This is a genomic window from Synechococcus sp. CCAP 1479/10 (assembly GCF_019038515.1).
Lineage (GTDB): Bacteria > Cyanobacteriota > Cyanobacteriia > PCC-6307 > Cyanobiaceae > Cyanobium.
This window is the reverse complement of sequence record NZ_JAFKRJ010000008.1, coordinates 219,203-260,795: the sequence shown is the minus strand read 5'-3', so window position 1 is coordinate 260,795 and position 41,593 is coordinate 219,203. Positions and strand designations below refer to the sequence as shown.

Annotated in this window: 43 protein-coding genes (1 of these 43 only partly in view); 27 read left to right on the top strand and 16 right to left on the bottom strand. The window is 71.9% G+C overall.

What is annotated here, in order from left to right:
- Positions 1–127: 127 nt before the first annotated feature.
- The 6 genes from KUG39_RS05160 to patR all read right to left on the bottom strand — a co-directional run bounded on the left by KUG39_RS05160 (position 128) and on the right by patR (position 6,329).
- Complete coding sequence (locus KUG39_RS05160) at positions 128–1,795, bottom strand: urea transporter (protein WP_216915832.1); 1,668 nt, start codon at positions 1,793–1,795, stop codon at positions 128–130.
- A gap of 393 nt (positions 1,796–2,188) precedes the next feature.
- The gene (locus KUG39_RS05155; protein WP_106220513.1) at positions 2,189–2,656 is read right to left on the bottom strand and encodes a Fur family transcriptional regulator; all 468 of its coding nucleotides are present in this window, start codon (positions 2,654–2,656) and stop codon (positions 2,189–2,191) included.
- Between the two features lie 32 nt (positions 2,657–2,688).
- Positions 2,689–3,771, bottom strand: coding sequence for a lysylphosphatidylglycerol synthase domain-containing protein (locus KUG39_RS05150; protein ID WP_216915834.1), 1,083 nt, complete (start codon positions 3,769–3,771; stop codon positions 2,689–2,691).
- Positions 3,768–4,991 carry a nickel pincer cofactor biosynthesis protein LarC gene (gene larC / locus KUG39_RS05145; protein WP_216915836.1) on the bottom strand — a complete coding sequence of 408 codons (1,224 nt, stop codon included), beginning with the start codon at positions 4,989–4,991 and terminating at the stop codon, positions 3,768–3,770. Before larC ends, KUG39_RS05150 begins: the two co-directional genes overlap by 4 nt.
- The gene (locus KUG39_RS05140) at positions 4,988–5,629 is read right to left on the bottom strand and encodes a hypothetical protein (protein ID WP_094584815.1); all 642 of its coding nucleotides are present in this window, start codon (positions 5,627–5,629) and stop codon (positions 4,988–4,990) included. Before KUG39_RS05140 ends, larC begins: the two co-directional genes overlap by 4 nt.
- 1 nt (position 5,630) lies before the next feature.
- Positions 5,631–6,329 (bottom strand): heterocyst master regulator PatR, encoded by a 699-nt coding sequence (patR, locus tag KUG39_RS05135; protein WP_094584816.1) that lies wholly within the window; start codon positions 6,327–6,329, stop codon positions 5,631–5,633.
- A 117-nt stretch (positions 6,330–6,446) separates the two neighbouring features.
- On the opposite strand from patR, the gene KUG39_RS05130 reads away from it, so the two are divergent.
- On the top strand, positions 6,447–7,298 hold the full coding sequence (locus tag KUG39_RS05130) for a tetratricopeptide repeat protein (RefSeq protein WP_190610560.1): 852 nt from the start codon (positions 6,447–6,449) through the stop codon (positions 7,296–7,298).
- Here KUG39_RS05130 and KUG39_RS05125 read toward each other — a convergent pair.
- The gene (locus KUG39_RS05125) at positions 7,228–7,575 is read right to left on the bottom strand and encodes a hypothetical protein (protein ID WP_190610561.1); all 348 of its coding nucleotides are present in this window, start codon (positions 7,573–7,575) and stop codon (positions 7,228–7,230) included. The two genes, KUG39_RS05130 and KUG39_RS05125, sit on opposite strands and share 71 nt — an antisense overlap.
- A gap of 82 nt (positions 7,576–7,657) precedes the next feature.
- Here KUG39_RS05125 and xth point away from each other — a divergent pair, with 82 nt between their 5' ends.
- Positions 7,658–8,494, top strand: coding sequence for an exodeoxyribonuclease III (gene xth / locus KUG39_RS05120; protein ID WP_216915917.1), 837 nt, complete (start codon positions 7,658–7,660; stop codon positions 8,492–8,494).
- Between the two features lie 28 nt (positions 8,495–8,522).
- On the opposite strand, the gene KUG39_RS05115 is transcribed toward xth, so the two are convergent.
- A complete protein-coding gene (locus KUG39_RS05115) occupies positions 8,523–9,143 on the bottom strand; it encodes a PAP/fibrillin family protein (RefSeq protein ID WP_353617395.1) in 621 nt (206 codons plus the stop codon).
- Positions 9,144–9,246: 103 nt separating this feature from the next.
- Between KUG39_RS05115 and mqo the strand changes: the two genes are divergently transcribed.
- The gene (gene mqo / locus KUG39_RS05110) at positions 9,247–10,734 is read left to right on the top strand and encodes a malate dehydrogenase (quinone) (protein ID WP_216915840.1); all 1,488 of its coding nucleotides are present in this window, start codon (positions 9,247–9,249) and stop codon (positions 10,732–10,734) included.
- On the opposite strand, the gene crtL is transcribed toward mqo, so the two are convergent.
- Both crtL and gyrA read right to left on the bottom strand, forming a co-directional pair.
- Complete coding sequence (gene crtL, locus KUG39_RS05105) at positions 10,731–11,963, bottom strand: lycopene beta cyclase (protein WP_286193202.1); 1,233 nt, start codon at positions 11,961–11,963, stop codon at positions 10,731–10,733. The genes mqo and crtL overlap by 4 nt on opposite strands.
- Before the next feature lie 72 nt (positions 11,964–12,035).
- Entirely contained in the window at positions 12,036–14,699 is a 2,664-nt protein-coding gene (gyrA, locus tag KUG39_RS05100) for a DNA gyrase subunit A (protein WP_216915844.1), read from the bottom strand.
- Between the two features lie 33 nt (positions 14,700–14,732).
- Here gyrA and KUG39_RS05095 point away from each other — a divergent pair, with 33 nt between their 5' ends.
- The 9 genes from KUG39_RS05095 to KUG39_RS05055 all read left to right on the top strand — a co-directional run bounded on the left by KUG39_RS05095 (position 14,733) and on the right by KUG39_RS05055 (position 22,583).
- Positions 14,733–15,887, top strand: a complete 1,155-nt coding sequence (locus tag KUG39_RS05095) for a homocysteine biosynthesis protein (protein ID WP_216915846.1) — start codon at positions 14,733–14,735, stop codon at positions 15,885–15,887.
- A gap of 71 nt (positions 15,888–15,958) precedes the next feature.
- Positions 15,959–16,588: a CAAD domain-containing protein gene (locus KUG39_RS05090; protein WP_094584826.1), complete on the top strand. Its 630-nt coding sequence runs from the start codon at positions 15,959–15,961 to the stop codon at positions 16,586–16,588.
- 73 nt (positions 16,589–16,661) lie between these two features.
- On the top strand, positions 16,662–17,825 hold the full coding sequence (locus KUG39_RS05085) for a GuaB3 family IMP dehydrogenase-related protein (protein ID WP_094584827.1): 1,164 nt from the start codon (positions 16,662–16,664) through the stop codon (positions 17,823–17,825).
- Between the two features lie 242 nt (positions 17,826–18,067).
- On the top strand, positions 18,068–18,391 hold the full coding sequence (gene trxA, locus KUG39_RS05080; RefSeq protein ID WP_015110798.1) for a thioredoxin: 324 nt from the start codon (positions 18,068–18,070) through the stop codon (positions 18,389–18,391).
- A gap of 121 nt (positions 18,392–18,512) precedes the next feature.
- A complete protein-coding gene (locus KUG39_RS05075; protein ID WP_233133845.1) occupies positions 18,513–19,487 on the top strand; it encodes an LOG family protein in 975 nt (324 codons plus the stop codon).
- The gene (gene hisH, locus KUG39_RS05070; protein WP_094584828.1) at positions 19,484–20,107 is read left to right on the top strand and encodes an imidazole glycerol phosphate synthase subunit HisH; all 624 of its coding nucleotides are present in this window, start codon (positions 19,484–19,486) and stop codon (positions 20,105–20,107) included. The genes KUG39_RS05075 and hisH overlap by 4 nt, the downstream gene beginning before the upstream one ends.
- A complete protein-coding gene (rsmD, locus tag KUG39_RS05065; protein WP_216915848.1) occupies positions 20,104–20,694 on the top strand; it encodes a 16S rRNA (guanine(966)-N(2))-methyltransferase RsmD in 591 nt (196 codons plus the stop codon). Before hisH ends, rsmD begins: the two co-directional genes overlap by 4 nt.
- Before the next feature lie 256 nt (positions 20,695–20,950).
- Positions 20,951–21,601 (top strand): hypothetical protein, encoded by a 651-nt coding sequence (locus KUG39_RS05060; protein ID WP_216915850.1) that lies wholly within the window; start codon positions 20,951–20,953, stop codon positions 21,599–21,601.
- A 151-nt stretch (positions 21,602–21,752) separates the two neighbouring features.
- Complete coding sequence (locus tag KUG39_RS05055) at positions 21,753–22,583, top strand: hypothetical protein (RefSeq protein WP_216915852.1); 831 nt, start codon at positions 21,753–21,755, stop codon at positions 22,581–22,583.
- Positions 22,584–22,646: 63 nt separating this feature from the next.
- On the opposite strand, the gene petG is transcribed toward KUG39_RS05055, so the two are convergent.
- Positions 22,647–22,760, bottom strand: a complete 114-nt coding sequence (gene petG / locus KUG39_RS05050) for a cytochrome b6-f complex subunit V (protein ID WP_015110794.1) — start codon at positions 22,758–22,760, stop codon at positions 22,647–22,649.
- Between the two features lie 126 nt (positions 22,761–22,886).
- On the opposite strand from petG, the gene KUG39_RS05045 reads away from it, so the two are divergent.
- The 11 genes from KUG39_RS05045 to KUG39_RS04995 all read left to right on the top strand — a co-directional run bounded on the left by KUG39_RS05045 (position 22,887) and on the right by KUG39_RS04995 (position 31,362).
- Complete coding sequence (locus KUG39_RS05045; protein WP_190610573.1) at positions 22,887–23,264, top strand: c-type cytochrome; 378 nt, start codon at positions 22,887–22,889, stop codon at positions 23,262–23,264.
- Complete coding sequence (locus KUG39_RS05040; RefSeq protein WP_216915854.1) at positions 23,261–24,019, top strand: RNA methyltransferase; 759 nt, start codon at positions 23,261–23,263, stop codon at positions 24,017–24,019. Before KUG39_RS05045 ends, KUG39_RS05040 begins: the two co-directional genes overlap by 4 nt.
- A gap of 30 nt (positions 24,020–24,049) precedes the next feature.
- Positions 24,050–25,114: a serine hydrolase gene (locus KUG39_RS05035; RefSeq protein WP_353617397.1), complete on the top strand. Its 1,065-nt coding sequence runs from the start codon at positions 24,050–24,052 to the stop codon at positions 25,112–25,114.
- Entirely contained in the window at positions 25,114–26,613 is a 1,500-nt protein-coding gene (locus KUG39_RS05030; protein WP_216915856.1) for a DUF3370 domain-containing protein, read from the top strand. The genes KUG39_RS05035 and KUG39_RS05030 overlap by 1 nt, the downstream gene beginning before the upstream one ends.
- Positions 26,610–27,695: a magnesium chelatase ATPase subunit I gene (gene bchI, locus KUG39_RS05025; RefSeq protein ID WP_094584835.1), complete on the top strand. Its 1,086-nt coding sequence runs from the start codon at positions 26,610–26,612 to the stop codon at positions 27,693–27,695. The genes KUG39_RS05030 and bchI overlap by 4 nt, the downstream gene beginning before the upstream one ends.
- Positions 27,692–28,174 (top strand): crossover junction endodeoxyribonuclease RuvC, encoded by a 483-nt coding sequence (ruvC, locus tag KUG39_RS05020; protein ID WP_094584836.1) that lies wholly within the window; start codon positions 27,692–27,694, stop codon positions 28,172–28,174. The genes bchI and ruvC overlap by 4 nt, the downstream gene beginning before the upstream one ends.
- Positions 28,171–28,791, top strand: a complete 621-nt coding sequence (locus KUG39_RS05015) for a 5-formyltetrahydrofolate cyclo-ligase (RefSeq protein WP_216915858.1) — start codon at positions 28,171–28,173, stop codon at positions 28,789–28,791. The genes ruvC and KUG39_RS05015 overlap by 4 nt, the downstream gene beginning before the upstream one ends.
- A 69-nt stretch (positions 28,792–28,860) precedes the next feature.
- Positions 28,861–29,037 (top strand): hypothetical protein, encoded by a 177-nt coding sequence (locus tag KUG39_RS05010; RefSeq protein ID WP_158219504.1) that lies wholly within the window; start codon positions 28,861–28,863, stop codon positions 29,035–29,037.
- 7 nt (positions 29,038–29,044) lie between these two features.
- Positions 29,045–29,554, top strand: coding sequence for a hypothetical protein (locus tag KUG39_RS05005; RefSeq protein WP_094584837.1), 510 nt, complete (start codon positions 29,045–29,047; stop codon positions 29,552–29,554).
- Positions 29,555–29,571: 17 nt separating this feature from the next.
- The gene (locus KUG39_RS05000; protein ID WP_216915922.1) at positions 29,572–29,991 is read left to right on the top strand and encodes a SufE family protein; all 420 of its coding nucleotides are present in this window, start codon (positions 29,572–29,574) and stop codon (positions 29,989–29,991) included.
- Positions 29,992–30,024: 33 nt separating this feature from the next.
- On the top strand, positions 30,025–31,362 hold the full coding sequence (locus tag KUG39_RS04995; protein ID WP_216915860.1) for a homoserine dehydrogenase: 1,338 nt from the start codon (positions 30,025–30,027) through the stop codon (positions 31,360–31,362).
- A gap of 26 nt (positions 31,363–31,388) precedes the next feature.
- Here KUG39_RS04995 and KUG39_RS04990 read toward each other — a convergent pair whose 3' ends face one another.
- Positions 31,389–32,228, bottom strand: coding sequence for a hypothetical protein (locus tag KUG39_RS04990; protein WP_216918241.1), 840 nt, complete (start codon positions 32,226–32,228; stop codon positions 31,389–31,391).
- A 180-nt stretch (positions 32,229–32,408) separates the two neighbouring features.
- On the opposite strand from KUG39_RS04990, the gene KUG39_RS04985 reads away from it, so the two are divergent.
- From KUG39_RS04985 to KUG39_RS04975, 3 genes are all read left to right on the top strand, one after another.
- Positions 32,409–33,191, top strand: a complete 783-nt coding sequence (locus KUG39_RS04985; RefSeq protein ID WP_216915864.1) for a hypothetical protein — start codon at positions 32,409–32,411, stop codon at positions 33,189–33,191.
- A gap of 62 nt (positions 33,192–33,253) precedes the next feature.
- Positions 33,254–34,879, top strand: a complete 1,626-nt coding sequence (locus KUG39_RS04980) for an ABC transporter substrate-binding protein (RefSeq protein ID WP_216915866.1) — start codon at positions 33,254–33,256, stop codon at positions 34,877–34,879.
- Positions 34,876–35,895 carry an ABC transporter permease gene (locus tag KUG39_RS04975; RefSeq protein ID WP_094584843.1) on the top strand — a complete coding sequence of 340 codons (1,020 nt, stop codon included), beginning with the start codon at positions 34,876–34,878 and terminating at the stop codon, positions 35,893–35,895. Before KUG39_RS04980 ends, KUG39_RS04975 begins: the two co-directional genes overlap by 4 nt.
- 1 nt (position 35,896) lies before the next feature.
- Here KUG39_RS04975 and KUG39_RS04970 read toward each other — a convergent pair whose 3' ends face one another.
- Positions 35,897–37,501, bottom strand: coding sequence for an alpha/beta hydrolase (locus tag KUG39_RS04970; RefSeq protein ID WP_190610583.1), 1,605 nt, complete (start codon positions 37,499–37,501; stop codon positions 35,897–35,899).
- Between the two features lie 80 nt (positions 37,502–37,581).
- Here KUG39_RS04970 and KUG39_RS04965 point away from each other — a divergent pair, with 80 nt between their 5' ends.
- Positions 37,582–38,730, top strand: a complete 1,149-nt coding sequence (locus KUG39_RS04965; protein WP_216915924.1) for an MFS transporter — start codon at positions 37,582–37,584, stop codon at positions 38,728–38,730.
- Here KUG39_RS04965 and KUG39_RS04960 read toward each other — a convergent pair.
- The 3 genes in view from KUG39_RS04960 to KUG39_RS04950 are tightly spaced (at most 34 nt apart) and all read right to left on the bottom strand, a layout consistent with a single transcriptional unit that may run on beyond the window.
- Positions 38,704–38,937, bottom strand: coding sequence for a hypothetical protein (locus KUG39_RS04960; protein WP_094584845.1), 234 nt, complete (start codon positions 38,935–38,937; stop codon positions 38,704–38,706). The genes KUG39_RS04965 and KUG39_RS04960 overlap by 27 nt on opposite strands.
- Before the next feature lie 34 nt (positions 38,938–38,971).
- Complete coding sequence (locus KUG39_RS04955) at positions 38,972–40,147, bottom strand: lipocalin-like domain-containing protein (protein WP_216915868.1); 1,176 nt, start codon at positions 40,145–40,147, stop codon at positions 38,972–38,974.
- A protein-coding gene (locus KUG39_RS04950; RefSeq protein ID WP_216915870.1) for an ABC transporter permease crosses the window boundary here: on the bottom strand, positions 40,144–41,593 show its 3' portion. 1,187 nt of this gene lie beyond the right edge of the window; the window shows 1,450 of its 2,637 coding nt (coding positions 1,188–2,637); its start codon lies off the right edge, out of view; it ends in the stop codon at positions 40,144–40,146. Before KUG39_RS04950 ends, KUG39_RS04955 begins: the two co-directional genes overlap by 4 nt.

The window sequence follows — 41,593 nt, the reverse complement described above, 5'->3', positions numbered from 1 at the left end:
GGCGAAGGGAGGGGCCTTATTGCGAATGGCTCTCAACCTAGAGGACCCACGGGCACTTTTGCAAGCGATTCTCAATAGCAGCTGGTGATTGCGAAGCCGCTCTGCCGCAGCGGCGGCCCCCAGGCCCTCAGGTGAGCAGCAACCGATCGAAGAAGGCGTGCCAGGTCAGCCCGGAACGCTCAGGCCCGAACACCGCCCGCTGCTCCAGCCGATTGAGTGGTGGCTGGCCGATGCTGCTCAGCAGCCGGTCCATCTCGCCAGGGTCGAGCCGGTCATCGCCATCCGCATCGACGGGGATCAGGTAGCGCTTCAGCCGCTCCTGTCCGTCCCAGAGCCGGCGCAGGCGCAGCATCACCTCGATGAACTCGGCCCTGTCCACCACCCCGTCGCCATCGAGATCCATGGCCGCCAGCACCCTGGCCAGGGCCGCCGCAGGGTCGCTGGGGCCCTGGTCAGGGTCGCCGGGGCCCTGGTCAGGGTCGCTGGGGACCTGTTCGATTCCGTCGACCAGCTCCGACAGGCTCAGCTGGCCGTCATCGTCGCGGTCGAGGCGCTCGAACAGCTCCACGAACCTCCCCAGCAGCGCCGGATCCGCCGACGGGGCCAGGCTGGTCCAGGCGCCTCCGCCCACGGCCCCGCGCAGACGGGAGCGGTAATCGTTCAGCAGCCGCCGGGTCACCAGATAGCGCTGCAGATGCTCCTCCGGCGTGAGGATCGCGTGCAGCGCCACCGGCACAACGGTGGGCAGGGCCCGGCGCACCACAAGCAGGGTGGCCAGGGTGGCGACGATGAAGGACAGCGTGAGCGCCGGCAATCCGAGCGGCATCAGCCGCTCCATTGGCTGGGTGAGCAGGCTGGCGGCGAGGGCCGCCAGGGCCGCCACCCCCAGGCTGCGCCTGGTGGGAGCATGGAAGATGCCACCGATGGCAATGGCGCTGAGAACGCCGTCGTAGCTCCAGAGGCCCATGCCGACGGCGCCGGCGGCACCGCTGGCCAGGCCCGCCAACGCCCCGATCGCCGCCCCCATCAGACCCACCCCTGCCGCCATCGGACTGGCGACGGCCGTGGCCGCCAGCACCAACCAGCCACTGGCCAGATCACCACAGAAGAAGACCTGACCGAAGCCCCGCGGCAGGGCCAGCAGAAAGGCCTGCAGGGCCGAACCCGCCGGTGGCACCATCGCGGGACTGTGGAGCTGCAGCGGCGGCACGTCCGCCAGGGTGACCAGCGCCAGCAACCCCCAGGTCACCAGACAGAAGGGCAGCGTCATCGGCGGCAGGCCGGTGGCGGCATGCAGACGACGGCCCGGGCCGTGGACCAGCACGGAACTCAGCGCCCCACTCCCCAGGGCCGCCAGCGTCCAGAGCAGAAAAGCTCCGGGAGGACCCAGATCGGCGAAGGTGCCGATGGCACTGCCCACCAGGGCTCCGTTGAAGCCGTAGATGCCGTTGTGGCGGTCGTCCCAGGAGCTGCCGAGGGCCTTGGCGGCCAGGTGGGCCGCCGCGATTCCGAAGCTGGCGAACAGCGCCACCGACGGGGACTGCAGCAGCAGAGCCAGCAGCAGCAGCAGGCCACTGAGGGGATTGTTGATGAAGATCACCTGGCCCAGGCTGCGAAAGGCCGCCACCACGGCAACGACGGCGCGCCGATGCCTCCAGCGGCTGGTGAGCTGGGGCAGGGTGCCGCTGAACGGCAGCACCCGCTCGTACCAACACGCGACAGGAGCTTCCGTCGCCAGCAGGGAGAGCAGGAGCTGGTGGACGGGAAGGGGGTCCGGGGGGCCGGTGCGGTTCATGGCCAGGGCGCCGTGGCTACAGGAAAGCCCCCATCTCCCGTGGATGGGTGGGGTTCGATCAAGGCGGCAGCGGCAGTCGTGCCCGGGACGACGGGAACTTGCATCTCCCTCTCCTGGCACCCCCTCTGTCTAGGGGGCTCGACGGGTCCCTGCCACGGGTCTTCAGGAGCTGCCCACCTCCCGCCGGATTCATCCACTGGTGCCATCCGCTGCCTGGAGCCGTGCCATGGATCGCGCCGGCCCGGGGGACGCGCCCCAGCCTGGGGGCCGACCTCTCCCCCTTCCACCCCATGCTCCGCATCCGTGGCGACCGGTCCAGCCTGCTGGCGGCCCTGGCGGCCCACTGGGCCGATCAGCAGCTGCAACTGCCGCTGCTCGGCGCCGGCGCACCCCTCAGCCCTGCTCCTCAGCCGCGCAGGCCGGACAGAGGGCCCGGACATTGAGGACGCACTCCAGCAGCCGGAAGCCGAAGGCCCCGGCCGCCGCCTCGCCGGCCGCCAGCACGGCACCGCTCTCGAACTCCTCGGTGCGGCCGCAGCGCACACACACCAGATGGTGATGGTCGCGGTGGGCGTCACCGGCCAGCTCGAAGCGCCGCCCCCCCTCCGGCAGCTCCAGCTCCTGAAGCAGCCCCATGGAGCTCAGCAGCCGCAGGGTGCGGTAGACGGTGGCCAGCGACACCCGCTCCTGGCTGCGCACCAGGCGCAGGTGCACCTCCTCGGCGCTGAGGTGGCTGCCCTCGCCGATCCGCTCGAACAGATCCAGCACCCGCTGACGCTGGGGCGTGAGCCGCTGGCCCCGGTCGTTCAGGGTGGTGCGCAGACTGCGGGGCTGGGCCAGACCGGTGGGGGGAGTGTTCACCACGCGATCCCAGACCTTCGCAACACTAGAGCCTATTGAGAAGGGGTGTCGGAGGTTGGTGTGCTGGCCGACGTCGGGGGCCCGGACGACGCCCCCCGGGCCAGGCTGCCGTCCAGGCTGACCAGGGCGGCCCCCAGCAGATCAGTGAGCGTGACGATCAGGCGGTAGCTGAGGGCCACCGCCAGCAGCGGCGCCTCCGGCAGGGCCACCCCCATCCGCAACAGCAGCACCGCCTCGAACACCCCCAGGCCCCCCGGCGCCCCCGGCACCACCAGTCCGGCGGTCCAGGCGAGGGCGAATCCCGCCAGCCAGACGGTGGCATCGTTCGCCAGCGGCAGGTCGAAGGCCTGGATGCAGCAGCAGAAGCCGGCGAAGCGCAGCAGCACGAAGGCCATCTCCGCCAGCAGGGGCGGCCAGGGATAACCCCGCAGCACGGTCGACCGCTCCAGCGGCGTCTCCTGCCTGAGCTCCTCCTCCAGGCCGAGGTCCCGGGCCCGGCGCCGCTCCAGCCGCAGCAGCAGGGGGTCGAGCCAGCGGGGCAGCAACAGGGCCAGGGGCAGCAGACAGACCAGGCCCAGCCCGCCCTGCCAGCCGCCGAGGGGCACCAGCGCCAGGGCCGCCACCGCCGCCACCAGGGGATCCAGCAGCACCGCCACCAGCGCCATGGTTGTGCCGACCGGCGCGGCCAGGGGCGTGTCCTCGCTGCGCAGCCGCTGGACCCGCGAGGCCAGGTGCCAGATGCCCCCGGGCAGGAACTTGCGCAGGTTGGTGGCCACGTGCAGTTCCACCACCGCGGCCCAGTCGGGGCGCAGGCCCAGCCAGCGCAGCACCACGCCCCAGGCCAGGCCGTTGACCACCAGGCTGAGCAGGCTCACGCCGACGCCCAGGAGCAACCACAGCCAGCCCTGGCCATCGAGCCGCAGCTGCACCAGCTGGCGACCGTGGCTGAGCAGGGCCGCCATCACGAAGCCGATGCTGCCCAGGGTGATCCAGGGGCGCAGGCCGCCGGGCAGGGCCGGCAGCGTGGGAGGCGACGGCAGCCGGCGCCGCAGGGCCCCGAGGCCGGTCCCCAGGCGTTGGAGCAGGGCCAGCAGGTGGCGGGACCAGGCGCTCATGGGGCTCCCCCGTCGGCGGGCAGGGCCCGGCGCACCTCGTCGCGCACCTCCTCGATCGAGCGTCCCAGGCGTGCGGCCAGCTCCACGAGGTCGGCGTGCTCCGCCTTGGCCCGCCGGCGGCCGTCGGGGAGGGTGGCCCACTTGATCCGCACCGGCCCCAGCCGGGTGGCCAGCGTCTCGCTCTGTCGCGGCAGGATCCAGCGGTCCTGCAGCTGCTCCCGCACCCCCAGCGTCGTGCCGTGGCGCCACCACACCCGGCGCAGCCGGGGCCCCAGCTCCGGGGGCATCAGCGCCGTCATCAGGGTGCCGGTGCGTCCCTTCTTCATCGCCACCGGCTGGCTGAACACCTCCAGCGCCCCGTCCCGGCGCAGGGCCTCGGCCAGGAAGGCCAGGTCCTCGGCCGTGGCGTCGTCGATCTGGGCCTGCTGCTGCAGCAGGGCTTCGCGCAGCTCGCCCCCCTCGCTGCCGCCCACCGCACCAGCCTCCGCCAGGGGACGGGCCAGGGTGAGCCGGAGCAGGTTGGCCCGATCCAGCTCGCGGCTGCCCAGACCCACCCCCACCCGCAGCGGCAGGGCCGCGGGGGAAGGGCCGAACCGGTCGGCCCAGCAGGCCGCCAGGGCCATCCCGGTGGGGGTGGTGAGCTCGCCGGCGGGGAAGCCCTCACTGGAGCCCAGCGGCAGCCCCCGGGAGCGGGCGATCTCCAGCACCGCCGGGGCGGGCAGGGGCAGGGCCCCGTGGGCGGTGACGACACGGCCGTGGCCCGCCGGCGGCACGCCACAGACGAGCTGCTCAACCCCCAGATGGAGCAGCCCGGCGCAGACGCCGACGATGTCCACCAGGGCATCGATCGCCCCCACCTCGTGGAACTCCACAGCCTCGGCGGCGTGGCCGTGGACCGCCGCCTCCGCGTCCGCCAGTAGCCCGAACACCGCCAGCACCCTCTCCTGCAGCGCCGGCTCCAGGGGAGCGCTCTGGAGCTGCCCGCGCAACGCCCCCCAGGGCCGATGGTGCGGCTGGGGCTCCAGCGACTCCACGTCCAGGTGCAGTCCCCGCAGCCCGGCGCTGCGCCGCTCCTCGATCCGCAGCCGGTAGCGGCCCTCCAGCCCCAGGGCGGCCAGGGGGGCCGCGATCACCTCCGGGGGAAGGCCGAGGTCCAGCAGGGCCGCCAGCAACATGTTGCCGGCCAGACCGGTGGGGCAATCCAGCAGGGCCAGGGTCATGAAGGGGACCGGCGTCCGAACCGGGGGGCCGCCGCCAGGAGCCGATCGGCCTCGGCTTCGATCTCGGCGCGGCGCGCCCGCAGGGCCTGCTCCACCTCACGGCGGGCCCGGCGCTGCTCCAGCCGGGCCATCTCGACATCGAAACCGGAGAGGCCCCAGAGCCGGCCCAGCAGGGCCCGGTCGTCGTCGCCGCCGACGCTGTCGCCGTAGACCAGGGTCTCGGCCACCATGCCGGCCTGCAGCACCCGGCTCCAGCGGCGCAGGTCCTCGGCGGAGAGCTTCACGCTCTCGGGCAGGGCGAATTCGGTGCAGCCGCCGCTGTCGACGCCGGCCCGCAGACAGGCCAGGCTGCCCACCAGCACCCGCCGGACCGCCAGGCCGTCGCTGTCCGCCGCCAGGGCATGGCCGGCCTCGTGCACGGCGATGCGGCGCAGGCGCCACGCGCCGCCGGGCAGGGCTTCGGCCAGCAGGTGGCCGCCCCGGCCGCCGAAGCGGGCCGCGTCCACGGTGAGCGAGCCCAGGCCCAGGGCCACCAGCAGGGTGACCCACCAGGGGGAGAGCCCGACCAGCGGACCGACCACGGCGGCAAGACTGAGCAGCAGCACCACGACCCCGGCCGTGAAGGCACCGCTGGTCATCTCAGCGGCCCTGGCGGGTCACGGCCCGGTCATGTCCCTTGGGCTTGGCCGGGCCGCCCTTGTCAGCGCCGGGTCGGCGGGCCCCCCGCCCACCGCGGTTGCCCCGCTGGGCCACCGGGCCGATCACCTCGAAACGCTCGACGGCGAGCTGCTGACCCTGGCGCCGCAGGTCGAGGGAGACGAAATGGCGCAGGTGCTCCAGGGGAATCTCACCGCGCAGCTGGAGCTTGAACGGCACCGGACGGTTGCCGTCGGGGCGGGGCTGCTGCCGCACCTTGATCACCAGATCGCCGGTCTCGGGGCGGGTGAAGATCAGCTCGCCGCGGATCGAGAAGTAGTCGTCGCCCTCGGGGAGCTGGTCGGCGGCAGCGGGCGCCTCTGCGGCGGGCTCAGCGGCTTCGGCCCCTGGCGTCGAGAGGGTGCTGGGCTCCCACACCCCCACCATCTGCAGGTGGAGCTGGTTCTCCTCCCGCGAGCGGGGGTAGACGACCCACAGATGGGGGGTCTCCAGGTCGAGATGGCGGCGCATCAGGGTGAGCAGGCGGCCGAGCACCACCGCTTCGATCTCGGTGCCCTCGGCGGTGCGGATCACGCCCCTGGTGAGCTGGGCCGGATCGGCCGGCACATAGGACCCGCGCACCACTCCGATGGCCCGGTACTGGAGCGGCTCGGTGACCGGGGAAATGGGATGCTGGCGCATGGTGGAAGGAAAAACCCCGTGGCGGTACCTGGACTGGCCCGGGTCAATGTAAGCAGCAGCGGAAGCGCGATGCCCAGGCCAGACTCGGTCGCGACACCGAGCCCACACCGTCAACGGATGCCCTCCCCGAACCGAAGCCTGAGCGGCCTCTGGTCGCTGCTGGCCGTCAGCCTGGTCGGGATCCTGGCCCTCGGGGGAGGCTGGTGGCTGGGTCACCGCCAGTCGGCCACCCAGGCCAGCGCCGATCCGAAGCGGACGCTGCTCACCAAGGAGGCCACCCGCCTGCGGCTGCGGCTCGACGCCGATGAGGCCACCCCGGCCGACCGTCAGCGGCTGCTGGAACTGCTCGTCGCCCTCGATCGCAAGGGGGAGGCCGTCGGCCTGCTCGAGCCGATGGCCGACCGGGAGCCCGAGCGATGGTCCCTGCGGCTGATGCTGGCCGAGCTGCGCCGCGACCAGGGCGACAGCAGCGGCGCCGAACGGGAACTGCGTCAGATCCTCAACCTGCGTCCCACCCAGGTGGAGGCACTGCAGCTGCTCAGCCTGCTGAACCTGGAACAGGGGCGTGGCGCCGCCGCGGAGGCCCGCGTCAAGGCGGCCTACGGGATGGCGATCAAACCTGACGTGAGGCCGGAGGCCCTCGGCATCGGCCTGCTGCTGGCGGAACTGCAGCTCAAACGTGGCCAGGCGACAACGGCGGCGGCCACCTACCTGCAGCTGGCCAACCTGTTCCCCCAGGACCAGCGCCCCCTGCTGGGTCTGGCCATGCTGCGCCACGACCGGGGCGACACCAAGGGAGCCCAGGAGGCCCTGGCCCAGGCACGACTGCGCAGCCCCGATCCCGACAAGCCGGATCCGAGGCTCGACAAACTGGCGGCCAGCTGGGGCCTCGAGCCGCTCAGATCCCCTTCAGCTGCCCGGCCGACCCCGCCGGCGCCGGCTTCGGCGTCTTCGCGTCAAACTCCCTGAGGGCCTGATCGATGGCGGAGCTGGGGGGCGTGGCGTCGTCCAGGGCGGTGCTGCGCTTCAGCTTGTTCATCAGGTCGAGCGGGTTGGTGCTGTCGAGGATCGAACCGCTGCCGGATCCCGATTTGCTCGGCCCGTAGTCGTAGAGCTGACGCTCCTGGATGCTGGTACCGAGGGTCTGGCCGTAGCCGGCCTGCTGGGCCCGGGCCTCACCGGCCATCAGCAGGGCGAGGGCCCCGACGCCGGCCGCGCAGGCCTGCAGAGAAAACGAACGGTTCATGGCTCCTGCCGGCGGAGGGTCGAATCACCAAGGCCTTCATGATAAGGGCCCTCAGCCGGTTCCCCGTTCTGTCGCCATGGCCCTGCGGATCGCCACCTGGAACGTCAACTCGGTGCGCACCCGGCTCGATCAGGTGTGCGCCTGGCTCCAGGCCGAAGCGCCCGACGTGCTCTGCCTGCAGGAAACCAAGGTGGCGGACGAGCTGTTCCCCCACGCGGCCTTCGAGGCCCTGGGCTACCGGGCCGTGATCAGCGGCCAGAAGGCCTACAACGGCATGGCCATCCTCAGCCGGCTGCCGATCGAGGACGTGCGGGTGGGCTTCGCCGCCCTGCTGCCGGACGATCCGGCGGCCGAGGAGCTGGGCGAACAGAAACGGGTGATCAGTGCCTGGATCGAAGGGGTGCGGGTGCTCAACCTCTACGTGCCCAATGGCTCGGCCCTGACGTCGGACAAGTACCCCTACAAGCTGGCGTGGCTGGGGTGTCTGCGGCGCTACCTGGAGGCCCAGGACGCCGAAGGGGAACCCCTGGCGATGGTGGGGGACTTCAACATCGCCCTGGAGGGCCGCGATATCCACGACCCGGAACGCCTCAGCGGCGGGATCATGGCCAGCGATCCGGAGCGCCAGGCCCTGAGGGACGCCCTGGGCGATCGCCTGGAGGACGTGTTCCGCGTCTTCGAACCGGACGCCGGCCACTGGAGCTGGTGGGACTACCGCACCGGCGCCTGGGACATGGACAGGGGCTGGCGCATCGACCACATCTATCTCTCCGAGGAGCTGCTGGCCTGCGCAACGGGCTGCGTGATCCACAAGGGGGTGCGCGGCAACGCGCAGCCCAGCGACCATGCGCCGGTGGCGGTGCACCTGGCCTGGCCGCCCGAGCCGGCCGAGGACGGGGACGACGACGGGGGCTGGTGAGGGGCGGTGGTGAGGGGGCTCGGGGCCCTCAGGCCAGAAACGCCGCCAGGGCCAGGTCCTGACGCCGCACCAGGGCGAACAGGGTGCCGTTCTGGCCGCGGCTCACCCGCAGCTCGTCATCGAGCACGGTGACATCGAGCCAGGCGGGAAAGCTCTGCCGCACCTGCCGGAACAGCTCCAGCCGCTGGTCTCCGAACCTGGGCCCCAGCCAGCCGCCCCGCTCGAACCGCACCGACACCCGCTGGTGGGGAGCCTCGGGGACGATCGCGATGCTGGCCTGCACGGCGATCCCCGCCAGGGGCCCGAGGGGTCCGGCCGGCCGCAGCAGGTTCAGGGCTCGGCCGCCGGCGGGGTCGAGCAGTTGCAGATTCTCCAGCCAGGGCCTGACCGCCAGATAGGGCAGGGAACTGCTGCTCCAGCGCAGCTCCCAAACCCCCGCCAGCTGGTCTGCCTGGGCCGTCAGATCGGCGGGCTGCAGACGCTCCAACCGCTCGATCAGGACCTCGATGCGCCCGGCGGCGGGGGCTGCAGCACCGGGAGATCCGCCCCGCAGCAGCCCCAGCAGCTCCTGCCGGCAGGCCTGGGCGTCGCCGGCGCCAGCGGCAGGGCCATCGGGGATGGCCGGGGGAGCCTGCGTCACTGCTCTCACCCGCGGCACGGGGGCGCAACAGGATCCATGCTGCCAGGCGCCGACGGCCATCGGATACCGTGTCGCCCGGCCTGCTGGCCGAACCGATCCCACCGCAGACCCCGTGACCCTGACCACCGTCGATGTGACCCTGGTCGGGGCGGGGATCATGGGCGCCACCCTGGGCACCCTGCTGCGGCAGCTGCGGCCGGACCTGCGTCTCCTGCTCGTCGAGGGCCTGCCCCAGGAGGCCCAGGAGAGTTCCAGCGCCTGGAACAACGCCGGCACGGGCCATGCGGGGAACTGCGAACTCAACTACACGCCGATGGCGGCGGACGGCTCGATCAGCCTCGCCAAGGCGCTCGACATCAACGAAGCCTTCGACCTGTCGCGCCAGTTCTGGACCCACCTGGTGCGGGACGGGGCCCTGGGCTCCCCCGGGGCCTTCATCCAGGGCGTCCCCCACATGAGCTTCGTGCTGGGGGAAGAGCGGCGGGCCTACCTGCGGGAGCGCCACCGGGTGATGGCGGCCCACCACTGCTACCGGGGGATGGCCTACAGCGAGGACCACGCCCAGGTGGCGGCGTGGGCACCGCTGCTGATCGAGGGCCGGAACCCGGCCCAGGCGATCGGCGCCACCCACATCGCCGACGGCACCGACGTGAACTTCGGGGCCCTGACCAGCCAGCTGCTGGATCACCTGCGGGCCAGCGGGGCCTTTGAGGCGCGGTTCTCCACGGCGGTGCAATCGCTGCGGCGGCGGCCGGAGGGTGGCTGGCGCCTGGAGACCCGGGACCAGACCACCGGGGAGACCCGGCTGATCGATTCGGGCACCGTGTTTCTCGGGGCCGGCGGCGGCGCCCTCACCCTGCTGCAGAAATCGGGGATCCCGGAAGGGCGCGGCTACGGCGGCTTTCCCGTCAGCGGCCTCTGGCTGCGCTGCGGCGACTCCGCCGTAGCCAGCCGCCACCATGCGAAGGTCTACGGAATGGCGGCCGCCGGCTCGCCGCCGATGTCGGTGCCCCACCTCGACACCCGCCTCGTTGATGGCCGCCACTGGATCCTGTTCGGGCCCTACGCGGGCTTCTCCAGCAAGTTCCTCAAGAGCGGCTCCCTCTGCGACTGGCCCCGCTCCCTGCGGACCGGCAACCTGCTGCCGCTGCTGGCGGTGGCCCGGGACAACCTGCCCCTGACCCAGTACCTGATCGGCCAGGTGTTCGCCAGCGCCGAGCAGCGCTTCGCCGCCCTGCGCGACTTCTATCCGACCGCCCGCCCCTCCGACTGGACCCTGGCCGTGGCCGGCCAGCGGGTGCAGATCATCAAGGCCGATGCCCGGCGCGGCGGGGTGCTCCAGTTCGGCACCGAGGTGGTGCACGCCGCCGACACATCCCTGGTGGCCGTGCTGGGGGCGTCCCCCGGCGCGTCGGCCGCCGTGGCGATCGCCCTGGAAATCCTCCATTCCTGCTTCCGCGAGAAGCTGCCCGACGGCTGGCAGGACACCCTCAAGCAGATCCTGCCCTCCTACGGCGAATCAATCCGCAGCGACGCCGACCTCTGCCAGCGGATCCGCAGCGAGAGCGCCGAGGTGCTGGGGCTGGCGCCGCCGGCCTAGGGCCGGCGCGGCGGCAGCAGCAGGCCGGCCCGCACCGCCCACGGGGACAGGGCGAACAGGCGCAGCATGGCCGCCAGCAGCTCCGGCACCGTCAGGGTGTTGGCCAGGAAGCCATACCACTGGGGGCCGCTCAGGGAGAAGAAGCTGGCGAAGAACTGGCGCAGTTCGGCCTCGGAGAAGCCCATCAGCTTGCCCAGACCGAACTGGTAGAGGGCGTGCTTGCTGCGCAGGGCCGGGGGCCAGAGGGCGCCCCAGCCCGCCCGGGCCAGCAGGGCCGAGGGGGCATCGGCATCGGCCATGGCCGCCGCCACCGCCGCCGCCACCGCCGGGGCCCGGCGCAGCAGGGCGCCCACCATGTAGCCGGAGGCCGGGTGCACCATCGAGGCCGCCCCGCCGAAGCCCAGCACCGGCTGCTGCAGGTCCGGCAGGGGCAGGTTCATCGGAAACAAGCAGAACTCCTCGTGCTCCACCTCCTGCACCACCACGCCGCGGTGGGCCAGGCGCCGGTGGAGGCGCTGCTGGAGCACATCGAAGGGCACCGGGGGGGCCAGGGCCAGCGACGTCTCCTCGACGAAGAAGCGGCCGCCGCCCAGGTCCATCGCATAGAGAAAGGTGGGGGGCTCGGCCCGCTCCGCCTCGCTGAGGTGGTCGGCGCGGTAGTCCATCAGCACGAACTGATCGGGCTGCACCGGCGGCGCCGAGAAGCGGCCGATGACGCCGTAGGCCGACTGGCCGGCCACCGGGCCCCGGTCGGGCCGCTGCACCAGCAGCGGCTGATGGCCGGTGGCGTCCACCACCAGCCGCACCTGCAGCCGGCGCCCATCGGCCAGCGCCACCGCACTCAACGCCCCGGAGGCGTCACAGCCGCTGGCCAGCCCCTGGAGCAGCTCCACCCCGCCGCGCCCGCAGGCCTCCAGCCAGTGCCCCTGCAGGGCGGCGCGGTCGAACAGGCCGTAATCGCGGCCGTAGACCGTGGGGCGGTTGGCCGCCGCCTCCGGGTCCGGATCACCGGCGCCGAAGTAGCTGACCGTGTGGCTCCAGCGGTGCTCCAGCAGATGGCCCAGGCCCAGGGCGTCCACCTCGTCGCCCCAGATGCCGTAGGTGTTGGGCCAGGGGGCGCGCGGGTCGTCGGGCGCCAGCAGGGCCACGGCGAGCCCCTGGTCCGCCAGGGCCGCCGCGATGCAGAGGGCGGCGGGGCCGCCGCCGAGCACCAGCACGTCCCTCGCCATCTCGCCGGTACGGTGAGGGCTCATCCTGCACCACGGCCCCTTCGGGCCAGCGCCGATCTCCGCCTGTGCCGGTCAACCGTCGGTGTCCGGGGTCTCGTCTGCAGCGGCCGGTGGTGCCGAGGGGGGTTCTGAGGGGGCTTCCGGCGTGGCCTCAACGGCGTCCACCACCGCCCCATCGGCCAGTTCCTCCTCCTCGGCGGCCGGCGGGACCAGCACCACCTCGGTGAGGCGATCGCCGGCATCCAGCTTCTGCAGCCGCACCCCGGTGGCCGCCCGGGACTGCTGGGGAATGGCGTCGGCCTTCATGCGCACGATCACCCCCCGCTCGCTCACCAGCAGCAGCTCCTCGCCGGCCCCGAGCACCTTGAGGCCCACCAGCACATCGCCGTCGCGGCGGAACTTGATTGCCCGCAGACCCATGCCGGCGCGGCGCTGCAGCCGGAACTGATCCACCGGCACCCGCTTGCCGAGGCCGCTGGCGCTGGCCACCAGCACCCAGGGACCCTCGCTGGGGGCGACCTCGTCACCCTCCTCCTCGTCGGCGCCGGTCTCGGCCGTGCTGGCGACACGGTCGGCCAGTTCCGCCGTGAGCACATCCATGCTCACCAGCTCGTCGCCGGGGCGCAGATTCATGGCCCGCACGCCGCGGGCGGTGCGGCCCAGGGGACGCAGCTCCTCATCGCTGAGGCGGAAGTGGATCGTCATGCCCTTGAGGGAGCCGATCAGCACGCTGTCGCCGGGCAGGGCCAGCCGCACCCAGCGCAGGGCGTCACCGTCCTCGAGGGAGATGGCAATCAGGCCGTTGGAGCGGATGTTGCTGAAGGCCGACAGCCGGGTGCGCTTGATGTAGCCGCCGCTGGTGAGCATCACCAGCTGGACGTCGTCATCGAAGGCGCTCACCGCCAGCAGGGAGGTGATCGCCTCCTCGCGGGGAATCGGCAGCAGCTGCACGATCGGCGTGCCCTTGGCGGAACGGCTGCAGATCGGCACCCTGTAGGCGGGAATGGAATACACCACCCCCCGGTCGCTGAACAGCAGCAGGGCGTCGTGGTCGTTGCAGCTGATGAACAGCTTCACCGCCTCCTCGCCCTGGCTGCGGGTGCCGGCCTTGCCGCGGGTGCCGCGGCTGGTGGCCTCGAACTCGCTCACCGGCATCCGCTTGAGGTAGCCGTTCTCGGTGAGCAGCACCACCGAGCGCTCATTGGCGATCAGGTCGATGTCCTCCAGCCCACCCTCAAGGTCGAGGATCTCGGTGCGGCGGGGGGAGTCATAACGGGTGCGGAGGACCTGGAGCTCCTCCTGGATCAGCCCCAGCACCCGCTCCCGGCGGCCGAGGATGTCCTTGTAGTCGGCGATCTTGGCGACGAGGTCGTCGTGTTCGAGCCGGATCTTGTCGGCCTCCAGCGCCGTGAGACGCCGCAGCTGCATCTGCAGGATGGCGTCGGCCTGGATCTCGCTGAGGCCATGGCGCTCCTGCAGCTGGGCCCGGGCGGTGGCGGTGTCGGGGGCGGCCCGGATCAGGGCGATGATCGGGTCGAGCTGGTCGAGGGCGAGCAGCAGACCCTGCAGGATGTGGTCGCGTTCCTCCGCCTTGCGCAGGAAGTAACGGGTGCGCCGCTCGATCGTCTCGATGCGGAAATCCAGGAACACCCGCAGCATCCTGCCGAGGGTGAGCAGCACCGGTTCGCCCTTCACCAGGGCCAGCATGTAGGCGCTGAAGTTGTTCTGCAGCGGCGTGAGCTTGAACAGGTTGTTCAGCACCACCTGGGGGTAGGCGTCGCGGCGCAGTTCGATCACGATGCGCATGCCGTCGCGATCGCTTTCGTCGCGGATGTCGGCGATGCCCTCGAGCTTCTTGTCGTTGACCAGCTCGGCGATGCGCTCGATCAGGGAGGCCTTGTTGGTCTGGTAGGGGAGTTCGGTGATGATCACCGCATCCCGGTCGGGGCGGCCCTTGGCTTCCACCGTTTCGATCGAGGCCACGCCGCGCATGGTGATCGAACCGCGGCCGGTGGTGTAGGTCTCGCGGATGCCGCGGCGGCCGAGGATCTGGCCGCCGGTGGGGAAATCGGGTCCGGGGATGATCGCCATCAGGGCCCGGTCCTCGATCTCCGGATCGTCGATCAGGGCCAGCAGCCCGTCGATCAGCTCGGTGAGGTTGTGGGGGGGGATGTTGGTCGCCATCCCCACGGCGATGCCGGAGGAGCCGTTGAGCAGCAGATGCGGCACCCTGGCCGGCATCACGGTGGGTTCCTGCTGGGAGCCGTCGAAGTTGTCGATGTAGTCGACGGTCTCGGCTTCGATGTCCTCCAGCAGGCTGTCGGTGGTCAGGGCCTGCAGGCGCGATTCCGTGTACCGCATCGCGGCCGGCGGATCGTTGTCGACCGAGCCGAAGTTGCCGTGCCCGTCGATCAGGGGCATCCGCATCGAGAAGTCCTGGGCCATGCGCACCAGGGCGTCGTAGACGGCCGTGTCGCCGTGGGGGTGGTACTTACCGAGCACCTCCCCCACCACACGGGCACATTTCCGGTAGGGCCTGTCGCTCGTGAGGCCGAGCTCGTACATCGCGTACAGGATGCGCCGGTGCACCGGCTTGAGGCCGTCGCGGGCATCGGGCAGGGCCCGGCCCACGATCACGCTCATCGCATACTCCAGGTAGGAGCGCGACATCTCATTGCGCAGGTCGGTCTGGATGATCCGTCCGTCGGATTCACCGGGTCCGGTTGGATCCGCCATGCAAGACCGTATGGGGCACAGCCCACTCTATCGATGACCCTGCCGGCCCGGAGTGAATCGGCCTTGCGCCAGCGCCAGCGCAAGGGTGTGCTGCGGGTGCGGGCCGCCGCCGACTTCCGCCGGCTGGTGGCCGAGGCGGGGCTGGCGGAGGCCTACGCGGCCACCGACGTGGTGGTGGCCGCCAATGCTGAATTCACCGATCAGGGCAGCCTGCACCTCAATATCGGCCCCAGCGATCCGCCGATCCGCTTCCGGGACGCCCAGCTGGAATCCCTCGGCGCCCAGAGCGGCGGCGGTGGCGGCGACCTGGTGCTGCCCATCGGTGGTGGGCTCGGGGAAGCCCAGCGGCAGGGGGGCGCCCACCTGCTCGACCGGCTGCTGCGGGGCGGGAGCCTGACCCTCGCCGCCACCGGGGACATCACCGCCCTGCATCCCCGCCGGGACCTGCAGGCCCAGCTGGATCTGGAGCGGATCGGCTCCGGCCGGCTGCTGCTGCACCGGGGCATCACCGAGAACGGCCTGGTGGCGGTGAGCAGCGCCGAAGGGGTGCTGCGCAGCCCCTGGGGCCCCGTGCTGGGACCGTTCGGCAATGCCCTGCACAGCTGCGGCGGTGCCGGCAGCATCGGCCTCACCATGCCGGGGCTGGCGCTGCTGGGGCCGGGCTCACCGGTGCTGGTGGCGGGGGCCATCGGCTGGGTGGTGGGCAGCGGCAGCGGCCACCAGCCCGGCGTGCCGCGCTCCGCCGGCGGCCACGCCCTCAGCCCCGGGGCGGTGGCGGCGGTGAGCGTGGATCTGCACGGCCTGCGGCCCGAATGGCTGCGGCCCTGCTTCTTCGAGGGCCACGGCGCCGCCCTGCTGGTGGGCCTGGCGGCTCCGATCCCCCTGATCAACGAAGCGGTCGCCCGCCAGGCCGCCTGCGGCGACGAGGACCTGGAGGCGCCGGTGCTGGATGTCTCCATTCCGCGCCGCCTGCGGCCCCGCCTCGGTTCGGTCAGCTATGCCCGGCTCAGGTCCGGCCGGATCCAGGTGGAGGGACGCCGCGTCACCGCCGCTCCGGCCCACAGCCCACGGCTGGCCGAGTCGATCGGCGCCGAGCTGATCACCTGGCTCGAGGAGGACCGCTTTCCGCTGCGCCTGCCGGTCCGGCCCCTCTCCGGCCGTGGTGGGCTGATTCCCCTCGACAGCTGAACTCCCTGCACACCTCCGGGGCGGTGGGGGAAAACGGCCGTAAGCTCCGCCGTGAGCTGCCGGCGCCTGCCATGGCCGAGACCCCCTTCAGCCCCGAGCCCCCCTCCAGCCCCGAGGCCCCCTCCAGCCCCGAGGCCCAGGAGAACGGACCGTCGCCGCAGCCGTGGGCGGCGGAACCCGTGGCCCATGAACCGGAGCACGTGGCCCCCGAGCCGGAACCGGAGCCAGAGCCGGAGCCGATGAGTGCCGGGTTCGAGCCCCTGGCCGAAGCCGACAGCGAGATCCCGGCGCCGGTGCCCACCCCGGTGAGCGAGCCGGAACCCGGCATCACCGCCACCCTGGAGGTGCCCCCCCTGGAGGGCTCGGCGGAGCCGGCCGGCGAGGGCGGCGGCGAATTCGATCTGCTGCTGCAGAAGATCAAGGACTGGCTGGGCAGCGGCGAACTGCAGGCCCAGTGGCAGCGCTTCCGCGGCCCCCTCAAGGGGCTGGCGATCCTGATCGGGGTGGTGCTGCTGCTGCGGGTCTACGCGTCCCTGATCGGCACCCTCGACAGCCTGCCCCTGGTGGGCGGCCTGCTGGAGCTGGTGGGCCTGATCGCCGCGCTCCGGTTCACCGCCACCCGGCTGGTGCGCAAGAGCGACCGGGACCAGGTCTTCGCCGACTGGAGCCGCCGCTGGAACGACTTCCGCGGCCGGGAGTGATCCAGGGCACGGGCACGGGCCGGGGGCCGTCGCGGACCGGTTGATAGTTTGTGCCCACTGTGTCCGTCCAACGGTGAACATTCAGCTCGGTCGCTCCCGGACCGTACGCCGCGCCTACGGCATCGATGAAATCGCTCTGGTCCCGGGCGGTCGCACCGTCGATCCCGAGGTGACCGACAGCAGCTGGAGCCTGGGGGGGATCCAGCGGGAGATCCCGATCATCGCCAGCGCCATGGACGGGGTGGTGGATGTGGGCATGTGCATCGAGCTCACCCGCCTGGGGGCGCTCGGGGTGCTCAACCTCGAAGGCGTCCAGTGCCGCTACGACGACCCCGAGCCGGTGCTCGAGAAAATCGCCTCGGTGGGCCGCGAGGAGTTCGTGGGCCTGATGCAGGAGCTCTACAGCCAGCCAGTCCGTGAGGACCTGGTGCGGCAGCGGATCGCCGAGATCAAGGCGGGCGGCGGCATCGCGGCGGTGAGCGCCACCCCGGTGGCCGCCCTGCGCTTCGGGGCGGCGGTGGCGGAATCGGGGGCCGACCTGTTCTTCGTGCAGGCGACGGTGGTCTCCACCGAGCACATCGGCCCGGAAGGCCGCCAGACCCTCGACCTGGCCGCCCTCTGCCGCGACCTCGGCGTGCCGGTGGTGATCGGCAACTGCGTCACCTACGACGTCACCCTGCAGCTGATGCGGGCCGGGGCCGCCGGGGTGATGGTGGGCATCGGCCCCGGCGCCGCCTGCACGTCACGGGGTGTGCTGGGCGTCGGCATTCCCCAGGCCACGGCCGTGGCCGACTGCGCCGCCGCCCGGGACGACTACGAGCGCGAAAGCGGCCGCTACGTGCCGGTGGTGGCCGATGGCGGCATCGTCACCGGCGGTGACATCTGCAAGTGCCTGGCCTGCGGGGCCGATGCGGTGATGATCGGCTCCCCGATCGCCCGGGCCGCCGAGGCCCCCGGCCGGGGCTTCCACTGGGGCATGGCCACCCCCAGCCCGGTGCTGCCCCGGGGCACGCGCATCAAGGTGGGCACCACCGGCAGCCTGGAGAAGATCCTGCGCGGTCCGGCCGGCCTCGACGACGGCACCCAGAACCTGCTGGGCTGCATCCGCACCTCCATGGGCACCCTGGGGGCCCGCACCCTCAAGGAAATGCGTGAGGTGGAGGTGGTGGTGGCGCCCTCCCTTCTGACCGAGGGCAAGGTGTACCAGAAGGCCCAGCAACTGGGCATGGGCAAGTAGGTCGTCCCAGGTCTGGACGCCACGGCCTCAAGGCGAGATGGGGGCTAACCTCTGGATGTGGGGGCTCCGGCTCGCACACTCCTCACACCCCCCGGCCCGGCGTGTCCGGGCTTTTTGTCTTCTGCCGCCGATCCCGGCGGCACTGCCTCCGGGTTCCGCTACGGCCTGCAACGCTGGCCCCATTCCCGGGAAGAGCGGCCGAACCCGGTTGCTAGATTCACTACATCCCGAGTCTGCAAGGAATGTCCAGCGCCGCTGCCGTCACCGACGCCTCCTTCGAGCAAGACGTGCTCAAGAGTGATGTGCCCGTGCTGGTTGATTTCTGGGCACCCTGGTGCGGCCCCTGCCGCATGGTGGCCCCGATCGTCGATGAGATCGCCAAGGAATACGAGGGCAAGATCCGCGTCTACAAGCTCAACACCGACGAAAACCCCAACGTCGCCAGCCAGTACGGCATCCGCAGCATTCCCACCCTGATGCTGTTCAAGGGTGGCCAGAAGGTCGACACCGTGGTGGGTGCCGTTCCCAAGAACACCCTGTCGGGCACCATCTCCAAATACCTCTGACACCGCTCCGCTGACGCCGCCCCTCCCCCCGAATCCCCCGCCGGCGGCGGGCATCAGCCCCCTGCAGGCCCTCGCCGAAGCTCTCCACGGCCACCCCCAGCGCCGTCAGATCGAGCGCGCCGTGGTGTCGCTGCTCCAGGTGGCGCGTCAGGAGAAGGAGGAGGAGGAGTGGCGCCTGATCGCCGGCTGTCTGGCCGACATCAGCGAGGCCCTGGAGGTCTTCCGCCCCAGGCGCAGCGCCCGCAAGATCAGCGTCTTCGGCTCGGCGCGCACCCGCCGCGAGGATCCCTGCTACCTGCTGGCCGAGGACGTCGCCCGCCAGGCTGTGGAAGCCGGTTTCGAGGTGATGACCGGAGCCGGCGCCGGCGTCATGGAGGGCGCCAACAGCGGCGCGGGATGCGACCACAGCATCGGCCTCAACGTGGATCTGCCCTTCGAGCAGCATCCCAACCCCTACGTGAGCGCCTGCGAGGGGCGTCTCCTCTACTTCCGCTACTTCTTCACCCGCAAGCTGTTCTTCCTGATGGAGAGCGATGCGCTGGTGGTGATGCCCGGGGGATTCGGCACCCTCGATGAACTGTTCGAGTGCCTCACCCTCATCCAGACGGGACGCACATCGCCGATTCCCCTGGTGCTGCTCTCGCCGGACGGCGACGACTTCTGGAAGGTCTGGAAGCGCAACGTGCACCAGGAGCTGGCCACCCGGGGACTCATCTCTCCGGAGGATGTGGATCTGATGGTGGAAGCCTCCAGCGCCGAGGACGCCGTGGCCCACATCTGCCGGTTCTACCGGGTGTTCCACAGCGCCCAGCTGGGGCAGGACCGCATCGAGCTGCTGCTCAACGCCGAGGTGCCCCGCAGCCTGCTGCCGGAGCTGAACCGCCGCTTCGCCGACCTGCTGGAGGACGGCGCCATCCAGACCGGCGAGGGCGTCGACGACAACGGCCTGCTGCGGCCCTGCCTGCGGCTGCGCTTCGACAAACGCCGCGTCGGCAGGCTCTATCAGTTTATCGACCACCTCAACGGCCTCGACCTGCCCGCCTCACCGGCCCTGGAGCATCCGGCCGAGCGGGTCCCGAGCGTCAGCCAGCCATGAGCCGCATCGGCCTGATCGACTACGGCATGGGCAACCTCCATTCGGTGCAGCGCACCTTTGCGCGGCTCGGTGCCGAGCTGGTGAGCGTGCACGGCCCGGCCGACCTCGAGCCCTGCGAGGCCCTGGTGCTCCCGGGCGTCGGCGCCTTCGATCCGGCCATGGAGCGGCTGCGCTCGGCCGGGCTGGAGCAGGCCCTGCGCCGCTCCTGCGCCAGCGGCCGCCCGCTGCTGGGGATCTGCCTGGGCCTGCAGCTGCTGTTCGAGGCCAGCGAGGAAGGCCGAACCGATGGGCTTGGCGTGCTGGCCGGCCGCGTGCGCTCCCTGCCGCGGGTGGCGGGCCACCCCCTGCCCCACATGGGCTGGGCCCCCCTGATCCCGGCCACCGCCAGCCCCCTGCTGCCGGCCGCCACCCCCGAGGCCTGGGTTTACTTCGTGCACTCCTTCGCCGCCGAGCCTGCCGAGGCCACGGCCAGCACGGCCCTCGTCGACTACGCCGGCACCCCGGTGACCGCGGCGGTGTGGCAGGGGACCATCGCCGCCTGCCAGTTCCACCCGGAGAAGTCCGGGCCCGTGGGCGAAGCGATGCTGCGCCGCTGGCTGGACTGGGTCGCCTCCCTGTGACGCTGCGGCTGAGCGGGGGGCGCCGGCTGCTGAGCCCCCCCGGCAGCACCGCCCGGCCCACCGCCGCCCGGGTCCGGCTGGCGGTCATGAACCTGCTGGCGGCCCGGGTGCCCGGCAGCCGCTGGCTGGATCTCTGCTGCGGCAGCGGCGTGATGGCCTGCGAGGCCCTGCAGCGCGGCGCCGCCGAGGTGGTGGCCGTGGAGCGGGATCGCCGCATCGCCGCGGTGGCCCGGGCCAATCTGGAACTGGTGCGCCAGGGCCGATCAGCCGCGCCGGAGGCCCCCACCCGCTGCCGGGTGGACGGCGATGAGGTGCTGCGCTGGCTGGCCCGCACCGACCCCAGCCCTTTTGATCTGATCTACGCCGATCCCCCCTATGCGGCCGGCCTCTACGTACCCCTCGCGGCGGCCGTGCTCAGGGGCGGCTGGCTGGCCCCCGGGGGGATCCTGGTGTGGGAATGCGCCAGCGATGGGGTGCCGGAGGTGCCGCCGGGATGGCGCTGTCGTGATCAGCGGCGTTATGGGGGGAGCACGGTGGTGCTGCTGGAAGTGGCACCCGCGCTGCCTGCTGATACCTGGCCAACCTGAAGTTTCCCTTTTTGCAGATCTGCTGACGGGCTTTATCTCCAGCTGAAAATTCTTCATGTGCGGTCAGTCCATCTGCTGTATATCTGCTGCAGATGTCAAGTCGTCACCCCGAATAACATCTTTCACCCCGGTTTTAGATGGTATTCAGGTAGGGCCCCTTCCGGCATTCACCGTCATGCCAACCCTTCCATCAACCCCTTCCCGACCATCCACCCCCACCACCTTCAGCCCGAAGCGACTCCTGGCGCGGGCCCTAATGGGTGCCGCCTTGATGGGCGGCGCCGGAGCAGCGTTGTCCGCAGGGTCGGCCGAAGCCGCAACAGGCTGCGGAGTTCAAATCTCCTGGGCAGCGTGGGTTGGCGGCCAGGCCCTCACGTGCGGCGACAAAGCATTCACCTTTAGCTCCACTTCCATCCTTGGTGATCTTTCCTCTTCATTGGTCAGTTCCGTCGAACCCCTTCCAGGAGATCATCTCTTCAATGTTGATTGGGGCAACTTCGTTTCCAACCCCTTTGACTTCACTTATGTTGCAACGATAACTGATCCGAGCCGGATCTTCAGCGCAGTAGACATTGACTCCAACGCCGACAGTTTCGCCAATCCTCCAAGCGACTTGACAGCGACCTATACGTTTACAGGCGGTAATTCTCCGATAGCACTTACCAGCACGAATGGATCGAGTGATCTGGCTTCAGTGAATGGAGGGCCAACGGTGATTACGGTGCGAAATCAGTACGATGGCGAGGGTGCCATTGACTCTTTCCAGAACAGTTTCAAGCAATCTTCCCCGGGCCCAGGCCCAACGTCCCCGGTCCCCGGTCCCCTGCCCGTCCTCGGCGCCGGTGTGGCCTTCGGTTTCAGCCGCAAGCTGCGCCGTCGCATCAACGGGGCGCGCGTCAAGGCCTGACGCCCGCTGCTGAGAACGTTCCCCGGCCCCGCCTCCCGGCAGGGCCTTTTTTCTTTCTTCACCTGCCTACCCACTTCCGCCCCTTCCTCCCGGAACCGCCATGGCTGCTTCCCCGACGCGTGTCGATCCGCGCTCCGACGATTCCCGACAGATGGCCTCCCAGTTCGGGCTTCTCGCCGTCTGCCTGCTGATCCTTTACGCGCTGGTGGTGCTGGCCGCCATCCTGCCGCCGCGGCTCCTGGATCCGGCCTGGCAGCTGCGGTTCACCAATGCCCTGATCAACAACGGCTTCATCGCCCTGCTCGGCCTGGCCCTGCTCCACCTGGCCGCCTATCTCGACCCCGCCAATCCCCATCTGATCCGCCGCCGCGACAACCTCGCCGCCCTGGCCCTGGCCGCCGTGCTGGGCTTTCTGCTGCTGATCCCCCTGCAGGGCTATGCGGTGTGGCGCGGCGTCAGCAACGCCAACGGCCAGCAGAGCAGCCAGCTCCGCCAGGTCACCGGCAGGATCTCGGCCGTGCGGGACGCCATCAACAAATCCGCCAGCACCGCGGACCTGCAACGTCGCCTGCAGGGCCTCGGGGTCCCTGCCCTGAGCCCCGCCGACCTCGCCCAGCCCCTGCCGGCGCTGCGCAAGACCATGCTCGAAACGCTGGAGCGGACGGAGATCCGCGCCGGTGACCAGCTTCGGGGGATTCAGCCCTCGGGTCTCTGGCAGATCATCCAGGGCAGCATCCGTGCCGTCCTCTCCGCCCTCGTGCTGGTGGTCGGCTTCGCCGCCTTCTCCCGGCGCCGGGACTGGTCGATGACGCTGCTGCAGAGCTGGCTGGCAAGGTTCGACCAACGCCGGGGGGGCTTCGGCCACCAGCGCACGGGACTGTTCAGGAGGCACAACCGCAGCAAGGCGGATGCCTTTCTGCAGAGCCTCTGCGACGAAGGGACGACGACGGCGACGCCATCGCCATCCCAACGGAAGGGCTGAGGTTCAGACGCCGAGGGGGAGAACCGGGCGGCCGGACTGGCTAGGGTGTGTCGAAACGAACGCTCAGCCCCCGAGGGCACTGCCCCGGCGGTACTGGTTCCAGGCCGCCACGAACAGACCCACGAGCGTCACGGGGATCAGTCCAAGCACGATGCCGCAGAGGAGGGGTTCGATCATGGAGGGGCGGTCGGTTCCGGCGATGCACAATTCTTCCACGACCACCGCCGGCACCGCGAGACCCACCGCAGCACTGTGATCAGTCCGTCCCCCAGCACCCCGGCCGCCGTGACGCCCTCCACTCCCATGGGAGGCGAACAGCCCCTCGCCCGGCGCCGCAGCCTGGTGGCGGCCCTGGCGACGCTGGCGGCGGTGGCCTGCATCCTGCTGCTGGTGGTGGTGGTGCTGCCGGCGGCCCGCAGCGATCCCTACACCCGCCAGACCCTCGAGCTCACCGGCTCGGCCACCGATGGGGGCCGCCTGTTCCGGCTCAACTGCGCCGGCTGCCACGGGCTGGCCGCCCAGGGGCTGGTGGGCCCGGATCTGCACGGCGTCGAGCGGCGCAAGAACGACCGCCAGCTGATCCAGCAGGTGGTCAGCGGCCGGACCCCGCCCATGCCCAGCTTCCAGCCCGAACCCCAGGCCATGGCCGATCTGCTGGCCTTCCTGCACTCCCTGCCTTGAGCCCCACGCTGGTCCTGGTGGAACCGGCCGGCCCCCTCAACGTGGGCAGCGTGGCCCGGCTCTGCCGCAACTACGGCATCGAGGATCTGCGCCTGGTCGCCCCCCGCTGCGATCCCCTCGGTGAGGAGGCCCGTCTGATGGCCGTCAAGGGGCTGCCCCTGCTGGAGCGGGCGACCATCTTCCCCACCCTGGCCGCCGCCCTGGCCGACTGCGGACGGGTGGTGGCCGCCACTGGCCGTCCGGAGGGGGAGCCCCTGCCCCTGGAGGAACCCGATGAGGCCCTGGCCTGGCTGCTGGCCGGCAAGCCGGCCCTGCCGTCGGCGCTGGTGTTCGGACGGGAGGACCGGGGGCTGAGCAACGACGAGCTGCTGCAGGCGGGCCGGCTGCTGCAGATTCCCACCCCCACCCCCCACGGCTCCCTCAACCTCTCCCATGCCGTGGCAGTCGTGCTGCACGACCTGCACCGCCTCGGGCGGCGCGGCCCGACGCCGGCGCAGGCCCCGGCCCCGCAGGCTCCCGTCGGGGAGGGCCCCTGCCCCCGGGGGGTGCTCGAAGCCATGCTCGACGACGCCCGGGAGCTGCTGCTGGAGGTGGGCTTCCTGCTGCCCCACACCGCCGCCGCCCGGATGGCCAAGCTGCGGGCCCTGCTGCAGCGCGGCCAGGTCAGTGGCCCGGAGGTGGCCCTGCTGCGGGGCATGGTGTGCCAGTTGCGCTGGGCGAGCCGTCGCCCTTTCCCTTCCTCCCAGGACCACTAGCGTCGGACATCGCCCCAACGTCCTGCATCCGTGAGCGCTGGCCGTCCATCCCGTCCCCGCAGCAGCAACCCCTGGCTTCGCCCGGTGGGGCTGGTGCTGCGGCTGATCGTGCTGGGCGTGGGTCTGGGGGTGATCGTGGGCACCGCCCTCAAGCTGATGGCGCCGCGCCTGGTCCAGGGGGCGATCGGCACCCCTGCGCCGTCCGCACCGGTCGTGAAGAAACCCGGCACCGGCCCCATGGCCCTGGGGCGGTTCGAACCGCGCCAGGAACTGGTCGGCCTCAGCCAGCAGTGGGCCCGGCTGGCGGCGGCCCAGAAGGGGCTGACCGCCAGCGCCTTCCTGCTGGTGCTCGATGACGGCCGCTTCGCCCAGCTGCAGCCGGACCTGCCCCTGTCGGCGGCCAGTTCCATCAAGGTGCCGATCCTGCTGGCCAGCCTGGAGGATCTCGATGGCGGCAAGCTGCGCTGGAACGAGCCCATGCCGCTCACCAAGGAGGTGGTGGGGGGCGGCGCCGGCTGGATGGCCAACAAGCCCCTGGGCACCCGCTTCCCCTTCTTCGAGGCCGCCACGGAGATGATCCGGGTGAGCGACAACACCGCCACCAACCTGCTGATCCGCCGTCTCGGCGGCAAGACCACCCTCAACACCCGCTTCCGCAGCCTCGGCCTGACGGCCACGGTGGTGAACAACTGGCTGCCGGACCTCGACGGCACCAACACCACCAGCTCCCGCGATCTGGCCCGCTCCATCGCCCTGGTGGACACCGGCGACAAGCTCACCCCCCGGGCCCGTGACCTGTTCAGGGAGATCATGGCCACCTCCCGCACCAACACCCTGATCCCCCTCGGCCTGCTGATGGGGATGGGCAAGGACTCCTCCGATCCCGACAGCGAGCTGCTGCCGGCGGGCATCACCGTCTACAACAAGACCGGCGACATCGGCATCGCCTACTCCGACGCCGCCCTGATCCAGCTGCCCAACGGCCAGCGGGCTGTCCTGGCCCTGATGGTGAAGGGTCCCTTCAACGATCCCCGCTCCGCCGAGCTGATCCGGGCGATGGCCGGGGCCGTCACCAAAACCCTCGTCAAACGCTGATGAACGCCCCCATCCGCGCCCTGGTGCTCCCCGCTCTGGGGCTGGCCGCCCTGGGCGGTCCCCTGCTCGCCCAGCCGCAACCCTCCCCAGCGCCGCAGACAGCCCCGACGCCGCCGCTGCTGCGCCCGGGCACGGTGGCGCCCCTGCCCGGCCGGCTGGATGCCGTGCCGATGGTGAACGACAACAACCCCGAGGTGATCAAGGGGCCCGGCATCCTGCTGTCCACCTTCGATGGCCAGCGGGGTTACGACGGCCGGCCCCTGGGCGTGCCGGCGGCGCACCTGAACGCGGCCGTCAGCGGCCCCTTCGAGCTGTTCAGCCATCACATCTACGCCGGCACCCCCGAAAGCCTCGACTCCACCCTCTGGGTGGCGGTGGTGGCGGCCCCGCGGGGCAAGGTCCCGGTGAAGCTGCGGACCGTGGCGGGCTCCACCGCCCTGTCCCAGTCGGTGAACCCCGACCAGCCCTCGGCCCCCTTCCTGCCCCTGCCGGCGCTCATGGAGCAGGGCACCACCCCGATCTGGGCCGGCCCCGGCAGCCGGGTGGCCACCGAGCTGCTCGCCCGCCAGCGCAGCCCCCTGGTGCCGGAGGGCTGGACCCTGCCACCGGGGCAGCTGAGCACCCTGATGGTGCTGCCCCTGCCGGTGCGCGGCCTCGACCCGCTGCTCAACGGCCTCAACCTGCAGCTGCGCCTCAACAGTGACGGTCCGGTGGATGTGGCCACCCTGGCCGCCTTCGGGCCCGTGGATCGCCCGCCGGATCCGGCCGTCTGGCAGCGCCTGCTGCAGGGCGGACTCAGCCCGAAGGAGCACAGTCCCAGCCCCCGGGGGGCCAAGGGACCGATGATCTATTCCCGCGTCAGCGGGGTCCAGGACGGCAGCGCCTGGGTGGGGCGGATCACCGATCCGGGCCGCCCGACCCTCTCGGTGAGCCGGGCCCCGATCTCCTGGCCGATCGCCTCGCTGGAGCGGGGCACCCTGGGCACCGGCCAGGTGCAGACCGCCCCCCTGCGCGCCTTCTACCCCGGCACCGCCTGGGCGGCCCATGGCAACTACGGCGTCACCTACGACCTCAGCCTGCCGCTGCGCAACGACACCCCCAAGCCGGTGCAGCTCGCGGTGGCCTTGGAATCGCCGATCAAGACCGACCAGCCCCTGGGCGGCCTGCGCTTCAACACCACCCCGGCGCGGGCGGTGATGTTCCGGGGCACCGTGGAGGTCAGCGGCCTCGACAACGACGCCGGCGGCCCGGGGGGTCGGCGCCGCTTCCACCTGGTGCTGCGGGCCGGCCAGGAGGGCCCGCCCCTGGGCACGGTCAGCCTGCGCCCCGGCCAGGAACGGCAGCTGCGGGTCCGGCTGATCTACCCGGCCGACGCCACCCCGCCCCAGGTGCTGTCGCTGATTCCGGTGGTGACGCCAGCGGCCCCGGGGGCAGGCCCGGGGGCGACCCCAGGGGCGGCTGTGAAACAATCCGGGGCTCCGCCCGCAAGCCGTCCGTGACGCCAACCAGGAAGCGCAGGGTCTTCCCCTTCACCGCCATCGTGGGTCAGGAGGAGATGAAGCTGGCGCTGCTGCTCAACGTGATCGATCCCCGCATCGGCGGGGTGATGATCATGGGCGACCGGGGCACGGGCAAATCCACCACCATCCGCGCCCTCGCCGACCTGCTGCCGGCGATCGACGTGGTGGCGGGGGACCCCTACAACAGCTCCCCGAGCGACCCCGACCTGCAGAGCAGCGAGGTGCGCCAGCGGGCCGAGCGGGGCGAACAGCTGCCCGTGGAGCCCCGCCAGGTGCCGATGGTCGACCTGCCCCTGGGGGCCACCGAAGACCGCCTCTGCGGCACGATCGACATCGAGAAGGCCCTCAGCGAGGGCGTGCGCGCCTTCGAGCCGGGGCTGCTGGCCAAGGCCAACCGCGGCCTGCTCTACGTCGACGAGGTGAACCTGCTCGACGACCACCTGGTGGACGTGCTGCTGGATTCGGCCGCCTCGGGCTGGAACACGGTGGAACGGGAGGGCGTCTCGGTGCGGCACCCGGCCCGTTTCGTGCTGATCGGCTCCGGCAACCCGGAGGAGGGTGAGCTGCGGCCCCAGCTGCTGGATCGCTTCGGCATGAGCGTGGAGGTGCGCACCGTGCGGGATCCGGAGCTGCGGGTGCAGGTGGTGGATCAGCGCACCAGCTTCGATGCCGACCCCGACAGCTTCAGTGACAGGCTGCAGAGCACCCAGGAAGCCCTGCAGGCCCGGGTGGTGGAGGCCCAGGAGCGGCTGCCCCAGGTGTCCATCGACGACGACCTGCGCATCCGCATTTCGGCGGTCTGCGGCGATCTGGACGTGGACGGCCTGCGGGGCGACATCGTCACCAACCGGGCCGCCCGGGCCCTGGCGGCCTTCGAGGGCCATCTCGAGGTGAGCGACGACGACGTGGCCCGCGTGGTGGCCTGCTGCCTGCGCCACCGGCTGCGCAAGGACCCCCTCGAACAGATCGACTCCGGCGAGCGGGTGGTGAAGACGTTCTGCAAGGTGTTCGATCGCCCCGCCGGCGACCCCTCCGCCTTCCAGCTGGCCCTGGCGGGGTGAGGATTCTGGGCATCGATCCCGGGCTGGCGCGCGTCGGCTACGGGGTGATCGATGTGGAAGGCCGCTCCGCCGCGGGCGGCGGCCACCAGCGCCTGCTCGACTGCGGCATGATCCGCACCGAACCCGGCCGCAGCGACGGGGATCGGATGGTGGAGATCGCCCGCGATCTGCGGGTGATCGTGCGCCGCTGGCGGCCCCAGCTGGCGGCGGTGGAGAAGTTCTTTTTCTACCGCTCCAGCACCACGATCGCGGTGGTGCAGGCCCGGGGGGTGGTGATGATGACCCTGGCCCGCTTCGCCATTCCTGTGGTGGAGTTCCCGCCGATGCAGATCAAGCTGGCGCTCGCCGGCTCCGGCCACGCCGAGAAGGACGAGGTGCTGGCGGCGGTGATGCGGGAGCTGGATCTGGAGCACCCCCCCCGCCCCGACGACGCCGCCGACGCCCTGGCGGTGGCGCTGACCGGCTGGTTTCAGCGGTGAGTCCGCGGGCCGGCGAAGGGACCTCCAAGGAGGAGCTGCGGCGCCTGTTCCGGCGGCGGCGGCGCCAGTGCCTGGCGGCCGCTGCCCCGGGAATCCTGGCAACGGCCCGGCGGCACCTGGAGGTCCTGCTGGCGCGGCGGCCTGGCCGCCTCGGCCTCTACTGGCCCCTCGGCAGCGAACCCGACCTGCGCCCCCTCGCCCCGGCCTGGGCCGGCCGGCTGGCCCTGCCGGCGGTGGCCGGCCCGGAGCTGGTGTACCGGCCCTGGGCGCCGGACGATCCCCTGGCCGCCGATGCCTGCGGCATTCCGGCGCCGACCGTGGGGGCGGCCGACCCGAAGCCGCGAGAGGACCTGGACCCCGCCGCCATGGCCCTGCTGCTGGTGCCCGCCCTGGCCATGGACCCCGGGGGCCTGCGGCTGGGCTCCGGGGGCGGCTGGTACGACCGGCTGCGGGCCGATCCCCGCTGGGCGGCGGTGCCCGCCCTGGCGGTGCTGCCCGCCGCCTGCGTCAGCCCGGACCTGCCCCGGGATCCCTGGGACATCCCCTTTGATGGCTGGATCGATGAGCGCGACTGCCATCTGACACCGGCAGGTCAGCGGAAGGTTGCAAGCTCTTAACGATGGAGCTGCGGCCGGGACAAGGTCCCGATCGTTTGCCAGGATCAAGGCAGTGCATCCGTGCCGTCCTTGGATTCGATCCCCTCGTCGCTCCAGAACCGTCCCCTGACGGCCGCCGAGCGGGTGATGACCTCCGAGATCCAGGGCCGTGGCGCCTCCAGCGACGCCCTCTCGATGATGGTCAGTTCGGTCGCCAGGATGGTGCAGGCGGGGAAAAGCAGCGATAGTCGCTGGAAAGCCTCCTGATTCACGGATGAAGCCCCTTCTGTTCACCGGGCTGGTCGGCCTTGCCGCTCTGGTGGTCGCCCCCACGCAGGTCCGCGCCCACGCCATCGAGAGCAGCCTGGAGCGGCTCACCAGCCTGAACGAGTCCCTGCACCGCTCCGCGGCGACCCCCGGCCCCGAGACCCTGCGCCTGGAGAGCCAGTTCTCCGGCGGCCAGCCGGCCAGCGATGCCGCGGTCCGCATCGTGCCCCCCGATGGCGGCACCCCGATCGAGCTGGGACGCACCGGCGCCGACGGCAGCATCGTCTTCACCCTGCCGCCCCAGGCCAGCCGCCAGTGGGAGGTGCAGGTGGATGCGGGCCCGGGTCATCGCGATTACCTCGAGCTGCCGGAACCGGAGGCCACCTCCGCGGCCCCCGCACGGGTGAGCCGCTCCCATTCCTACCCTCGGTTGGAGGGATGGGCCTATCTGCCCCCCCTCGGCGTGCTCGCCGTGGCCGGTCTGGCCGGGATGCTGCGGACGCGCCGCCCGTCCTGATTCCCTCCGTGTCGTCCATGGCCACCGGCAGTCCCGCTCTTGACCGGATCGTGGAACGGCTGGGGGGCACCAGCGACCCCCGTCGCCGCTACGAGTACGTGCTGTGGCTGGCCAAGAAGCTGGAGCCCTTTCCCGATGAGCTGCGCCAGGACGCCTTCAAGGTGAAGGGGTGTGTGTCGCAGGTCTACGTGGTGGGCAACCTCCAGGAGGGCCGGCTCCACTGGCGCGGCGATTCCGATGCCCAGATCACCAAGGGGTTGCTGGCCCTGCTGATCGAGGGGCTGGAGGGCCTGACCCCGGCCGAGGCCACCGCCCTCGATCCCTCGTTCATCGCCGCGACGGGCCTGCAGGCGAGCCTGACGCCCTCGCGGGCCAACGGTTTCCTCAACATCCTGCGCACCATGCAGGCCCAGGCCAGCCGGCTGGATGCCGGTTGATTTCTAGGATGGTGGTTTGCGGGGTTGCAGCCCATGGCCATCGGCATCGGCTTGCTCGGGCTGGGCACGGTGGGGAGCGGGGTGGCGGCGATCCTGGCCAGTCCCCAGGGGCGCCATCCCCTGGTCGGTGAACTGGTGCTGGAACGGGTGGCCGTACGTGACCTCAGCCGCCCCCGCCCCCTGACCCTGCCCCCGGAGCGTCTCACCACCGACCCCGAGGCGGTCATCGACGATCCGGCGGTGGACATCGTCGTGGAGGTGATGGGGGGGCTGGAGCCCGCCCGCAGCCTGATCCTGCGGGCCATCGCCGCCGGCAAGCCGGTGGTCACGGCCAACAAGGCCGTGATCGCCCGCTACGGCCAGGAAATCGCCGCCGCCGCCGCCGCCAAGGGCGTCTACGTGCTGATCGAGGCCGCCGTGGGCGGTGGCATCCCGATCATCGAGCCGATCAAGCAGTCCCTGGGCGGCAACCGCATCCGCCGGGTCAGCGGCATCATCAACGGCACCACCAACTACATCCTCAGCCGCATGGCCGACGAGGGGGCGGCCTACGCCGAGGTGCTGGCCGACGCCCAGCGGCTTGGCTACGCCGAAGCCGACCCCGCCGCCGATGTGGAGGGGGGTGACGCGGCCGACAAGATCGCCATCCTGGCCGGCCTGGCCTACGGCGGCCCGGTGGAGCGCGGCGGCATCGCCACCGAAGGCATCGACCGGCTCGACGCCCGCGACGTGGCCTATGCGGCCCAGCTGGGCTTCGTGGTGAAGCTGCTGGCGGTGGCCGAAAAGGTGGAGGAGGATTCCGCCGCCGCTGGCGACGGCCACGGCGCCGAGCCGCCCGGTGGCGTGGCGCTCGACGTGCGGGTGCACCCCACCCTGCTGCCCAAGCACCATCCCCTGGCGGGGGTCCACGGGGTCAACAACGCGATCCTGGTGGAAGGGGATCCGGTGGGCCAGGTGATGTTCTTCGGGCCCGGCGCCGGGGCCGGGCCCACCGCCTCGGCGGTGGTGGCCGACATCCTCAACATCGCCGGGATCCGCCAGGTGGGCGGCCCCCAGGCCGGCCTCGATCCCCTGCTGGCCGCCAGCAGCTGGCGCCACTGCACCCTGGTGGACGGCTCCCTGAGTCGCCACCGCAACTACGTCCGGCTGCGCACCCGCGACGAGGCCGGCGTGATCGGACGCATCGGCACCTGCTTCGGTGCTGCCCAGGTGTCGATCCAGTCGATCGTGCAGCTCGACGCCAGGGAGGGGGAGGCGGAGATCGTCGTGATCACCCACGAGGTGAGAGAGGACCGCTTCCGCGAGGCCCTCGGGGCGATCGAGGCCCTGGAGGGGGTGGAGGCGGTGGCCGCCTGCCTGCGGACGCTCTGAGCCGGCCCTGAGCCGGCACCGGCAGCTCAGCGCGCCTGGCGCAGGCGCTGCCGCAGCCGACGGCTGCAACGCCAGGCGATGGCCACGCCGGCCACGGGCAGGGGACCGGGGACCGAGGCCGGATCAGGGCCCTCAGCCGCCGGACCCTGGTCACCGGGACCGTCGCCGCCTTCACCGGGCTGGTCGGTGGGGCCGTTGCCGGGCTGCTCGCCGGAGGGGGCTCCAGGGGGTGGCAGAAGCAGGGCCGTCTTGAACACGTCGTCCCCTTCACCCTGGCCGGGGGTCTCCTCGGCGGGCTCGGCCGCCAGGGCCAGCCTGGGCTCGGTGGAGGGGGCCTCGCCCGTCGAGCCGCCGGGGACGATCCCGAAAGGAACGAAGGCGCCGGTGGCCCCGTCGAAGACGTTGTCGAAGAGCGTGCCGGCCTGCCAGGTGAGCTGCAGCGGGCGGGTGGACGCCGTACCGGTCCAACGGAAGGCGAGAGGGTTGGTCAGCCGGAAGCTGCCGCGGCCTGGAACGGGTCCGGAGCGGGCCAGGAAGTAGCCCGACGGCACGACGAAACCGTCGATGATGGATTCCGGTCCGGAGAGGGCGCTGACCTGGAAAGGCGGCACGACCGTGCCCGTCACGGGGTTGCCCAGGGTGATGCCACCGACGCCGATGAGGATCTCGGGGTCCCGCCCGAAGCCGGGGACCAGAAGCTCGCGCAGCTCCTGAAGTTCGGTCAGGGCGTCGTGCCCATGGATGCCCCCCGCCGGGGCCGCTGTGCTGGCGATCAGACAGCTCAGCAGAACGAGGGGAGGGTAGAGGTGGACGGAAGGGCGGAAACGCCGCAGTCCGAGGGCACCGAACCCAAGGAAGCGCACCATGAACAGCCAGGAATGTCTCACCAGCTTATCAGCTAATCTTCAGGCTTGCCTGGCATCCGCTTAAGTCGGCCGGGTGGGGGTCCCCATCGGCGGCCTCCGGGCCCCTGACGGCGCCGGTGGGGCCCCCTAAGGTCTGGGCCGCTGGCCAGTTCTCACCACCCTGTCCAGCCCGGACCACGGATGCCTGACCACGCCCCCAGCCGCGAGGAGACGCTCGCCGGCTTCAGCCGCCTGTTCGCCTGGAGCGGTGCCGGCCTGCTGCTGGTGTTCCTGGCCTTCGTGCTGGTCGACTCCCTGCCCCTCCAGCTCCTCAGTCCCTCCTGGCAGCTGCGGTTCACCAACCGCATGGTCAACACCTCTCTGCTGGCCCTGCTGGGGTTCCTGCTGCTCCACCTGGGGCTGTTCATCGAGCCCAGCAATGGCTTCCTGCGGGCGAAGCTGACCATCGCCCGTCAGTGGGCCATCGTCGTGGTGTTCGCCTTCCTGCTGCTGGTGCCCCTGCAGGGCTTCGCCACCTGGCGCGTCCTCTCCCAGGCGAAGGGCACCCAGGCGATGCAGCGCACGGTGCTCGACGAACGGGTGACCCGGATACGCCAGGCCATCGAGGCCGCCACCAGCCCGGAGGACCTGCAGGCCCGCTTCTCCCGGCTCCAGGCCCCCCGGCCCCAGCTCCCCCCGGCGGCCCTCAGCCTGCCCCTCAACGAGCTGAAGCGCAGCCTGCTTGAGGAGCTCCAGAAGACGGAGACCCGCGCCTCCGGCCGGATCAGCGGGCCCGCCCCCACCGACGTCTGGGCCCTCGGCCAGGGGGTGGCGAGGGTGACCATCGCCTCGGTGGGCTTCGCCGCGGCCTTCGCCGCCGGCGCCCAGCGCCCTCGCGCCTCCCTCACCCTGCTCCAGCAGCTGATCCGACAGCTGGAGATCCTGCGCGGGCGGCGCCCCAGGAGCAAGCGACGGACCCCCTGAGCTCCGCCGTCGGGGACGCGCTGGACAGGCCGCTTGAATGGGCCCCACCGGATCGCAAGGTCTTGCCGACGACCAGGGGGAGAACAGGACGCGGGCCGGCCGCGACGGCCGCCGCCCTCGCCACCCTGCTGCTGGCCCTGCCGCTGCTGTCTGGCTGCCAGCCATCGGGATCGCGCCGGTCCCTGGTGGTGGCGACCAAGAGCCGCATCGATTCCCTCGATCCGGTCCAGGCCTCCAGGATCGGGGTGATGCAGGTGCTCAGCGGCCTGGGGGACCCCCTCTATGCCATCGACGCCAGCGGCCGCATCGAGCCGCGGCTGGCCACGGCCCTGCCGGTGCTGAGCCCCGACGGGCTGCGGGCCCGCATCCCCCTGCGCCGGGGGGTGCTGTTCCACGACGGCACCCGCTTCGATGCCGCCGCCATGGCCTTCTCCCTGCGCCGCTTCATGGCGATCGGCACCCTCGGTTACCAGCTGAGCGAGCGGGTCGAGAGTGTGCGGGTCACCGCTCCCCACGAGATCGAGCTGGTGCTGAAGCGCCCCTTCAGTCCCCTGCCGCGGCTGCTCAGCGCCATCTTCCTGACCCCGGTCTCCCCCACCGCCTACCGGCAGCACCGGGACAAGCCCCTGAACGACCGCTTCGTGGGCACGGGCCCCTACGCCCTGGCCTTCTTCGGCGGCCAGCAGCAGCGACTGGTGCCCTGGTCCCGCTACTGGGGCCGGCGACCGGCCAACGGCGGCATCGACCTGGTCACCCTGAGCAACTCCACCGCCCTGTTCGGAGCCCTGCGCAGCGGCGAGGTGGACCTGCTGCTCAGCAGCGGGCTCGAGATCGACCATCAGCAGGCCCTGAAGCGGGACGCGGCGGCCGGCCGCCTGCGGCAGGCCGTCGGCCCCTCCCAGGAGCTCAGCCTGGTGTCGCTGCTGACCGACCAGCCGCCGCTGAACCGGCTTGCCCTGCGCCAGGCCGTGGCCCGCAGCCTCGATCGGGCCACCATCGTGCGGCGGGTGACCCTGGGTCTGCGCTCCCCCCAGCGGCAGCTGGTCCCCCCCGGCCTGCCGGGCTCCGACCCCACCGCCTGGCCGGCCTACGACCCCGCCGGGGCCCGCGCCCTCTACCGCCAGGCCGGGTACTGCGGCGGCAAGGTGCTGACCCTGCCCTTCACCTACCGGTCCGACATCCCCACCGACCGGCTGTTCGCGCTCACCTGGCAGGCCCAGCTGCGAAGGGACCTGGGCGACTGCGTGAAGCTGGAGGTGAGCGGCATGGAGTCGACTACCGCCTACTCCCAGCTCGACAAAGGCGCCCTGACGATGCTCTTCTACGACTGGATCGGCGATTACCCCGATGCGGAGAACTTCCTGATGCCGCTGCTCTCCTGCAGCAAGGCCGAGGGGGAGCGCTGCCTGAAGGGCAACAGCGTGCTGGGAGGCACCTTCTGGACCGCCCCGGGGCTGGAGGAGGAGCTGCAGCGCAGCAGCCAGCTGGACGGCCCCGAGCGGATCGCCCTGCTGGTGGCCATCCAGCGCCGGGTCGCCGCCGCCAGTCCCTATGTGCCGGTGTGGCTGAGCGCCCCGGTGGCCTGGGGCCAGCGCAGTGTCAGCCGGCCCCGGTTCGACGGATCGGGCCGGGTGATGCTGGGCGAGCTGCACCGTCTCCCCGCCGCCGCCGCGGCGAGGGTGCCATGAGCCGCCGTTCCGACCTGGCGCGTTACCTGGCCTCCCGTCTGGCCCTGGCTCCGGTGATGCTCTGGCTGATCGCCTCGCTGGTGTTCCTGCTGCTGCGGGTGGCCCCCGGGGATCCGATCGACGCCCTGCTGGGCACCCGCGCCCCGGAGGCGGCCCGCGCCGCCCTGCGGGCCCAGCTGGGTCTGGATCTGCCCCTGGCCGAGCAGTACGGCCGGTTCCTCGGCCATCTGCTGCGGGGCGACCTCGGCACCTCGCTCACCAACGGCGAACCGGTGACCGGCATCATCCAGGCCAGCCTGCCCGCCAGCCTGGAACTCGGCGTGGTGGCCCTGCTGCTGGCGGCCGTGGTGGGTCTGGCGGTGGGCTTCAGCGGCATCGCCCGTCCCGAGGGGCGCATCGATCTGGCCGGTCGGCTCTACGGCATCAGCACCTACGCCCTGCCACCCTTCTGGGCCGCCATGGTGGTCCAGCTGGTGTTCTCCGTCTGGCTGGGCTGGCTGCCGGTGGGGGGGCGCTTCCCCGCCACCCTGATGCCCCCGGAAGGCACGGGTTTCTACCTGCTCGACAGCCTCCTCGCCGGCGACTGGGGCCAGCTGGCCGGCAGCCTGCGCCACCTGGTGCTGCCGGCGGCCACCCTGGGCCTGCTGCTCAGCGGCATCTTCACCAATGCGCTGCGGCTCAACCTGCGCCGTGCCCTCGGCTCCGACTACGTCGAGGCGGCCCGCAGCCGGGGCCTGAGCGAGCGGCGGGTGGTGCTGCACCACGCCCTGCCCAACGCCCTGCTGCCCGTGCTGACGATCACCGGCATCACGGTGGCCTCCCTGATCGGCGGCGCCCTGCTGATCGAGGTCACCTTCTCCTGGCCCGGCATCGCCTTCCGGCTGCAGGAGGCGATCGCCCAGCGCGACTATCCCGTGGTGCAGGGGATCGTGGTGGTGGTGGCGGCCCTGGTGGTGCTGGTGACCGTTCTGGTGGACCTGCTGGTGGCCCTGCTCGATCCGCGCATCCGCTTCTGAGTCAGGGCTTCAGACCGGCCTTCCAGCGCCGGGCGGCGGCGGCGTCGAGCACGTCGAGGGTCACGCCCTGCTGCACCCGCCGCTGGGCCGGCAGCAGCAGGGGCTGCTCCAGGGTCTGGAGGTATTCGGTGGTGAGGCGCAGCAGCGCCGACTGCACCCGGGCCGGGTCCACCCCCACCAGCTCCTCATCGAGGCGGAAGAGCACCTCATCGGTGGGCATCAGCCGCACGGGGGAGAAATGGCTGCCCCCTTCCACCATCACCAGCCGGCTGCGGGGATCCCGCCCCTGCAGAAACAGGCGCAGCTGCTCCTCCAGCGGCGGCGTCACCAGGTCGAGGCTGCCGCCGACCATCAGCACCGGCACCCCCAGGGACGCCAGCCCCCGCCGCGGCCAGAGCAGGCTGCCGAAGCTGTTGAGCAGCACCAGGCCCCGCAGGTCGGCGGGGGGGGAGGAGCGCTCCGGCAGGTCGGTGCTGGGCAGCTGGCACTGCAGCAGCCGGGAGGGGTTGGCGATCGGCAGGCGGTCGAGGGCCTTGCGGCAGCGCCCGGCCAGCCCTGCTTCCGGCATCACCCCCGCCGCCAGCAGGGCGGAGAGGGCCCCCATCGAGTGGCCGAGGAGCACCACCCCCCGGCCCCGCACCGGCAGCTCGCCCCGGCGCTGGGCCGCCAGCACCGCCTCGATGTCGGCCAGCCGGATGGCCAGGGTCTCGGCACCCGGTGGGGGCCGCTGGCCGTCGAGGGCGGCCTTGAGGGCAGGGCCGTCACTGCCGGGGTGCTGCACCACCACCACCGGCCAGCCCCGCTCGGCCAGCTCGCTGGCCAGCCAGCCGAACTGGTCGGCATTCCCCCCCAGGCCGGGCATCAGCAGCAGCCACGGCCGCTGCGGGGCCCCGTTCCCCCGGCCAGGGGCAGGCGCCACCGCCGGCCAGATCTCCAGGGGCAGGGGCTGCTGGCGGTGGTCCACGGCCAGCCCCAGCCGCCGGGGGCTCAGGGGGGTGCGATCGGCGAAGGCCAGGGGAACGGTGCGGCGCTCCGGCAGGGCCAGGGCCTGGAGGCGCCGCAGGGCCTGGCGCTGCAGGTCGATCTGCTGGCGCCACTGAACGGCCAGCTCGTAGAGCCCGTCGAGCTGGAGGCTCAGCCGCTGCACCGGCAGGGCCCGCAGCAGGCCGATGGTGGAGACGTCCTGCCGGGACTCCAGCAGCCGGCGCAGGGTCGTCTGCAGCACCGCCGTGGTGCTGCGGCCGTCGGCCGTGGTCAGCAGGTCCCCCAGGCGGGCCAGCATCTGGCTGCCGGCCCAGCTGTCGAGCAGCTGCTGGCCGAAGCTGGTGTCCCGCAGCAGGGGGGCGCGCAGCAGGATCCTGAGGTCCTGGCGGCTGCGGGGGTCGAGCAGATCCAGCCAGACCGCCAGATCGCCGCCGCCACTGCTCCGGCCGGCCGGGCTGCGGGTCCAGCCGTCGAGCTGCTCGAGGTTCACCGGCAGCTCCAGCCCGTCAAAGCGGAGCTCCAGCACCTCCGCCGCAGCCACCGGCGGCACGAGGGGCGTCCCGGCGATCAGCAGACTGGCCAGCAGACCCTTGAACTGGCGAAAGCGGAGTGGAACAGGCACAGGGGAGGGCCAGGGCGCGGTCCTGGTTCACCCAGTTTCCAGCAGCCCTGCGCCATCTCGCCCTGATCCGCGTGATCGCCATGCTCGGGGCGGGCGGCGTTCTCTATCTGACGCCGATGGTGTTCCACCAGGCCCAGTTCAGCGCGGCCCGTGTCACCGAAGGGCTGGCCCTGGCCGCGGTGGCGGGGACCTTCGGCCGGATCCTCAGTGGTGTCCTGCTGGATCGGGGCCTGAACTGCGCGGTTCCGGTGCTGCTGACGGCCCTGTTGGCCATCGCCGGCGACGCCCGGCTGATGGCGGCCGGCTCCTTCGGCGGCTACCTGCAGGGGCAGGTGCTGCTCGGCATGGCCGTGGGCTTCTACTGGCCCGCGATCGAGCTGGCGGTGCCGCTCAGCTGCGCGCCGGTGGGTTCGGGCGCACCAATGGGTTCGGGCCGGGCCTTCGCCCTGATGCGCAGCGCCGATGCCCTGGGCATCGCCATCGGCGCCCTGGTGGGGGCGGTGCTCGCCTGGCGGGGATGGCTGCGCGGCATCTACGCCGTGGACATCGGCTGCATGCTGGCGCTGCTGCTGGTGCTGTCGCGCCAGGGGCTGCCGGATCCCAGGCCCAGGGAACGGCTGGCCCACCCCAGCCCCTGGGGCCCCTGGCTGCCCGGCCTGGCGCCCCTGCTGGCCGTCGCCGTGCTGGCCACGGCGATGCCGGCCCTGATGCAGAGCGCCCTGCCCCTGGAGCTGGTGCGGGGCAGCCTGCTGCGCCGCGCCCTGCCGGTGAGCCTCGGTGCCCTCACCATCGGCCTGCAGCTGGCTCTGCTGCTGCTGCTCCAGTGGCCGGTGGGTCAGGCCCTCGCCCGCCGGCCGGTGAGGACGGGCCTGACCCTGAGCCTGGTCAGCTTCGCGGCCGGCAACCTGCTGCTGGCGGCCTCCGCCTACAGCGAACGGGGTCTGGCCCTGCTGCTGCTCGCCCAGCTGCCCCTGGCCCTCGGGATCGCCTGCTTCCTGCCCACCGCCACCGAGGCGGTGGTGGAACGCAGCCCGATCGAGCACCAGGGCCTGGCCCTGGCGCTGCTGTCCCAGTGCTTCGCCATCAGCGGCTTCGCCGCGCCTCTGCTGGCCGGCCGACTGCTGGACGGCCAGGGGCATGGCGCCGGACTCTGGCTGCTGATGGCCCTGGCCTGCCTGGGGGGACTGCCGCTGGTGCGGGGCCTAGGCCCCCGCCGGGCGCTCCCCTGAGGCGGCGGACTGCCGCTCCACCCAGGCCTCGTGGGGCAGGGGCTCGGTGCCGTACTCCCAGTCGTCGTAATCCGGGTCGTTGCGGATGCGGCGGTGGATCTCCTTCTGGACGTCGAAGTTGTGGGGATGCTCGGCGGCAGCCGCGGCAGCGTCGCCGGCCTCCTCCGAAGGGGGGGACGGGATCCCGGGATGGTCCGCTGCTGCCATGGCCCTTCGCTCCTGCTGGGGCCATCCTCGCCGATCACCCACCCCGCAGGCCATCGAGGCGGTCGACGTAACCGGTGAGCTCGCCGTAGCCGCGGCCCCGCAGCGGCCGCTCGCCCCGGTGGCCCTCGTAGCGCAGCGCCCCCTCCCAGTAGGTGGCCGAGGCCGTGGTCAGCTCCTGATCGGCCATCTGCGGCGTGATCGCCAGCTCCAGGTCCAGCCGTGGAATCGTGAGCGTCCAGGCGGCGGGGTAGGTGGCACCGCTGTGGGGGCTGCGCCAGGTGCGCTTCACCGTGAGGATGTAGTCGTCGGCGCCGAGCTCCACCGTCTCGTCGCCGGCGATCCAGCGGCCGCCGCTGAAGGGCTCCTTGCCGCCGTCCTCCCGGCGCAGGCCATAGAGCATCAGGGCGGAGCCGTCCTCGAACTGGGCGGAGAACCAGTCCCAGCCAACGGTGCCCGGGCTGAGGACGCTGGTGGAGAACTCATGGTCCTTCCAGCTGACCCCGCGGACGGCGTAGGTGCGGCCCGCCACCGTGACCGTGCCCTCGGTGGGCTGCTGCACCAGGGAGTAGTAGTGCGAGGCGTTGCCCGCCTCGGGCCCCTTGCGGCTGAGGCCGTCCTGGCCCTGGAGCACCGGGGGCCGGCTCTGGGTGAGGCTCAGGTCGATGGCCATGGCGTCGGTGGCGGCCTGGAGCCGCACCCGGTCGGGCCCTTCGGCGCTGATGCGCCAGTCGTTGAGCCAGACCGCATAGGGATCGGCCTCGGCCCCGGCCAGCCCGAGGGCGCCGCGGGCGAAACGCTCCTCCTGGAGGAAGGAACCGGCGGCGATGTCGCTGACGGTGAAGTGGGCGGAGAAGACCTGGGGGGTGCGCCAGGGGGAGCCGGCGATCGCCGCCTCCGCGGCGGCGGCTTCGGGAGCGGCTGGGGCCAGGGCCTGGCGGAAGATCGTCAGCTGGTAGCCGAAGGGACGTCCGTCGTCGCCCTCCAGGTTGCCCGTGTAGTACCACCACTCCGTCCGGTACTCGGGATGGGGGCCGAAGTCGGCGGGGAAACGCCATTGACGCGGGCTGAAGGCCCGCACGAAGCCCTCGGGCTCCGGCGCCTCCCCCCAGCGAATGCCGCTGCTGGCCCCGGCCGGGGCCGCACCGGCCAGGTTCAGCAGCAGCACGGCCACCAGGGCCAGCAGGGCGCGCAGGGGATGGGGGTGGTTCATTCCTGCCGCAGCGCCTCGCTGATGTTCATGCGGCCAAGGCGCAGGGCCGGGTAGAGGCCCGCCAGCACCGCCGCCCCCACCGCAACCAGCAGGGACTGGACGAAGAAGCGGGGCTCCAGGGCGATCTGCAGGGTCCAGCCGAAGGAGCGCACGTTGATCACATGCACCAGGACCCAGGCCAGCCCGTAGCCCAGGGGCATCGAGCAGGTGCCGGCCAGCAGACCCATCAGGCCGGTCTCCAGCAGGGTGAGGCGCCCCAGCTGTAGGGGCGTCATGCCGCCGGCCCGCAGCACGGCGAACTCCCGGCCCCGCTCCAGCTGCAGGCTCATCAAGGTGCTGAAGATGCCGATGAAGGCCACCAGCACCGTGAGCAGCTGCAGGGCGCCGGTGATGGCGAAGGTGCGATCGAAGATCTCCAGCGATCCCTGGCGCAGGGCGCCGTTGGTCTGCACCAGCAGGCTCTGGCGACTGCGGAAGTCCTCCCGCAGCTCGGCGGCCACCGCCTCGGGTTCCACCCCCGGGGCCAGGAACAGCCCCAGGGAGGCGACGTTGTCGTCGTGCCAGAGCTCCGCCACCTGGGAGCGGTCCATCAGCACGCTGCCGCGGTCGGAGGAATAGTCGTAGAAGACGGCGACCACCGGGAAGCTCCTTTCGCCATCAGGGGTTTCGAGCCTGACCTGCTCCGGGATGGCGCCCTGGCCGTCGCGCAGATAGACGGCCTCGGAGAGGATCACCCCCTCGCGGGCTGCCAGGGCGGCGAAGGGATCGTCAACGCCCGGGCGGACCCAGGCGTAGGGGCGCCGGCCGGCGGAGACATCGCCACCGGCGGCGATCAGGGTGATGTCCCGGTCCTGGTCGACCAGGTGCACGTCGAAGCTGTTGAAGGTGACCAGGGCCCGCAGGTCAGGGCGCGCGGCGACGGCCCGGACGATGGCGGGATCCACCTTGCCCAGCACCCGGTTGGCGGTGGTGCTGGGCGGAGAGACGAACAGGTCGGCCTGGAGGGTCTGGTCGAGCCAGGTGACCACCGTGCCCCGGAAGGAGCCGATCATGATCGAGAGCCCCACGATCACCGACACCGCCACCATCAGGGCCGCCACGGCCACCGCGGTGCGGCTGAGGGAGCGCAGGATGTCGCGGGGGGCGAGGCGGGCCACCACCCCGAAACCGCCGCCGGCCCGGCCCAGGGCCGCCATGACGGCGGCCAGCACGGGCGGCATCAGCAGGGCGGCCCCCATCAGCAGGGCGAACAGGCCGGCGAAGGCGGGCACCAGATCCCGACTGTCCCAGCGGAGCAGAAGCACCCCAAGGCCGCCGGTGAGGGCGGCCGCCGGCAGGAACCAGGGCAGCAGTCGCTGCCAGCCGGCCTCGAGGCTGGAACGCTGCAGGGTCATCTGCGGCGGGGTGGCCATCGCCTCCCAGGCGGGCAGGGCCGAGGCCACCAGG

Bases quoted from the DNA above. Each gene is read 5' to 3' on its own strand.
- trxA (WP_015110798.1), top strand. From the start codon at position 18,068: ATGTCCAGCGCCGCTGCCGTCACCGACGCCTCCTTCGAGCAAGACGTG.
- hisH (WP_094584828.1), top strand. From the start codon at position 19,484: ATGAGCCGCATCGGCCTGATCGACTACGGCATGGGCAACCTCCATTCG.
- petG (WP_015110794.1), bottom strand. From the start codon at position 22,760: ATGATCGAACCCCTCCTCTGCGGCATCGTGCTTGGACTGATCCCCGTG.
- KUG39_RS05060 (WP_216915850.1), top strand. From the start codon at position 20,951: ATGGGTGCCGCCTTGATGGGCGGCGCCGGAGCAGCGTTGTCCGCAGGG.
- KUG39_RS05005 (WP_094584837.1), top strand. From the start codon at position 29,045: ATGAAGCCCCTTCTGTTCACCGGGCTGGTCGGCCTTGCCGCTCTGGTG.
- KUG39_RS05125 (WP_190610561.1), bottom strand. From the start codon at position 7,575: ATGAACCGTTCGTTTTCTCTGCAGGCCTGCGCGGCCGGCGTCGGGGCC.
- KUG39_RS04975 (WP_094584843.1), top strand. From the start codon at position 34,876: ATGAGCCGCCGTTCCGACCTGGCGCGTTACCTGGCCTCCCGTCTGGCC.
- KUG39_RS04985 (WP_216915864.1), top strand. From the start codon at position 32,409: ATGCCTGACCACGCCCCCAGCCGCGAGGAGACGCTCGCCGGCTTCAGC.
- KUG39_RS05160 (WP_216915832.1), bottom strand. From the start codon at position 1,795: ATGAACCGCACCGGCCCCCCGGACCCCCTTCCCGTCCACCAGCTCCTG.
- KUG39_RS04965 (WP_216915924.1), top strand. From the start codon at position 37,582: ATGCTCGGGGCGGGCGGCGTTCTCTATCTGACGCCGATGGTGTTCCAC.
- larC (WP_216915836.1), bottom strand. From the start codon at position 4,991: ATGACCCTGGCCCTGCTGGATTGCCCCACCGGTCTGGCCGGCAACATG.
- KUG39_RS05090 (WP_094584826.1), top strand. From the start codon at position 15,959: ATGGCCGAGACCCCCTTCAGCCCCGAGCCCCCCTCCAGCCCCGAGGCC.
- KUG39_RS05130 (WP_190610560.1), top strand. From the start codon at position 6,447: ATGCCCTCCCCGAACCGAAGCCTGAGCGGCCTCTGGTCGCTGCTGGCC.
- gyrA (WP_216915844.1), bottom strand. From the start codon at position 14,699: ATGGCGGATCCAACCGGACCCGGTGAATCCGACGGACGGATCATCCAG.
- KUG39_RS04955 (WP_216915868.1), bottom strand. From the start codon at position 40,147: ATGAACCACCCCCATCCCCTGCGCGCCCTGCTGGCCCTGGTGGCCGTG.
- patR (WP_094584816.1), bottom strand. From the start codon at position 6,329: ATGCGCCAGCATCCCATTTCCCCGGTCACCGAGCCGCTCCAGTACCGG.
- KUG39_RS05045 (WP_190610573.1), top strand. From the start codon at position 22,887: ATGGGAGGCGAACAGCCCCTCGCCCGGCGCCGCAGCCTGGTGGCGGCC.
- KUG39_RS05055 (WP_216915852.1), top strand. From the start codon at position 21,753: ATGGCCTCCCAGTTCGGGCTTCTCGCCGTCTGCCTGCTGATCCTTTAC.
- KUG39_RS05140 (WP_094584815.1), bottom strand. From the start codon at position 5,629: ATGACCAGCGGTGCCTTCACGGCCGGGGTCGTGGTGCTGCTGCTCAGT.
- KUG39_RS05095 (WP_216915846.1), top strand. From the start codon at position 14,733: ATGACCCTGCCGGCCCGGAGTGAATCGGCCTTGCGCCAGCGCCAGCGC.
- KUG39_RS04990 (WP_216918241.1), bottom strand. From the start codon at position 32,228: ATGGTGCGCTTCCTTGGGTTCGGTGCCCTCGGACTGCGGCGTTTCCGC.
- KUG39_RS05030 (WP_216915856.1), top strand. From the start codon at position 25,114: ATGAACGCCCCCATCCGCGCCCTGGTGCTCCCCGCTCTGGGGCTGGCC.
- crtL (WP_286193202.1), bottom strand. From the start codon at position 11,963: ATGGCGAGGGACGTGCTGGTGCTCGGCGGCGGCCCCGCCGCCCTCTGC.
- KUG39_RS04960 (WP_094584845.1), bottom strand. From the start codon at position 38,937: ATGGCAGCAGCGGACCATCCCGGGATCCCGTCCCCCCCTTCGGAGGAG.
- KUG39_RS05150 (WP_216915834.1), bottom strand. From the start codon at position 3,771: ATGAGCGCCTGGTCCCGCCACCTGCTGGCCCTGCTCCAACGCCTGGGG.
- KUG39_RS04995 (WP_216915860.1), top strand. From the start codon at position 30,025: ATGGCCATCGGCATCGGCTTGCTCGGGCTGGGCACGGTGGGGAGCGGG.
- KUG39_RS05000 (WP_216915922.1), top strand. From the start codon at position 29,572: ATGGCCACCGGCAGTCCCGCTCTTGACCGGATCGTGGAACGGCTGGGG.